At 61.6% G+C, this 57,671-nt stretch carries 48 protein-coding genes and 1 riboswitch (2 of these 49 cut by a window edge); of the genes, 34 read left to right on the top strand and 14 right to left on the bottom strand.

Annotation, left to right across the window (positions count from 1 at the left end; all coding sequences use genetic code 11):
• From VF629_RS24835 to moaA, 3 genes are all read right to left on the bottom strand, one after another.
• A protein-coding gene (locus VF629_RS24835) for a response regulator (RefSeq protein WP_331061212.1) crosses the window boundary here: on the bottom strand, positions 1 to 617 show its start. It extends 1,894 nt beyond the left edge of the window; only the first 617 of its 2,511 coding nucleotides appear in the window; the start codon lies at positions 615 to 617; its stop codon lies beyond the left edge, outside the window.
• A gap of 288 nt (positions 618 to 905) precedes the next feature.
• Positions 906 to 1,700 (bottom strand): alpha/beta hydrolase, encoded by a 795-nt coding sequence (locus VF629_RS24830; RefSeq protein ID WP_331061211.1) that lies wholly within the window; start codon positions 1,698 to 1,700, stop codon positions 906 to 908.
• A gap of 82 nt (positions 1,701 to 1,782) precedes the next feature.
• A complete protein-coding gene (gene moaA, locus VF629_RS24825; RefSeq protein WP_331061210.1) occupies positions 1,783 to 2,820 on the bottom strand; it encodes a GTP 3',8-cyclase MoaA in 1,038 nt (345 codons plus the stop codon).
• Between the two features lie 147 nt (positions 2,821 to 2,967).
• On the opposite strand from moaA, the gene VF629_RS24820 reads away from it, so the two are divergent.
• Both VF629_RS24820 and VF629_RS24815 read left to right on the top strand, forming a co-directional pair.
• Positions 2,968 to 3,210, top strand: coding sequence for a MoaD/ThiS family protein (locus VF629_RS24820; protein WP_331061209.1), 243 nt, complete (start codon positions 2,968 to 2,970; stop codon positions 3,208 to 3,210).
• A gap of 86 nt (positions 3,211 to 3,296) precedes the next feature.
• Positions 3,297 to 3,719 carry a molybdenum cofactor biosynthesis protein MoaE gene (locus VF629_RS24815; protein ID WP_331061208.1) on the top strand — a complete coding sequence of 141 codons (423 nt, stop codon included), beginning with the start codon at positions 3,297 to 3,299 and terminating at the stop codon, positions 3,717 to 3,719.
• A gap of 64 nt (positions 3,720 to 3,783) precedes the next feature.
• On the opposite strand, the gene VF629_RS24810 is transcribed toward VF629_RS24815, so the two are convergent.
• The 5 genes from VF629_RS24810 to moaC form a co-directional block, all read right to left on the bottom strand.
• The gene (locus VF629_RS24810) at positions 3,784 to 5,025 is read right to left on the bottom strand and encodes a serine hydrolase domain-containing protein (RefSeq protein WP_331061207.1); all 1,242 of its coding nucleotides are present in this window, start codon (positions 5,023 to 5,025) and stop codon (positions 3,784 to 3,786) included.
• 196 nt (positions 5,026 to 5,221) lie between these two features.
• A complete protein-coding gene (locus VF629_RS24805; protein WP_331061206.1) occupies positions 5,222 to 5,911 on the bottom strand; it encodes a porin family protein in 690 nt (229 codons plus the stop codon).
• Positions 5,912 to 6,122: 211 nt separating this feature from the next.
• A complete protein-coding gene (locus VF629_RS24800) occupies positions 6,123 to 7,880 on the bottom strand; it encodes a S41 family peptidase (RefSeq protein ID WP_331061205.1) in 1,758 nt (585 codons plus the stop codon).
• Positions 7,881 to 7,955: 75 nt separating this feature from the next.
• Positions 7,956 to 9,143 (bottom strand): NTP transferase domain-containing protein, encoded by a 1,188-nt coding sequence (locus tag VF629_RS24795; RefSeq protein ID WP_331061204.1) that lies wholly within the window; start codon positions 9,141 to 9,143, stop codon positions 7,956 to 7,958.
• Between the two features lie 8 nt (positions 9,144 to 9,151).
• Positions 9,152 to 9,643: a cyclic pyranopterin monophosphate synthase MoaC gene (gene moaC / locus VF629_RS24790; RefSeq protein WP_331061203.1), complete on the bottom strand. Its 492-nt coding sequence runs from the start codon at positions 9,641 to 9,643 to the stop codon at positions 9,152 to 9,154.
• A 332-nt stretch (positions 9,644 to 9,975) separates the two neighbouring features.
• Between moaC and VF629_RS24785 the strand changes: the two genes are divergently transcribed.
• Both VF629_RS24785 and VF629_RS24780 read left to right on the top strand, forming a co-directional pair.
• Positions 9,976 to 11,043, top strand: a complete 1,068-nt coding sequence (locus tag VF629_RS24785; RefSeq protein WP_331061202.1) for an SDR family oxidoreductase — start codon at positions 9,976 to 9,978, stop codon at positions 11,041 to 11,043.
• Between the two features lie 271 nt (positions 11,044 to 11,314).
• The gene (locus tag VF629_RS24780) at positions 11,315 to 12,538 is read left to right on the top strand and encodes a molybdopterin molybdotransferase MoeA (protein ID WP_331061201.1); all 1,224 of its coding nucleotides are present in this window, start codon (positions 11,315 to 11,317) and stop codon (positions 12,536 to 12,538) included.
• Between the two features lie 271 nt (positions 12,539 to 12,809).
• Here VF629_RS24780 and VF629_RS24775 read toward each other — a convergent pair whose 3' ends face one another.
• On the bottom strand, positions 12,810 to 15,578 hold the full coding sequence (locus tag VF629_RS24775; RefSeq protein WP_331061200.1) for a TonB-dependent receptor: 2,769 nt from the start codon (positions 15,576 to 15,578) through the stop codon (positions 12,810 to 12,812).
• Positions 15,579 to 15,918: 340 nt separating this feature from the next.
• Positions 15,919 to 16,027, top strand: a riboswitch (SAM riboswitch).
• Positions 16,028 to 16,099: 72 nt separating this feature from the next.
• On the opposite strand from VF629_RS24775, the gene metH reads away from it, so the two are divergent.
• The 16 genes from metH (at position 16,100) to VF629_RS24695 (ending at position 33,899) form a co-directional block, all read left to right on the top strand.
• Positions 16,100 to 19,819 carry a methionine synthase gene (gene metH / locus VF629_RS24770; RefSeq protein WP_331061199.1) on the top strand — a complete coding sequence of 1,240 codons (3,720 nt, stop codon included), beginning with the start codon at positions 16,100 to 16,102 and terminating at the stop codon, positions 19,817 to 19,819.
• An 87-nt stretch (positions 19,820 to 19,906) separates the two neighbouring features.
• Positions 19,907 to 20,863 carry a methylenetetrahydrofolate reductase [NAD(P)H] gene (metF, locus tag VF629_RS24765; RefSeq protein WP_331061198.1) on the top strand — a complete coding sequence of 319 codons (957 nt, stop codon included), beginning with the start codon at positions 19,907 to 19,909 and terminating at the stop codon, positions 20,861 to 20,863.
• Between the two features lie 60 nt (positions 20,864 to 20,923).
• The gene (locus VF629_RS24760) at positions 20,924 to 21,397 is read left to right on the top strand and encodes a tetratricopeptide repeat protein (RefSeq protein WP_331061197.1); all 474 of its coding nucleotides are present in this window, start codon (positions 20,924 to 20,926) and stop codon (positions 21,395 to 21,397) included.
• A gap of 88 nt (positions 21,398 to 21,485) precedes the next feature.
• Complete coding sequence (locus VF629_RS24755) at positions 21,486 to 22,028, top strand: hypothetical protein (protein WP_331061196.1); 543 nt, start codon at positions 21,486 to 21,488, stop codon at positions 22,026 to 22,028.
• 166 nt (positions 22,029 to 22,194) lie between these two features.
• Entirely contained in the window at positions 22,195 to 22,635 is a 441-nt protein-coding gene (locus tag VF629_RS24750) for a DUF2007 domain-containing protein (RefSeq protein ID WP_331061195.1), read from the top strand.
• 136 nt (positions 22,636 to 22,771) lie between these two features.
• Positions 22,772 to 23,872 carry a PA14 domain-containing protein gene (locus VF629_RS24745; protein ID WP_331061194.1) on the top strand — a complete coding sequence of 367 codons (1,101 nt, stop codon included), beginning with the start codon at positions 22,772 to 22,774 and terminating at the stop codon, positions 23,870 to 23,872.
• 186 nt (positions 23,873 to 24,058) lie between these two features.
• The gene (locus tag VF629_RS24740) at positions 24,059 to 24,904 is read left to right on the top strand and encodes an SDR family oxidoreductase (RefSeq protein WP_331061215.1); all 846 of its coding nucleotides are present in this window, start codon (positions 24,059 to 24,061) and stop codon (positions 24,902 to 24,904) included.
• Between the two features lie 353 nt (positions 24,905 to 25,257).
• Complete coding sequence (locus VF629_RS24735; RefSeq protein WP_331061193.1) at positions 25,258 to 26,667, top strand: L-lactate MFS transporter; 1,410 nt, start codon at positions 25,258 to 25,260, stop codon at positions 26,665 to 26,667.
• A 33-nt stretch (positions 26,668 to 26,700) separates the two neighbouring features.
• Entirely contained in the window at positions 26,701 to 26,847 is a 147-nt protein-coding gene (locus tag VF629_RS24730; RefSeq protein WP_331061192.1) for an MFS transporter small subunit, read from the top strand.
• A 231-nt stretch (positions 26,848 to 27,078) separates the two neighbouring features.
• On the top strand, positions 27,079 to 27,414 hold the full coding sequence (locus VF629_RS24725; RefSeq protein ID WP_331061191.1) for a hypothetical protein: 336 nt from the start codon (positions 27,079 to 27,081) through the stop codon (positions 27,412 to 27,414).
• Positions 27,411 to 28,601, top strand: coding sequence for a M20/M25/M40 family metallo-hydrolase (locus tag VF629_RS24720; RefSeq protein ID WP_331061190.1), 1,191 nt, complete (start codon positions 27,411 to 27,413; stop codon positions 28,599 to 28,601). Before VF629_RS24725 ends, VF629_RS24720 begins: the two co-directional genes overlap by 4 nt.
• A gap of 232 nt (positions 28,602 to 28,833) precedes the next feature.
• Entirely contained in the window at positions 28,834 to 29,436 is a 603-nt protein-coding gene (locus VF629_RS24715) for a gluconate 2-dehydrogenase subunit 3 family protein (protein WP_331061189.1), read from the top strand.
• A 93-nt stretch (positions 29,437 to 29,529) separates the two neighbouring features.
• Entirely contained in the window at positions 29,530 to 31,224 is a 1,695-nt protein-coding gene (locus VF629_RS24710; RefSeq protein WP_331061188.1) for a GMC family oxidoreductase, read from the top strand.
• Positions 31,225 to 31,377: 153 nt separating this feature from the next.
• Complete coding sequence (locus VF629_RS24705; RefSeq protein ID WP_331061187.1) at positions 31,378 to 32,712, top strand: family 1 glycosylhydrolase; 1,335 nt, start codon at positions 31,378 to 31,380, stop codon at positions 32,710 to 32,712.
• A 64-nt stretch (positions 32,713 to 32,776) separates the two neighbouring features.
• Positions 32,777 to 33,604, top strand: a complete 828-nt coding sequence (locus VF629_RS24700; protein ID WP_331061186.1) for an aquaporin — start codon at positions 32,777 to 32,779, stop codon at positions 33,602 to 33,604.
• Between the two features lie 19 nt (positions 33,605 to 33,623).
• Positions 33,624 to 33,899 carry a hypothetical protein gene (locus tag VF629_RS24695; RefSeq protein WP_331061185.1) on the top strand — a complete coding sequence of 92 codons (276 nt, stop codon included), beginning with the start codon at positions 33,624 to 33,626 and terminating at the stop codon, positions 33,897 to 33,899.
• Positions 33,900 to 33,918: 19 nt separating this feature from the next.
• Here the strand turns inward: VF629_RS24695 and VF629_RS24690 are convergent, their stop codons facing one another.
• From VF629_RS24690 to rfbF, 5 genes are all read right to left on the bottom strand, one after another.
• Positions 33,919 to 34,749, bottom strand: a complete 831-nt coding sequence (locus tag VF629_RS24690; RefSeq protein WP_331061184.1) for a DUF5672 family protein — start codon at positions 34,747 to 34,749, stop codon at positions 33,919 to 33,921.
• Positions 34,750 to 34,805: 56 nt separating this feature from the next.
• A complete protein-coding gene (locus VF629_RS24685) occupies positions 34,806 to 35,597 on the bottom strand; it encodes a DUF5672 family protein (protein WP_331061183.1) in 792 nt (263 codons plus the stop codon).
• 193 nt (positions 35,598 to 35,790) lie between these two features.
• The gene (locus VF629_RS24680) at positions 35,791 to 36,780 is read right to left on the bottom strand and encodes an exostosin domain-containing protein (RefSeq protein WP_331061182.1); all 990 of its coding nucleotides are present in this window, start codon (positions 36,778 to 36,780) and stop codon (positions 35,791 to 35,793) included.
• Between the two features lie 50 nt (positions 36,781 to 36,830).
• Entirely contained in the window at positions 36,831 to 37,379 is a 549-nt protein-coding gene (gene rfbC / locus VF629_RS24675; RefSeq protein WP_331061181.1) for a dTDP-4-dehydrorhamnose 3,5-epimerase, read from the bottom strand.
• A 150-nt stretch (positions 37,380 to 37,529) separates the two neighbouring features.
• Positions 37,530 to 38,378, bottom strand: coding sequence for a glucose-1-phosphate cytidylyltransferase (gene rfbF, locus VF629_RS24670; RefSeq protein ID WP_331061180.1), 849 nt, complete (start codon positions 38,376 to 38,378; stop codon positions 37,530 to 37,532).
• 516 nt (positions 38,379 to 38,894) lie between these two features.
• Here rfbF and VF629_RS24665 point away from each other — a divergent pair.
• The 14 genes from VF629_RS24665 to VF629_RS24600 form a co-directional block, all read left to right on the top strand.
• The gene (locus VF629_RS24665) at positions 38,895 to 39,743 is read left to right on the top strand and encodes a DUF5672 family protein (RefSeq protein WP_331061179.1); all 849 of its coding nucleotides are present in this window, start codon (positions 38,895 to 38,897) and stop codon (positions 39,741 to 39,743) included.
• 1,021 nt (positions 39,744 to 40,764) lie between these two features.
• A complete protein-coding gene (locus tag VF629_RS24660) occupies positions 40,765 to 41,436 on the top strand; it encodes an exopolysaccharide biosynthesis polyprenyl glycosylphosphotransferase (protein WP_331061178.1) in 672 nt (223 codons plus the stop codon).
• A gap of 377 nt (positions 41,437 to 41,813) precedes the next feature.
• On the top strand, positions 41,814 to 42,569 hold the full coding sequence (locus VF629_RS24655; protein WP_331061177.1) for a polysaccharide biosynthesis/export family protein: 756 nt from the start codon (positions 41,814 to 41,816) through the stop codon (positions 42,567 to 42,569).
• 39 nt (positions 42,570 to 42,608) lie between these two features.
• Positions 42,609 to 44,969, top strand: a complete 2,361-nt coding sequence (locus VF629_RS24650) for a GumC family protein (RefSeq protein ID WP_331061176.1) — start codon at positions 42,609 to 42,611, stop codon at positions 44,967 to 44,969.
• An 81-nt stretch (positions 44,970 to 45,050) separates the two neighbouring features.
• On the top strand, positions 45,051 to 46,373 hold the full coding sequence (locus VF629_RS24645; protein ID WP_331061175.1) for a polysaccharide biosynthesis protein: 1,323 nt from the start codon (positions 45,051 to 45,053) through the stop codon (positions 46,371 to 46,373).
• Between the two features lie 50 nt (positions 46,374 to 46,423).
• On the top strand, positions 46,424 to 47,485 hold the full coding sequence (locus VF629_RS24640; RefSeq protein WP_331061174.1) for a glycosyltransferase family 2 protein: 1,062 nt from the start codon (positions 46,424 to 46,426) through the stop codon (positions 47,483 to 47,485).
• A 23-nt stretch (positions 47,486 to 47,508) separates the two neighbouring features.
• Entirely contained in the window at positions 47,509 to 48,747 is a 1,239-nt protein-coding gene (locus VF629_RS24635; RefSeq protein WP_331061173.1) for a glycosyltransferase family 4 protein, read from the top strand.
• A gap of 139 nt (positions 48,748 to 48,886) precedes the next feature.
• Positions 48,887 to 50,263, top strand: a complete 1,377-nt coding sequence (locus tag VF629_RS24630) for a hypothetical protein (RefSeq protein ID WP_331061172.1) — start codon at positions 48,887 to 48,889, stop codon at positions 50,261 to 50,263.
• A gap of 115 nt (positions 50,264 to 50,378) precedes the next feature.
• Positions 50,379 to 51,560 carry a glycosyltransferase gene (locus VF629_RS24625; protein WP_331061171.1) on the top strand — a complete coding sequence of 394 codons (1,182 nt, stop codon included), beginning with the start codon at positions 50,379 to 50,381 and terminating at the stop codon, positions 51,558 to 51,560.
• Between the two features lie 66 nt (positions 51,561 to 51,626).
• On the top strand, positions 51,627 to 52,844 hold the full coding sequence (locus tag VF629_RS24620) for a glycosyltransferase family 1 protein (RefSeq protein ID WP_331061170.1): 1,218 nt from the start codon (positions 51,627 to 51,629) through the stop codon (positions 52,842 to 52,844).
• 46 nt (positions 52,845 to 52,890) lie between these two features.
• Positions 52,891 to 53,379, top strand: coding sequence for a VanZ family protein (locus tag VF629_RS24615; RefSeq protein ID WP_331061169.1), 489 nt, complete (start codon positions 52,891 to 52,893; stop codon positions 53,377 to 53,379).
• Between the two features lie 33 nt (positions 53,380 to 53,412).
• A complete protein-coding gene (locus VF629_RS24610; protein WP_331061168.1) occupies positions 53,413 to 53,964 on the top strand; it encodes a WcaF family extracellular polysaccharide biosynthesis acetyltransferase in 552 nt (183 codons plus the stop codon).
• A gap of 156 nt (positions 53,965 to 54,120) precedes the next feature.
• Positions 54,121 to 55,365, top strand: a complete 1,245-nt coding sequence (locus VF629_RS24605; RefSeq protein WP_331061167.1) for a WcaI family glycosyltransferase — start codon at positions 54,121 to 54,123, stop codon at positions 55,363 to 55,365.
• 169 nt (positions 55,366 to 55,534) lie between these two features.
• Positions 55,535 to 57,671: the 5' portion of a DUF5686 and carboxypeptidase-like regulatory domain-containing protein gene (locus VF629_RS24600; protein WP_331061166.1), read on the top strand. Its footprint extends 413 nt past the window's final position; the window shows 2,137 of its 2,550 coding nt (coding positions 1-2,137); it begins with the start codon at positions 55,535 to 55,537; its stop codon lies beyond the right edge, outside the window.

Raw genomic sequence — 57,671 nt, 5'->3', positions numbered from 1 at the left:
TGGTCCGCGTCGAACACGGCCAGGTCGCAGGGCACGTGGTTGAGGGCAAATTCGTAGAATTCGCGCTGCTCCACCAGCTTCTCCTCGGCCAGCCGCCGGGCGGTGATGTCGGTGCCGGTGCCCACCACCATGCGCAGCGAACCATCGGCCCCGAACACGGGAATCAGGTGCCGCAGCAACCGCCGCGGGCCCTTGTCCGAATCCAACGACTCTTCCCAGGTCACTTCCTCGCCCGATTGCACGGCCTGGCCAATCTTCTCGCGGCGGGTGAGCGCCACGGCGGCCGGCCGCTGCCGGTATGCACAATACTCCGAATCGTTCTTCCCAATTATCCATTCGCGCACCTCAGGGTCTTTGACGGCCTGCTGGTTAACCAACAGGTACCGGTCTTCCGCGTCGAATACACCGACTTCTACCTTGAGGTGATTGAGAATGGTTTCGTAATAGTCTTTTTGGTTTGCGGCACGCTCTTCTGCTTCGCGTAGTGCAGCTTGCGCCTCCGCCAGGGCCAATTGCAAAGCCGCAACTTGGGCTTCAGCCGACTGCGCTTCGCACGGGATGGCGAGCTGACCGTCGGAATCTGGGTTTATAATTATCGAATTGTAAAATTTTGACATATAATATAATTACGAACCAGGGTATAATTAACAAATATACTGTATTATGCTATGCTAACGACCTTATTTCCTTACGGTTCGGCTTAGTCGAATTAAATTAATTTTATAAATTTTAGAATATCAACGATGGTACATTTCAATTACCAAGCAGTAATGATATGGATATCATGGAATAACCTAAAACTGACCGGACAAGAAATAATTTTCTTGTCGGCACTTTCTCGCTTACATAGCTGAGAAATAAACCGCGCCGGTGCTTGGCAACCACCGCTCGAAAGGCGCTTCGGCTTACAGCAACTCTGCAAGTGTACGGCGATAAAGCGGATTGTCCGTCATGCCGTTGTGGCCCGCGCCGGGCAATACCACAAGCTTGTCCGTCGGCTTGAGCAAGGCTTTGAGCTTGAGGGACGATTCGTAATAAATCACCTCGTCGCGGTCGCCGTGGAACAGCACAACGGGCGCGCTCACCTGCTGGATTACTTCGTTAGTTGGCAGCGGGTAGCGCACCAAAAAACCGGGCACAAATGGGTAGAGCCGCGTGGCCAAATCGCGCATGCTGTAGTACGGCGCCTGCAGAATCAGCAGCTTGGGGTGCTGTTGGGCCGCTAGCCAAGTAGCCGGGCCGGTGCCCACCGAGTACCCCATAATTACGGTCTGGTTTTCGGGATATTCCCGCATCAGCTGCCGGTACGCCGTCTGCACATCGCTCAGCAGCTGCGCTTGGCTGGTGATGGTGCCGCCGCTCTTGCCATAGCCGCGGTAGTCGAGCAGGAATACGTCGTATTGCAGGCGGGTGTAGGCGGCCGCCACTTCGCCCCAGCTGTCCACGGCGCCGCCGTTGCCGTGCAGGTAAAACACCAGCCCTTTGGAATCGGGGGCGTGAAACAGCAAGCCGTGCAGCCGCGTGCCGTCGGCCGTGGGTATCCACCGTTCCTCAAAGTTGCCGGGGAAGCGGAATTGGTGGTCGGCCCGCAGGCGGGTGGGGAAGAACAGCAGGCTTTCCTGCTTGAAATACAGCACGCAGCACAGCGCTACGTACAGCGCCGCCACTACACCCAGCACAATCAGCACAACTTTTATCATCACCGAAGTTTAGGCTGCCGTGTCGCACCGCCTTGAATGGGCAAGGTAAAGAAGCGTGCCCAGACCTGTTTCTTCAGCCGGTTTACCCCCCGATGGTGGCCATGCTCTCGAAGCTGAGCTGGTGCAGGGGCCGCTGCCGCTCGGCTTCAAAGCCATTGGCTGCGCGGAAGCGGAAGGCCGCTGCGAGAGCCGCTACAATCTCGTCGTCGGTTTTGCCGCCGCGCAGCAGGGCGCGCGTATCGAGCACGCCCTGGTCGTAGAGGCAGGTTTTGATGCCGCCCTCGGCGGTGAGCCGCAGGCGGTTGCAGGTGCCGCAAAAGGTGCGCGAATACGCCGCAATAATGCCAACGCGGCCCTGATGGCCAGCAATTGTATAGTCCGAGGCCGTGGCTCCGGCCGCCATCGTTACGGGCGTAAGCTCGCCAAAATGCTGCTCTAGGTGCTGGCGGATACGCACGTGGTTCCACGGCAGCGAGGCGGGGCCGGCCTCGTGACTGCCGCCGTTGAACGGCATTTCCTCGATGAAGCGCACGTCGATGGGTAGTGTGCGGCTGAGGTCGGCCAGGGGAACGAGGTCGTCGATGTTCTGGCCGTCCATCACCACCGCGTTGATTTTTACCTGAATGCCGTGCTCCAGCAACGCGTTCAGCGTTTCCAGCACGCGCGGCAACTCGTCGCGCCGGGTGATGCTGGCGAAGCGGGCGCGGTCCAGCGTATCGAGGCTTAGATTCACGGCGCGTACGCCCAGCCGGGCCAGGGCCGGCACATGCGGCGCGGTGAGCACGCCATTGGTGGTGAGGCTGATGTCGTTGATGCCAGGAATTTTGGCCAGCTGCTCCATGAACGGCACCAAGTCGCGCCGCACAAAGGGCTCGCCGCCAGTCAGGCGCACTTTGCGCACGCCCAAGGTGGCCAGCAGGCCGGTCAGGCGCAGCATTTCTTCGTAGCTCAGCAACTCGTGCTTGGGCATGTACTTGATGCCTTCTTCGGGCATGCAGTAGAAGCAGCGCAGGTTGCAGCGGTCCGTCACGGCCAGGCGCAGGTACTCCAACGGCCGGCCGTGCTGGTCGAAGAGGGGCGAAACCACCGGAGTGGCCAGAGCAGGAGTAGATGGTAGCACGTTTATCACCAATTTTGCACGGCTGTACGTAAGACACCCGACTTGCGCTAAACCCCCATTGCGGGAAAGGTGTTCAGGTCTCGCACCCGGCGCGGGGCCGAACGCGCTTTCCGCCCTGGTTTTCGCTCAAAATAATACGCCGAAGATATGTCCTTAAAAGTCGCTTTGTACGGCATCACCCGCGACATTGTGGGCACTGCCCTGATAGAATTGCCCGCCCCCGCCCCCGCCACGGTGGGCGCCCTGCTGGAGGAGATGCGCCGGCAGTACCCGGCGCTGGGCGAGCTGCGCAGCTGCGCCGTGGCCGTGAACAACGAATACGCCGCCCTCGACCAGCCCCTGCATACTGTAGACGACATTGCGCTCATTCCCCCCGTGGCCGGCGGATAATGTAGCGCGGACTTTTAGTCCGCGTGCCGTGACTTCTGCCTGGTTTTATAGCTCACGCCTCGCGGACTAAAAGTCCGCGCTACTTCATGACTCCTCACTTCGCCATTACTGACCAGCCCATAGCCGTGGCCGACGCCCTGGCCGCCGTGCAAACCGATGCGGCCGGCGCCGTCAACGCTTTCATTGGCACGGTGCGCAACCAATCGGGTGGGCGCCCGGTACGCCGCCTGCACTACGAGTCTTACGACGCCATGGCCCTCACCCAGCTGGGCCACGTGGTGGCGCAGGCTTACGAGAAGTGGCCCATGCTGCAGGAAGTGGCCGTGGTGCACCGCAAGGGCACGTTGGAGCTCGGCGACGTGGCCGTGGTGGTGGCCGTGGCCACGCCGCACCGCGCCGAAAGCTTTGCCGCCTGCCAGTTCATCATCGACACGTTGAAGCAGGTGGTGACCATCTGGAAGCGCGAGGAGTACGAGGACGGCACCGAGTGGGTGGCAGCGCACCCATAACTGTGCGTGAGGTGGTCTCAACGGTGAGGCTCATTGCCCTATTATGTACTACACTGCTTGGCTGTTACCCCCCCAGCCGGTGCTGGTATTTGGCCAGCGTGTCCCAGATTTTATACATTGTCGCCCCGCCGGCCTTGTCGGAAAAGCTGGTATTTATCAGCAAGAGCCGGCCGATGCCGGATTTGGGGTCAAAGAACAGCAGCGTTACCACGCCGGGGTCGCCGCCGGTATGGCCGATGAAGCCGGTGTAGCCGAAGCCCATGAACACCCCCACGTTGTAGGATTCGCTGTACGGGTTGCGCTCGTTGCGCTTCTCAAAGTTGCCAGCGGCCAGCTCGGGCCGAAACAATTCGCGGTAGCTCTCGGGCCGCAGCACGGTGCCCTGGCCCTGGTAGCCCCGAATCAGCTCGCGCAGGTACTTGCTCATGTCGGCGACCGAGGAAATGAAGCCGCCGTCGGGATAAGTGGTTAGCCCATAGTAGGGCAGCGGCACCGTGGGCGACTGATAGAGCCGCGAGTGCCGGGAGAAAGCGACGTCGGCGAAGCGCCAGCCCGAGTTGCGCAGGCCCAGCGGCCGGGTGAGGTAGCGGGCCGTAAAGTCCGGAAACGGCTGCTTGCTGGCCAGCTCTACCACGTACGCCGCCAGGGCCGCGCCCACGTTGGAGTACTCGTAGAGCTCGCCGGGCCGGCGGGCGAGAAACCCCTTTGGCTGGTACCACTTGCCCTGCGGGGTCAGCACATTTTGCAGAAACACGGGCAGGGTCACCGCCGAGTCGGCAGGGATGAATGTCTGCTCGTCATCAAAGGTCATCGGCATGCCCGCGACGTTCTGGCCGGGCTGAAGGAAGTAGTTTTTGCTCAGGTAGAAGTCGTTGTCGCGGATGCCGGACGTGTGGGTTGCCAGGTGCCGGAGCGTAATCGGCACATCGGGAAACGCGGGGTTCACGACCGGGAAAGGCAGGTATTTGCTGATGGGGTCGTCCAGAGTGAGCAAGCCCAACTCCTGCGCCTTGAGCAGGGCCAACCCAACCAGCGTTTTGGACACCGACCCGATGTTTTGCAGGGTGTTGACGCCGTATGCTTTTTGGGCTTGGACGTCGGCAAAGCCAAACCCGTGCTGATAGACAGTACCCTTCCGGTTCACGATGGCCACCCCAAACCCGTTGAAATAGCCCTGGCTGCGCAACGCTTCCAGTTCTGCCGTTAACGAATCCTGAGCAGCCTTGCGCCTACCCGGCTGGGCCGCTCCTGGCGTGACGAGGCCGCAAGCGAGGCAGAGTATTAGGGCAACAAGAATTCGAAGCATAAGAGAGGTAACCAGGGAGAATGAGCAGGGCTGCGGGCTAGCGCCACAGCAAATAAAGGCCTGCTTCCCAGTAGTGACCTGACAGCACGAGAACGGTGCCAAGTGACTAGCGGCGCAGTGGGGGCAGTTCGGCAAGCACTGAAAAGCCCGGCCTCTGTGCAGAAGTCGGGCTTTTCTCAGGAGTTACAGAAGGCTGTTATTTGCTCGGAATTAAGTAGCCCAACGAGAGCTGGAAGGCCGAGTGGCGGGCGTTTTTGAGGTCGCCGTTGAAGTAGGTATCGTCGTCGCTCTTCACGAAGTCGCTGAAGGCGCCGGTGTAGCGCAGGCTCAGGCTCAGGCCATTGTCGGCTTGGTATCCTACGCCGGCCAAATAGCCCAACTCGTTGCGGTTGAGGCCGCTCACGTCATTTTTGTCGCGGGCTTCTACGGTGGTCGGGGAGCCGCCCAGGGCGGGCGTGGTGGTGGTCCGGGTTTCGTTGTTGGAGCTAAGCAGGTAGGAGTACTGCGGGCCCGCTTCCACGATGAAACCGCCGGCGTTGACTTTTAGCAGTACCGGCACGTCGAGGTAGTTGTAGTTCACGTTGCCCTCGCGCTTTTGCTTGCCGCCCAGCACGTTTGTGAATTCAGTCGGCTTGTTTTCAAAGCCTTTCTGCGAATACAGAATCTCGGGCTGCACCGAGAAGAAGCCTTCCACTACGGGCACGTTGACCATCACGCCACCCAGGAAGCCGACTTTGTTGTTGTAAGTGTTTTCGTTTCTGACGTTGCCGGCCAGGTTGGAGTAGTTGGCGCCGGCGCGCAAACCAAAGCGCACGTCCTGGGCCTGGGCCGATGAAACGGCCGCGGTGGCGAATAAAGCCCCGATTAGAATTGCAGATTTTTTCATGGTGAAAAATAGATGGGATATGTATTCGGATTGGGCCTATTCGAAAAGTGTGCCAATCGGAGCCATAAACGAACTCTACACTTCAACAGATGTACTGCGGGCACAAGAAAAAGCCCAGCCATTGCATGACTGGGCGGGTTCTCAGACAGTTAAGCTAAACTAAAATTGCAGACCAGAATCAGCCCAGAGGGGCCAATAAACCCGACTGATTTTAGGGCTTCTCAATGAGTTGCACGGCTTGTTCCAGCAGCTCATCGCGCCCCTCGCGAATGCCTTTGATGGTGGGCGTCACGACCACATCGGGCACGATGCCGATGCGCTGGGTTTCGCGGCCGTCGGGGTAATACACACCGAGGCCGCTAATCCAGGTGTTGATGTTGCCGGGCAGGATGATGGTGGAGACGTTGCCATCGGCCCCGGCGGTGGTGCTGCCCACTACTTTGGCCCCCGGCACGGCACGCAGGGCCATGGTGGTATACTCTGCCTGGCTCTGGCTCAACTCGTTCACCAGAATGACGACCTTGCCCGCGTAAGGGGCCTCTTTGGTGCCCGGCACCGACACCACCGGCGTGCTCATGAACACGCCCGGATACGTTGGCTGCGGCACGCTGAATCGTACGAAAGGCACGGACTTCACCGACAGGTATTTTGTGAGCGAAAACACCACAAACTCGGCTGGGTAGTTCCGAATGTCAATCACGAGGCCTTTTGTGTTCTTCAATTGCGCCATCGCGGCAGGCAATTCAGCCTGCTTGATAGTGCCCAGCGAGAGGTAGCCAATGTTGCCGGGCAACGACTTCCAGAACGGAGCTTTGGGGTCGGGCGTGCCGTTGTTGAGGGCCAGGTTGAGCTGGGCGGCGGGCACGCGGGCCACCGTCACGGGGAAGTCGCGGCCGTCGCGCCGGATGAGCAGCGTGACTTTATCGGAAGGGCCGCGCAGCAGGTCGCGGGCCACATTGCGCAGCTGAGTCGGCTCGTTGGAGGCGGGGGTTAGCGGCTGGCGGGCCTTCACCAGGTCGGCCACTTTCACCCCGTCCACGGCCAGTACCACGTCGCCTTTTTGCAGGCCGGTGGCCGGGCCCAGCGTTTCGTGGAAGTAGTCCGTCACCACGACTTGGCCTTCCACAAAACGCACTTGCACCGGCGCGTGAAGCGTGCCACGGTAAGACGCCAGAATTTTATCATTGCCATAAATATTGGCGTGCGTGTCGTGGATGCGGGCAATGATGGCCAGCGCCGCCAGCCGGTACTGCTCGTCGGTGCGGGCGGTGGCAAATTGCGGGATGAATTCGGGCAGCACCCGCTGCCAGTCTTCCCCAATAGCGTAGCGGTAAGGGAAGAAATATTCAATCATGTTCCAGTAGCGGTAGAGGGCCAGCAGGCGCAGTCCGGCATCGGGCGTGGCGGGCTGGGCATACACTTCCTCGTGCGTGAACAGCGGGTTGCCGACGTCAGGGGCATTGCGCACGTAATAGTGGGGGCCCTGGTTGCGGTTGTGACGCAGGTACACCAACTGCTGGCTGAGAGCGGGGCTAAGTTGGTTTTCGTCAGTGAGCCAAGCCAAATCGGCGAGCAGGCGCATTTTGGCGGGCTTGGGCTCGCGACAGGTGGCGCAGGCCGGCACTGGCCCGAGGGCGGTCAGCCAGGCGCTAAGCACGGCGCTGCACTCGTCCCGGTTTTGGCTGTTGAGCACTTTGGGCAGAACGCGCAGCATTTCCGCGTCCCAGTTGTAGTCGCCCCGGGCCACGGCGGGGTGGTAGTATTTCACGAACCCCCACACCCGGCCCAGCACCGCGAGGTTCTCCACCTGCTGCTTGCTGAGGTTGTCGAGGGCAATGCCAGAGCCGCGACGAAAAGCGGTATCCTGGTCGGCTTTATAGGTTATGGGGTCGGATTGCCCGGGGCCTTGGGCCATGGCGGCCAAATGCCCGGCCAGCAGCAGTGTTAGGAAGAGAAAAGAAGTTTTCATGCCCCGAAGATGGATAATGCGGGCACAAGGTTGCCTGCTACTCGCCTTATTTCGGGTTCAGACCATTTGCTACTGTCACGGCCCCAATTCGCGCTGCGCCGCCACCCGTTCTTCGGGGGTGTTCACGTTGCGCAGGTCACCGGGTACGGGCGGACTCAGCAGCTCGATGTCGGAGTTAATCAGCGCCTTACGGGGGCAAGAGTAGCCCATGCTTAAAAACCGCAGCAGCTGCCCGTAGCTGCGCGGCTCCCAGATGGTGACCAGCGGCTCGGGAAAATCGTCCCAGGGGCTGCGGAACGAGGTAGCTAGGCGCGCCGGTTGCCGGTTCGTGACCAAATACTCCAGCGTGTCGCGGGTGAGAAAGGGCAGGTCGCAGGCCAGCACCAGCCACGCCGCGTTGGGGTCGCACTGCAAAGCGGAGAGCACGCCGCCCAGCGGGCCCAGGTTCAAAAATGTGTCGGGCAGCGGCTTGAGGCCGGCGGGAAGCTCGTCGGCCTGGTCGGGGCGAACGGACACCCGCACGTCGGGGCAAAATTCGGACAGCAGCGCGGCCGTGTGCTGCCGCTGGTCGAGGCTGTGGTAGTGCAGGGCCCCCTTGTCGGTTTGCATGCGCTCGCTACGGCCGCCGGCCAGCACCAGCCCGCGCAGCACCGGCACCGCCAGGGCGTACCACTGCCGGATGAAGGCCGCTATTTTGTCGACTTCTGCCAGCCGCAGCACGGGCGGCAGCGGGGCGGTGCTCAGGTGCTCGGCCAGTACGGCGGGCAAGTCGCTTTGCCCTTCGGCCAGCAGTATCAGGCGCACGTCGGTGAGGCGGTCGAGCTTCTTGTCCAGCGGCTTGCGCGGGTCCACGATGACGACCTGTTGCCGGGCCCGAAAGTGGTTGCCGTTCACCAGCACCACGCTTTCGTGGGCCAGCAGCTCGGGCTGCGAGAACCGGTCGAGCGCCCGCGTGAGGTTGAGTTGGCGATAGGTGATTTTGTCAACCACCTCTGCCGATAGGCCGTTATCGGCCACGTAGGGCACGCCCGCTCGGGCTTCATTTTGGGTTTCGGCGGCGTCGCCGGCGGCGTGGTCGGCATCCACGTAGGCCACACGCAACGCAGGAGCCAGCAGCGGCAGCAAGCGAGCCACCAAGGCTTGAATATCGCCGCAGGGCGCCCCTAAAATCGCCAGTTCGTGCCGGCCGAACTCGCCCATGTCGGGCCGGGCCAGGGCGGCGTGTTTGGTGCGTTTTACGGTTGAGCTTGTATGACTATCCATGGGGTAATTTACAAATTTTCGGCACGATGAAAGTCACTTTTACCCCCGGTTTTTTCCACCAGCTGCACACTCTCGATGGTAATGTCGTGGGAGAAAGCCTTGCACATGTCGTAGATGGTGAGGGCGGCCACGGTGGCGCCGGTGAGGGCTTCCATTTCCACGCCGGTGCGGCCCGTGACCACGGCGGTGCACTCCACACGCAGGGCGCTGGGCCCGTCGGGCTCGATGGTCACCTTGCAATCGTCCAGCCCCAGCGGGTGACACAACGGTATGAGCTCTGACGTGCGCTTGGCACCCATGATGCCCGCCAGGATGGCCGTGTGCAGCACCGGGCCCTTGTGCGAGGGCATTTCGCCGGCCTGCACGCGGGCTAGCAGTTCCTCGCCCAGCACCACGCGGCAGCGGGCGCGGGCCACGCGGCGGGTGGGGGCTTTGGCGCCCACGTCCACCATGGTGGGCTGGTTGGCGGCGTTGACGTGGGTAAAGTTCTTGGTTTGCATAGGGCGTAAAGACGCGGGCTTGCGTGTAAGTGTTCGAAGGTGCGGTGAGAAAGCGCTTCGGCGAGGCTTCTAACAGCCAATGCCAGCAGTTGATTGTTTAGAAAAAACGCCACGCTCTCAGGGTGTGCGGAGCGGCCATACCGTGCGCTTCACCAGGGCGAATATCCCACTTTAATGAGCTACCCGGAAGGCATCATCGTATAGCCACACTTCACGCAAGCTGCTTCCGCTGGCTCAAAACCGGGTTTATCTCACCCCCTACCCCTTCGCATTCGGGCACGAAAAGCCGGCAGTAGCTGGCGGCGCAGCTCGTCCCATCAATACCTTACATTATGACGAATACCGCTTTAGTCGTGGGTGCCAGCGGCATCATCGGCAGCAACCTGGCCCAGGAGCTTCTGGCCAATAATTGGACTACTTACGGCTTGGCTCGCCGGCCCGGCAACGACATTCCCGGCTTGCAGCCCGTGGCAGCCGATTTGATGGATGTGGCCAGCCTGGAAACGGCCCTGGCCGACGTGGCTCCGACCCACGTGTTCATCACCAGCTGGATGCGCAACGAAACCGAGGCCGAGAACATCCGCGTGAATAGCGCCATGGTGCGCAACCTGCTGGCGGTGCTCGGGCCGAAGCATTCGGTGCAGCACGTGGCCCTCGTAACGGGCCTGAAGCACTACCTGGGGCCCTTCGAGGCCTACGTGAGCGGGGGCGTGCCGCCGCCCACGCCCCTGCGCGAGTCGCAGCCCCGCCTGCCACTCGACAACTTTTACTACGCCCAGGAAGACGAAGTGTACGCGGCGGCCGAGCGCGACGGCTTCAGCTGGAGCATTCACCGCCCGCACACCATCATCGGCAAGGCGGTGGGCAACCTCATGAACCTGGGCACTACGCTGGCCGTGTACGCGAGCATCTGCAAAGAAACGGGCCGGCCGTTCCGCTGGCCCGGCTCGCAGGCGCAGTGGGAAGGCTTGTCGGACGTGACCGATGCCCGCGTCATCGCGAAGCAACTGGTGTGGGCCGCCACCACGGAAGCCGCCCGCAACGAGGCGTACAACGTGGTGAACGGCGACGTTTTTCGCTGGAGCCAGTTGTGGGGCCGCCTGGCCGAGTGGTTTGGCGTGGAGCCCGTAGGCTTCGATGGCACCATTCACCCACTGGAAGCCGAGCTGGCGCAGGACACCGAAGTGTGGCGCGACATCGCTACCCGCCACGGCCTCACCGAGCCCGACCTCAGCCGCCTGGCCTCGCCCTGGCACACCGACCTGGACCTGGGCCGCCCCATTGAAGTGATGACCGATATGGCCAACAGCCGCAAGCGGGGCTTCACCGTCTTCCAGAGCACGGAGGATTCGTTTTTCGACCTCTTCGCCAAGCTGCGCGAAGACCGGCTTATTCCGTAGGTCTTAACAGGGAATGAACTACAAGGGAACGTCATGCTGGGCGCAGCCGAAGCATCTCTACCTGAATCATCTGTCATCCTGAGCGTAGCGAAGGACCTTATCACGATGAAACGAACTGTTCTAACCCGATAAGGTCCTTCGCTACGCTCAGGATGACACCGATTGGATTACTAACCCATGCGAGATGCTTCGGCTGCGCTCAGCATGACGGTCTTTTTGTGTTTACATATCTACTGAGGCGCTAATTTTCACCCCGCTACAACTTCCCCTCATGCTCTCCCCTGCCGAAGCCACCGCCCGCGTGCTCGCCACCGCCCGGCCGCTCCCCGCGGAAACCGTGCCCCTCCCCCAGGCCGCCGGCCGCATCTTGGCAGAAACGCTGACGGCTGACCGCGACTTTCCGCCCTTCAACCGGGTGGCCATGGACGGCATTGCGGTGGCCCACGCTGCGTGGGCGGGCGGGCAAACAGAATTTGTCATTCAGCACACCCAGTATGCGGGAGCGGCACCCCAGCCGCTGCTCGACGCGCAGCAGGCCGTGGAGGTGATGACGGGTGCTGTATTGCCCGCTGGCACCGACGTGGTGGTGCGCTACGAGGACATCGAGTTGCACGATAACCGCGCCGCCATTCAGATTCCACCGCCCGCTACGCCCGGCATCAACATCCATCACCAAGCGGCCGACCGCCGCGTGGGCGACGCCCTGCTCCGGCCCGGCACCCGCCTGGGCCCGGCCGAGCTGGCCGTGGCCGCCACCGTCGGCGCCGCCGAAATTGCTGTGACCCGTGCCGCCCGCGTGGCCGTGGTGAGCACCGGCGACGAGCTGGTGAGCATCGAGGTCACGCCCTTGCCGCACCAAATTCGCCGTTCCAATGCGTATGCCTTACAAGCGCTGTTTGCCCAAACGGGAGCCGACGTTTCACTTTTTCATCTGCCCGATGGGTTGGATGAACTGCGACGGGGCCTGACCAACATTCTGGACGCGGGCTTCGATGCCGTGGTGCTGAGCGGCGCCGTAAGCAAGGGCCGCGCCGACCACCTGCCCGGCTTGCTGCGCGAGCTGCACGTCGAAGAACTATTCCACGAGGTGCAGCAGCGCCCCGGCAAGCCCATGTGGTTTGGCGCGCGGCTGGGCGGGCCGGTGGTGTTTGGGTTGCCCGGCAACCCGGTGTCCACGTTTCTCACCGCCTGCCGCTACGTGCGGCCCTGGTTGCGCGCCTGCCAGCAGCCTGCCAACGCGGCCGACCTCGCAGCTGCGGCAGAAGCCCCTGCGCCCGCCGTGCTTGTCGTCGATATCAACTTCAAGCCCCATCTCACGCATTTTGTGCCCGTGCGCCTGACCGTGGATGCCGAAGGGCGGCGCTTGGCCACACCGCTCCGGGTGGGTGGTTCCGGCGATTTGGCCAGCCTAATAGAAGCTACTGCGTTTCTGGAGCTGCCGCCCGAGCCGGCTGAGTTTCCGGCGGGCAGCGTGTGGCCCGCTTGGGCCATTTAAGTAAGAGGTATCGGTTGAATCTAGACCTAAAAAAGGCCCGCATCAATGATGCGGGCCTTTTTTACTTTTCGGCTGGGCATAGCTGCCAGCGCGGCGGAAGCCCAGGCTTTCAGTAGTCATGCAGAAATAAACGTTTAGTGTGCCGAGCCGCCGGTCCGACCGCCCGAGGCGGTCCGACCGGTCGTCGTTGCCCCGCTGTGGCCCCCCCTTCAACCGGTCGGACCGCCTCGGGCGGTCGGACCGGATAATACGCTTCCTTCTGCGCGACTACTTAATTAACGTTGAATAACAACCCCAGGTAAGCCAGCCGGCCGATTTGTGGACCGCCAATGATTTGGGTGTTGTTGGTGTTGAACATGTTGGAAACCCCAGCTTGGAACGTCGTCAACAGCTTGGGCGCGGTGTAGCCCAGGTAGGCATCGGTGGTGCGGTAGGTTCTCACCATGCCGGTGGCTAGGGGCAGCTCCTGGTTGTGGCCCTCTACCCAGCGGTAGTTCACCGAGTAGTTGAGGTTGCGCAGCACAATGCCCGAAGCGCCGATGTTGAACTTGTGCTTGGGCGTGTTGAAGAACGTGCGGAAGCCAACGGGCAGATTGCTGCGGTCGAGCACGTTCAGCGAGTAGTTGCCGCTCAGGTTCAGGGCGCGGTTCAGGTAGTAGGTCACGCCGAAGGTGGCGCCTTGCGTGCGTACTTCCTGGTCGTTGTTGTAAGCGGCGTAGATGACGCGGGCCGACGAGGCGGCCGCGTTGGTGAAGCCCGAGCTCAGGCCGGCGTCCACTTGCTGCTTGGTGGGGCGCGTGCCGTCCACGTTGCCCACGAAGGCACTGCCGCCAATGAAGTCGTGGTAGCTGCTGCGGAAGTAGCTGGCGTCCACGTACACATTGGGGATGATGGCGCCCTTGTAGCCCACCTCGACGGTGCTCACGCGCTCCAAGCGCAGCTTATCGAAGGACACTTCAAAGCCCGCAATCGGGGTGGTAAATGGATTGTAGCTCTGGCCCTGGGCATTGGTGAAGCCATAGCCTTTGAAGCCCTCGCCGATGTTGCCCAGCAAGATAAACGAGCCCACGTCCGACCGCAGGTACTGGTCGGTGTTGGAGGGGCTGCGGAAGGCGCGGCCGTAGCTGGCGCGGAAGTTATGCTGCTTGTTGGCGCCCGCCGAGTACACCACCGCGGCGCGGGGCGAGAAAGCGGGTTTAAAATTCTTGAAGTTGTCGACGCGGCCGGCCAGGGCAAATTTCAGGCGCGTGTCGAGGAACGTCTGGGTGAGCTGGGCGTAGCCGCCGTACTCGTAGTTGCGGATGCGCTCGCCGTTGGCGTCCGAAAACAGCTTGCCGCCCGAACCCAAGCGGTACTCGCGGTAGGCCGCGCCCACAATCAGGTCGGTGCCGAAGTCCGAGAGGTGGAAGCCGCGCTGCCCGCTCACGTCGTTCAGGTACGAGTTGAAGTTTTGCGCCGCGCCACGGCCGGGCTGGTCGTCGTTGATGATTTTGTCGCGCAGGGTTGCGTAGCGGGCGTCGGTGCTTTTCAGCGCCGTGCCATTGGCGGTTTTTTGGGCGAAGGCTTGCGCCTCGGCCGGGCTCAGGGCGCCGCCGGGGTACATCGAGCTGCGCGCAAAGGTGTAGGCCTGGTTGTACGTCCCGAAGTACTGATTCTTGTAGCTGGTGGTGCCGCCCTCCGTGGTGGGCGAGTTATTCAACTGGGCCGCCAGCTGGGTCAGCTCGTAGCTGGAACCCGTGAAATCTTCGGTCGAATACGCCCGGAAGAATCCATTGTTGCCCTTCAGCTCGACCCGATACTGATTGGTGCCCAAGTCCTTGATGCGGAAACGACTCAGGTTTTGGTAGGTGGAAGTGCCCACGCCGCGCTTGGCCTCCACGGTCAGCTTCAGGTCGTCTTTGATGAGGTAAGACACCGCGCCCTGTACGCGGTAGGAACGGGTTTTCTGGTCGCCCGCAATCAGCTCCTGCTCGGAGAAACCGGGCATGTACACGGTTTTGCCTTCCAGCTCGGAGTTCACCACGAAGCCCGGGCGATTCAGGGCGCGCGAAAACAGCAGGTTGTCGTCGCCGTGGCGGTTCACCGCCTCGTAGCCCAGCGGCGAGCCTTCGGGGTTCGCAGAAGTTTTGGTTGCGTTGAAGTTGTTGGCAAGCCAGTCTTGGGCTTCGAAATAGCTGCCGTTCAGCTTGATGGCAAACTTGTTGCCTAGCTTCTTGGCGTAGCGCAACTGGGCGTCGCGCAGGTTGCGTTCGCCGCCGCGCAGGCGCACGCTCAGGCCGTCGTACACAAACGGGTCTTTCGAGTTGAACAGCACCACGCCACTCAGGGCGTTGGAGCCGTAGAGGGCCGAGGCCGGGCCGTGGATGATTTCGATGCTCTCCATGTCGAGCTCCGGAATGCCCACCAGGTTGCCGGGGCTCAGGTTCAGGGACGGCAGCGCCGTATCCATGTAGTCCACGAGCTGAATCACGCGTTCCGACTTGGCCGTGTTGAAGCCGCGGGTGCTGACGCTGGTAAACAGCATCGACGCCGAGTTGACGTCGACGCCGGCCAGCTGGCCCAGGCCCGCCAGCACTTCCGGCGTGCTGATGCGCTCGAGCTGCTTGCCCGAAACTTTGTCGATGGTTACCGGTGCCCGCAGGATGTTTTCCTCCACCCGCGAAGCGGATACCACCGTTTCGTTGAGCAGCGTGGCGCTCCGCACCAGGTTAAAACGCAACGAGTTGTCGATGCCCGTGAGCGTGGAGTCCTGCGTTTCGTAGCCAACGTACGCTACCACCAGCACGACGGGGCTCTTGTCGAAAGCCGCGTTCAAGCTGAATTCGCCCAGCTGGTTGGTGCTTGTGCCAATGTAGGTCCCTTTGATGAAAACCGTGGCGCCGGGCAGGGGCTCGCCGGCGGCGGTGAACACTACGCCGCCCACGGTTTTTCCGGCGGGGTCGGGCAGTGCGGCAGCTTTGCGCTTGGCAGAAGCTTGACGAGGGTGGGGGCCGGTGGCGGGGGAAGCTAGCGCGGGCTGAGCCGGAAGCAGCGCTGCCACAACCAAGGCAGAATAAATGTGTTGCATTAAACTGATAATGTGTTGAACTAGAATGAAGCATCAAAATTAATGTTGCAACATCAATGAGATATCTTCTATTCGTTGAATCAGGAGATTCAGGGGGTAAAACACGCAAAACCGTCTGCCCAAAAAACACGCTCTTTCCCAGTGTTTACCTCAACACTGGAACGCGTGAAATTTTCGATATTTAGCACTTTACCCAGCTCGTTCTCACTCACTGAACCAGGTTATCGCCCGAGTACCTGACCCAAAGCATCTTATGGCTTTTGGTGGCCCTGGGCGCTGCTAATTATCGCGGCGTCCGTATCTTCGCCCTACGCTGCTATCCAGAAAGACAGAGGGACCGGGCCCGATGACGTCTTGGCAACCTACCGCGAGTAGGTGCCAACTCCCGTTTCACCGCCGTTTTTGGTGAAAGAAGATGCCAGCCGGAACCGAACCCTAGTGTTCGGGTTTCTTTCTGGATACGCGCATTTTGCCCGCTACTCAATCCGAAAGAAATGCCCACCGCCACCCTCACCGCCGCCCCGGAACGCGAAGCCGCCGCTTCGCGACACAGCCTCTCCGAGCTTCTTCGCCAGCGCCTGCTGATTCTCGACGGCGCCATGGGTACCATGATTCAGCGCTATCCGCTCACGGAGGAGGACTTTCGCGGCGCCCGCTTCGCCGACCATCCCAAGCCCCTGCGCGGCAACAACGACCTGCTGAGCCTCACGCGGCCGGATATCATCAAGGGCATCCACGCCGAGTACTTCGCCGCGGGAGCTGATATGGTGGAGACCAACACGTTCTCCGGCACCACCATTGCGCAGGCCGACTACGGCCTGGAGCACGTGGTGTACGAGCTGAACTACGAGTCGGCGCGCCTGGCCAAGGAAGCGGCCGACGAATACTCTACGCCCGACAAGCCGCGCTTTGTGGCCGGCGCCGTGGGCCCCACCAACCGCACCGCCTCGCTCTCGCCCGATGTGAACCGCCCGGGCTTCCGCGCCGTGACCTTCGACGAGCTGGCCACGGCCTACCTGGAGCAGGTGCGCGGCCTCGTGGACGGCGGCGTGGATGCGCTGCTCATCGAAACCATCTTTGACACGCTGAACGCCAAAGCGGCGCTCTACGCCGTGCAGAAGTTCTTTGATGACGGCGGCCGCGAGGTGCCCATCATGATTTCGGGCACTATTACCGACGCCTCGGGCCGCACCTTGAGCGGCCAGACGGTGGGAGCATTCTGGAACAGCATCAGCCACCTGCCGCTGCTGAGCGTGGGCCTGAACTGCGCCCTCGGGGCCGACCAGCTCCGCCAATACGTGCAGGAGCTGAGCCGCATTTCCGACGTGCACATTTCGGCGTATCCGAACGCGGGCTTGCCCAACGCTTTTGGCGGTTACGATGAGTCGGCGCAGGAATTTGCCGCGCTGGTAGAAGAGTACTTGAAGGAAGGAATTGTGACGGTGGTGGGTGGTTGTTGTGGCACCACGCCCCAGCACATTGCCGAGCTATCCCGCCTGGCCCAGAAGTATAAGCCCCGCCCCCTACCTACTGAAATTCCGCCCGCTACCCACCTGAGCGGCCTCGAACCGTTTGCCATCAAGCCCGATAGTCTGTTTGTGAACGTGGGCGAGCGCTGCAACGTGACCGGCTCCCGCGCGTTTGCCCGCCTCATCCGGACCGGCGCCTACGAGGAAGCCCTAGCGGTGGCCCGCGTGCAGGTGGAGGAAGGCGCCCAAGTGCTTGATATCAACATGGACGAAGGCATGCTCGATTCGGAGCAGGCCATGACGACGTTCCTGCACCTCATCGCCTCGGAGCCCGATATCTCGCGGGTGCCGCTCATGATTGACTCCTCGAAGTGGAGCGTGCTGGAAGCCGGCCTGAAGTGCGTGCAGGGCAAGAGCATCGTCAACTCCATCTCGCTGAAAGAAGGCGAAGAGGTGTTTTTGCAGCGGGCCCGCACGGTGCGCCAGTACGGCGCGGCCATGGTGGTGATGGCCTTCGACGAGGACGGCCAGGCCGACACGCTGGAGCGCCGCAAGGAAATCTGCCAGCGCAGCTACGACCTGCTGATGAGCATCGATTTCCCGCCCACGGACATCATTTTCGACCCCAACATCCTCATTGTCGGTACCGGCATGGAGGAACACCGCAACTACGCCATCGACTTCATCGAGTCGGTGCGCTGGATTAAGCAGAACCTGCCCGGCGCCCTCACTAGCGGCGGCGTGTCGAACATCTCATTCTCGTTCCGCGGCAACGACGTGGTGCGCGAGGCCATGCACGCGGCCTTCCTCTACCACGCCATCCGGGCCGGGCTGGACATGGGCATCGTGAACCCCAACCAGCTCGCGGTGTACGACGAAGTACCCAAAGACCTGCTGGAACTGGTAGAAGACGTGCTGCTAAACCGCCGCGCCGACGCCACCGAGCGCCTGCTTGAATTCGCCGACACGGTGAAGCAAAAAGGCAAGGTGGAAGTGGTGGCCGACGCCTGGCGCAGCCTGCCGGTGCAGGAGCGCCTATCGCACGCACTGGTGAAGGGCATCACCGAATTCATTGACGAAGACACAGAGGCCGCCCGCCAGGAGCTGGCCCGTCCGCTCGACGTGATTGAAGGCCCATTGATGGCCGGCATGAACGTGGTGGGCGACCTATTCGGCGCTGGCAAAATGTTCCTGCCGCAGGTAGTGAAATCAGCCCGCGTGATGAAGAAAGCGGTGGCTTACCTGGAGCCGTACCTCTTGGCCGACAAGCAAGGTTCGGACCGCCAGACGGCCGGCAAAATCCTCATGGCGACGGTGAAGGGTGACGTGCACGATATCGGCAAAAACATTGTGGGCGTGGTGCTGGCCTGCAACAACTTCGACATCATTGACCTTGGTGTGATGGTGCCGCTGGAAAAGATTCTGGACGAGGCCCAGAAGCAGCAGGTGGACGTTATTGGCCTTTCCGGCCTTATCACTCCTTCGCTTGATGAGATGGTGTACGTGGCTCAGGCCATGGAAAAACGCGGAATGAAAGTGCCCCTGCTCATTGGCGGTGCCACCACGTCGCGCCTGCACACAGCTGTGAAAATCTCGCCGGCCTACAGCGGCCCCGTGGTGCACGTGAACGATGCCTCACGTAGCGTGGGCGTGGCAGCAGGCTTGCTCGGCTCGGGCGAAGTGGCCTATGCCGAAACGGTGGCCGCCGACTACGCCGCCCTGCGCGCCGACTACGCCAGCCGCCAGCGCGAGAAGAACTACCTCACCATTGAGGCAGCCCGCGAAAACGGTTTTAAAGCGGACTGGGCCACCACGCCCATCACCAAACCGACTTTCCTCGGCACGAAGGTGCTGGAAGACTACGACCTCGCCGAGTTGGCTGAATACATCGACTGGACGCCTTTCTTCCATACTTGGGAGCTGAAAGGCCGCTACCCGCGCATCCTCACCGACGAGACGCTGGGCGAAGCCGCCACCAAGCTCTACGAAGATGCCCAGGCCATGCTCAAGCGCATCATCGACGAGAAGCTGCTCACGGCCCGCGCCGTGCTGGGCTTCTGGCCGGCCAACACCAAGGACTACGACACCATTGAAATCTACGCCGACGACTCGCGTGAGACGGTCGCAACCGAGTTTTTCACGCTGCGTCAGCAGGGCGAGAAAGGTCCCGGCATTCGCAACATTGCATTCTCTGACTTCCTGGCGCCGAAAGAAACGGGCCGGACGGATTATATGGGGGGGTTTGCCGTCACGGCCGGCATTGGCATTGAGAAGCTGCTCGACCAGTTTGCCGCCGACCACGACGACTACTCCAGCATCATGGTGAAGGCGTTGGCCGACCGCCTGGCGGAGGCCTTTGCCGAGCGCCTGCACGAGCGGGTGCGTCGCGAGTTCTGGGGCTACGCGCCCGACGAACACCTGACGGGCGACGACCTCATTCAGGAGAAATACCGCGGCGTGCGCCCGGCGCCGGGCTACCCCGGCTGCCCCGACCACACCGAAAAAATTACCCTGTTTCAGCTGCTAGATGCGGGCGCCAAAACGGGCATCACGCTCACCGAAAACCTGGCCATGTACCCGGCCTCGTCGGTGAGCGGCATGTACTACGCGCACCCCGACTCGCGCTACTTCGGCCTGGGCAAAATTGGCCGCGACCAAGTGGCCGACATTGCCCAACGCAAGGGCATGGAACTGCCCGATTTGGAACGCTGGTTGATGCCCAACTTGAACTACGAACCGAAGTAGCAGTAGCGCGGACTTTTAGTCCGCGCCCTCACCGACACCTGAATATCACGCTCCATGCGCGGACTAAAAGTCCGCGCTACCCTCTACATGAAAGTTACCGAACACCTGACTCGCGCCGACGGCAAGACCTTGTTTTCTTTCGAGGTGCTGCCGCCCAAAAAAGGCGAAAACATCCACACGCTTTTTTCGAACATCGAGCCGCTGATGGAGTTTAAGCCGCCGTTTATCGACGTGACGTATCACCGCGAGGAATACGTGTACCGCCACCACCCCAACGGGCTGCTGGAGAAGAAAACCGTACGCCGCCGCCCCGGCACGGTAGGCATTTGCGCGGCCATCAAAAACCGCTTCGACGTGGACACGGTGCCGCATTTGATTTGCGGTGGCTTTACGAAAGAGGAAACGGAGAATGCCCTGATTGACCTGCATTTTCTGGGCATCGACTCCATCCTGGCCCTGCGCGGCGACCCCATTAAGTCGGAAGGCGTGTTTAAGCCCGAGCCCGACGGGCACGCCTACGCGTCTGACCTCATCGGCCAAGTGGCCAACCTGAACAAGGGCGAATACCTCGACCAGGAGCAGGACGACACCTGGGCCACCAACTTCTGCATTGGCACGGCTGGCTACCCCGAAAAGCATTTCGAGGCCCCCAACTACAACGCCGACATTCGCTACCTGCGCCACAAAGTGGACCGCGGCGCCGAGTACATCGTGACCCAGATGTTCTTCGACAATGAAGAGTTTTTCCGGTTTGAACGGCTGTGCCGCGAGGCGGGCATCAACGTGCCCATCATTCCGGGCCTGAAGCCGCTCACCACCAAGGCGCAGCTCACCATGCTGCCCCGCTCGTTCTACCTCAACCTGCCCGAACCGCTGGTGGAGGCCGTGAGCCAGTGCCGCGACAACGAGGCCGTGCGCACCGTGGGCATTGAGTGGTGCCTCAACCAGAGCCGCGAGCTCATGGCCCATGGCGTGCCCTGCCTGCACTACTATTCGATGGGCAAATCGGAGAGCATTCGCCGCGTTGCCAAGGAGTTGTTTTAACTTAGGGGCCGGGGCAGGCGCCCGCGCGCCTGTCCTTCTACCCCCATTAGTACCCCGAGTATGCTCGACGAGTTGTTTGCCCGGCTGCGCATGGCCCTGGCACCGGCCGAAGTAGAGGCGTTGCAAAACGGCATCTGGCAGGTGTGGCTGTGCTCGGGCGACGTGGCGCTCGACAAGCGGCTGGAGGCGGGCATGCGCGCCATGCAAGCCGGCGACCACACGCTGGCCATCAAGGAATTCACGGAAATAATTGAGCGCAACCCGGCCTTCACCGAAGCGTGGAACAAGCGGGCCACGGCCTACTACCTGCGCGGGGAATACCGCGCTTCGCTCGACGACATCGCCGAAACGCTCCAGCGCGAGCCGCGGCATTTTGGGGCGCTGTGGGGCAAAGCGGGCATCATGCGGCAGCTGGGCGAGTACCGGCGGGCGTTGCAGGTGCTGGAGCGGCTGGCCACCATTTGCCCAAACCTGCCGGGCCTGCACGAGCAGCAGCTGAGCCTGCGCGAACAGCTGGAAGAAGACGGGGCCTGACGGCGGCTGAGGTGAGGGCAACTGTTGTCCAACTTAATTCGAACTCACAGAAAATCCGTATGAGGTCGAATTACCACCATTTTGCGTCATGATGTACTCTTTTTTACGGCCTGCCGCTTCTGCGCTGGCCCTGGCTCTGTTGCTGACCGGCTGCGATTCGACCCCGCGTGAACGCCAGGAAGTGGCCCGCGAAGGCGTGCGCGAACTGGACACGCTGGCCCGCACCGCCGCCAACAAAGTAAAGCGCGTCGGCAAAGCCACGGCTGCCTACGACGCGAAAAACCGCGCCCGCCGCGCCCAGCCCCTCGACCCGCGCCAGGAAATTGCAATGGAAAACAAGCTGATGGGCCCCTACTCCGGCCAGCTGGACAACTTGCCCCCAGCCGACCTGCCAAACGCCTACGCCCAGCTCATCCGCTCGGCCCGCGAGCAGCGCGCTACTTGGACTGACCGCGACTGGGACTACGCCCGCGCCGTGTACCGCCGCCTCAACGACCAAGTGAAGCAGATTCGGATGGACCTGCCAGCCCGTGACGAAGTGCGCATCCGAGCACGCCAGGCTGAATTTGTGGCCCTGCAAGCCGGCAACACCGCCAAAGGCATCAACGAAGCCACCAAGCAAGCGAAGTAACCCGGAGCTAAGTTTAGGCGCCTGATGTTGCCAAGCCTCTGAGGCTAGAACACAGGTGTGAAAAAATCAAAAGAACCGTCATGCAGAGCGGCGCTCTGCATGACGGTTCTTTTAGAATACCTAGACAACAGCTACTGCTCGCCCGCTCTTCTTAGTTTATTTCTCCGTGCCAAGTCCTGATTCTGTCGTTTTCCTCGAATCGTTCCACGAGCCCATGGCGGCCAACCTGGCCCGCACGCGCCTTGAAGCAGCGGGCATCCCGTGCTTTCTGAGCAACGAGAACATGGTGTCGCTGATGCCGCTGTACAGCTCCATCACGGGCGGGGTGCGGCTGCATGTGTACCAGCGCGACGCCGAAGCGGCCCTGGAGCTGCTCCGCACCGTGACCGTGCCCCTCGCCACCGGCCCCGACGAGGCTTCGTTTGCCGCCGATGCGCCCGACCCCGTGGCGCCGCGTTGCCCGCGCTGCGGTTCGTCGGACGTGGCCTACGGGCCGGCTACGCGCAACACGTACAGCTTCTGGTCGGGGCTGGTGTCGGTGCTGCTGCGCTACCCGGTGCGGGGCAACCGCTTTCATTGCTTCCACTGCGGCAACGAGTTTAAGTAAGGCTCAATAAAATTGTGGAAATAGAATACTTATTCTCCACAATTCACGTTTTTGCGGCATGGCTTGGACACCTACTCGGCGGCTAGGGGCAATACTGTTTGGCTGCTGGCTTGGAGCCGCATGGCCGGCCAGTAAAATGTGGGCCCAAGACGCGCGAGCAGGCGGCAATGGCATCCGGGGCGACTATTACGATGGGCCGGAATTTGAGCGGTTTGTGCTGAGCCGCCGCGACCCCACGCTGGCATTTGACTGGGGCCACCGGCCGCCCGCGCCCGGGGTTCCAGCGGAATATTTTTCGGTGCGTTGGACAGGCTGGCTGGTGCCGCCGGCCAGCGGGCGCTATGTTTTCCACGCCACCGTGGACGACGGCATTCGCATCTGGCTGAACGACCAGTTGATTATGAACGAGTGGCGCCCGCAGTGGGTGACCGACTTCACGGCGGCCGTGAACCTGAAAGCCGGGGAACCCTACAAGCTGCGGGTCGATTATTTCCAGGACATCTTCGACACCCGCCTCCGCGTGACCTGGGAGCGGCCGGATAAGCCGCTGGCTCCGCCACCTGCCTCGTGGAGCAACCTGTGGGGCATGAACGCCGAAATGCCCACCCCCCAACCGATTCCCACGCAGTTTCTGTTTACGCGCAACCCCAAGCCGGTCCCGCCCACGGCGGTGCCGTTGCAGCAGGTGGTGAAAACCAAACCCGCGCCCGTTGCCAAAGCGCCCGCCGAAGCCCGCCCGCAGCCTGCGCCCAAGCCCAAACCGGTGGAGCGCCCACCTGCGCCGTTGCCACGCCGGGCCGCCGCCGTGCCAACCCTTGTGAAAAGCGCACCAGTGGCTATACCCAACTTGATAGTGGCCGACTCGGGCAGTACCGCACAGTTGGCGCGGCTGGGCGTGGGCGAGGCCGTGACGCTGCCCGAGCTGCGCTTCGAGCAAGGCCAAGCGGAGCTGCTGTCGGCGGCTCGCGCTGCCCTCGACGCCCTAGCCCCGGTGCTCAGCGCGCGGCCGCAACTGCGCTTCGAAGTGCAGGGCCACACCGACAACGTGGGCAACGCCGAACTGAACCGCCAACTCTCGCAGCAGCGCGCAGAAAAAGTGTGCCTCTACCTGACCGCGCACGGCGTGCCGGCTGCCCAATTGCGCCCCGTGGGGTTTGGCGGCACCCAGCCCGTGGCCGACAATGCCGACCCAACGCAGCGCCCCCGCAACCGCCGCGTGGTGCTGCAGCGGCTCTGAAGCCACCGGCACGGGCAGGTTTCAACCTCAGCCGTTCTGCTTTTTTTCGCGTAAGCAGAAGTTCATTCTTCCTGCCAGCCTATGCCCACCAAAAAGACTGCCGCGCCCAAACCGGCGGCCAAAAAGCCCAGTACCGCAGCCAAAGGTGCCCCCACGAAAGCCGAAAGCCGCCCCACCGCCAAGGACATGAAGGCCGCCGCCCAAAAGCTGCCCTACCCCGCCAAGCAAGCCGACATGCGACTGCAGCCCGACTCGGACCTGGCCAACTACAAGGCGGCGGGCAAGCTCAAGGATAAAGTGGCCCTCATCACGGGAGCCGACTCGGGCATTGGGCGGGCCGTGGCCATTGCTTTCGCCAAAGAGGGCGCCCACGTGGCCATCGTGTTCAATGAAAACGTGGAGGACGCCAAGAAAACCAAGCAATTGGTGGAACGCGAGAAACGCAAGTGCCTGCTGCTGCAACTCGACGTGCGCGACTCGGAGCAGTGCAAGCAGGCCGTGCGCCGCACCGTGGCCGAGCTGGGGGGGCTCAACATTCTGGTGAACAACGCCGCCTTCCAACTGAGCCAGGAGAAGTTCGAGGACATTCCGGAGGAGCAAGTCCGGCGCACCTTCGACACCAACATTCTGGGGTACATCTGGATGGCACAAGCCGCCATTCCTCACTTAAAGTCGGGCGACTGCATCATCAACACGGGCAGCATTGTGGGCATCACGGGCATTGCCCTGCTGGTGGACTACTCGGCCAGCAAAGCCGGCATTCACGCGCTCACCAAGTCGCTGGCGCTGTACCTGGGCGAGAAAGGCATCCGGGTGAATTGCGTGGTGCCCGGCCCAGTCTGGACGCCCAATATTCCGGCCACCATGCCGCGGGAAGAAATAGAGAAATTCGGCCACGAGGTGGCGCTTAAGCGTCCCGGTCAGCCCGAAGAGATAGCGCCCGCCTACGTACTGTTGGCCAGCCAGGACGGCTCGTTCATGACCGGCAGCCTGGTGCACGTGACCGGCGGCAAGCTCAGCAGCGACGAATAACGCTGCGCTTAATGAGGAATGGCCGCGCGGCTGGCGCGCGTTTGCAACGCGTGCCGACTGGTTTCGAGCCTTCGGCTCGCCGCGTGAACGAAGCCCGAACGGCGCGACCGGGGGCGTTGCAAACGCCCAGTCAGTCGGCACGCGTTGCAAACGCGCCCCAGCCGCGCGGCCATTCCTCATTCCTCATTAAGCCGCAGGCATTAGCTATAGCTGTTTAGCAAAGTTTTCTAGGGGCAAACAATCAATCTGTTTTCAAGCGGGTTACCTTTCCATTCGCAGCCACGAAATGTGCTCTGGCATGGGTAGGTGGCGCAGTTTTCGTTCTTCTTTCACCTAAAACTCCCACACATTTCATGGCTGAAAACTCTTCCTCCTTGCTCGACCGCAGCCGCACCGTGGCCGGCCCTGGCTACAACCGCTGGCTGGTGCCGCCGGCCGCCCTGGCCATTCACTTAGCCATTGGGCAGGCCTACGCGTTTAGCGTGTTCAAGAAACCCATGGGCGCCCTCATCAGCGGCAACGTGGACCAGCCCGCGCCCAACGACTGGACGGCCGGCCAGCTCGCCGTCATTTTCTCCATTGCCATTGTGCTGCTGGGCCTTTCGGCGGCCGTGTTTGGCAAATGGCTGGAGCGCGTGGGGCCGCGCAAGGCCATGCTGGCTTCGGCGCTGTGCTTTGGCGGGGGCTTCCTCATTGCCTCGCTGGGCGTGCACCTGCACAATATCTGGTTGGTGTATTTCGGCTACGGCTTCGTGGGCGGCATCGGGCTGGGCATCGGCTACATTTCGCCGGTGAGCACCCTTATTAAGTGGTTTCCGGACCGGCCGGGCGTGGCCACGGGCATGGCCATCATGGGCTTTGGGGGCGGCGCCATGATAGGCTCGCCGCTGGCCGTGGCGCTCATGGCCCACTTCAAGGACAGTGCCCCCATGGGCGTGGCGCCCACGTTCATCACCATGGGTATTATTTACCTGATATTCATGATGTTTGGCGTGTTCACCATCCGGGTACCTGCCGAAGGCTGGAAGCCCGAAGGCTACGTGCCCAATGCCCAGCACAGTGCGCTCATCACGTCGTCGAACGTGGACGCCGACACGGCCATCAAGACGCCGCAGTTCTGGATGCTGTGGGTGGTGCTGCTCTGCAACGTGACGGCCGGCATTGGGGTGCTCGAAACGGCTTCGCCACTCATTCAGGAGACTTTCTCGGATAAAAACATGGGCGCGGGCCGGGGCGTGACGGCCGCTGCCGCCGCGGGCTTTGTGGGCTTGCTCAGCTTGTTCAACCTGCTGGGCCGCTTCTTCTGGTCGTCGGCCTCGGACAAGCTGGGCCGCAAGCCGACCTACATGATTTACTTCGGGCTGGGCATTTTGCTGTATGCCTTGGCGCCCACGCTCATGGCCAGCGCTTCGCTGACGCTGTTTGTGGTGGTATGCTGCGTGATTCTGAGCATGTACGGCGGCGGCTTCGCCACCATCCCGGCTTATTTGCGCGACTTGTTTGGCACCATGCAGGTGGGCGCCATCCACGGACGGCTGCTCACGGCATGGTCTACGGCGGGCGTACTGGGGCCACTGCTGGTCAACTACTTGCACGACCAGCAAAAGGCCAAGGGCCTGACCGGTGCTGCCGCGTACCAAACGGTGTTCTACACCATGGCAGGCCTGTTGGTCGTCGGGTTTATTGCCAATTTCCTGGTGACGGCCGTGAACGAGCGGTACAGTTTTAAAGGCGCCGTCACGGCGGCTTCGGCCGGGCACTAAGCCGCGGCTATTCACTTTCAACCCTCCTTCGATATGAACCCGCAACCCAATTCTTCGGCTCCGGCCAACACCGAACCCAGTTCGACGGCCTCGGTGGTAATTGCCTGGCTGTTTGTGGGCATTCCCCTGGCCTGGGGCGTGTCGCAAACCTTCATCAAAGCGCTGGCCCTTTTTAAATAAGCCGCATTTTAGAGCGCTTTCGGGGTGGGTGTGCAGTAGCGCGGACTTTGCAGTCCGCGTCCCCGGCGGACACCCGAACGAGGGTAGCGGCGCGGGGACGCGGACTACAAAGTCCGCGCTACTGCCCGGCCCGTACGCTGACTGCGAAACCGCTCTAACGATTTTGAACGAGCAGCCGGCCCCAGGGTCGGCTGCTTTTTTGTAGCGGGGGGTAGGCTGTATTTTGCTGCCATGAAAAAGGTATTCGCGCTGGCCTTGCTGGCTTTGGTGGGGTTGAGTCAGGCCAACGACCCGCTGCAAAAGGTGCGGCAGTTCCGCCAGAGCCACGAGCAGGAGTTGCTCACGGAATTCGAACGGTTCGTGGCCATTCCGAACGTGGCGGCCGACACTGCCAATCTGCGGCGCACGGCCGTGTTTATCCAAGAGATGATGCAGCGGCGCGACATCAAAAGCCAGCTGCTGACCGCCAACACACCGGGCGTGCCACCAGTGGTTTTTGGGGAAGTCCGCACGCCGGGCGCCACGCGCACCGTGTTTTCTACGCGCACTACGACGACCAACCCGTGAACCCCGCGCAGTGGCGCGAAGGCCTCAGCCCGTTTAAGCCCACGCTGGCCACCGGCCCGCTTGACCGCGGCGGGCAGCTCGCCACTCGGCCGGCGGCTGGCCAGCCCCTGAGCCCCGACTGGCGCCTCTACGCCCGCAGTGCCTCCGACGACAAGGCCGGGGTGATGACCATTTTGGCCGGCTACCAGGCGCTGGGGGCCAGCAAGCTCAAACCGAAAGTCAACATCAAGTTCTTTTTTGAGGGAGAGGAGGAGCACGGCTCGCCACACCTAGCCCAAATACTGGCGCGACACAAGGCGCTGCTGGCTTCCGACGTGTGGGTGATTTGCGACGGGCCGGTGCACCAATCGGGCCGTAAGCAGGTGGTGTTTGGGGCGCGGGGCGACGTGAACCTGCGCCTGCAAGTGTATGGCCCGCGGCGCCCGCTGCACAGCGGCCACTACGGCAACTGGGCGCCCAACCCAGCCTTGGCGCTGGCCCGCCTGCTGAGCTCCATGCAGGACAGCACCGGCCGGGTGCGCGTGGCGGGCTTTTACGACGACGTGACGCCGCTGACCCTGGCTGAAAAGACGGCCCTGGCCCAAGTGCCCAATCTGGACGAAACCATTCGGAAAGAGCTGGGCTTTGCCAGGGCGTATGGCACTGGGCAGTCGCTGGTGGAGCTGCTCAACCAGCCTTCGCTCAACATCAACGGCATGCAAAGCGCCAAAGTGGGCCCCCAGGCCGCCAACGTCATCCCCACGGTGGCATCGGCCGTGCTCGACTTGCGGCTGGTGCCCGGCAACGACGCACAGCGCCAGATGCAGAAAGTGGTGCGGCACATCGAGAAGCAGGGCTACCACGTCACTACCGCCGAGCCCACCGACGCCGAGCGCGCCCAATACCCGCTGCTGGCCCGGGTGCAGCCCGAAACCGGCTACAACGCCCAGCGCACCCGCCTCGATTTGCCCATCGCCCGGCAGGTGGTGGCCGCGGTGCAAACCACTACGCCCGACCGCGTAGTGGTGCTGCCCACCATGGGCGGCAGCCTGCCGCTCTACGTGTTTGAGCAGGAGCTCAAGGCCCACACCATCACCGTGCCATTGGCCAACTACGACAACAATCAGCACGCCGAAAACGAGAACATTCGCCTCGGCAACCTCTGGGACGGCATCGAGACCATGGCCGCCATCATGCTGCTGAAGTAACTTTTGAAAGATAAGCGCTTATAAAAGCCCGTCATGCTGAGCGCAGCCGAAGCATCTCTACTGCGCATTTAGTATGGCGGGAGAGATGCTTCGGCTGCGCTCAGCATGACGGGTTAGGTGTTTTTTATTTACTTATTCCAACAAAAACTTCTATCCGCTGGGAAGATTTGACTCGTAATGGGTTAGTAGCTGAGCCGTCTGTCGCGGCATTGCATCAGTTCAAGCCCTTTATATGCCCGTTCCCGAATATCCGAGCGGCACCGTTCGCGCCCTCTTGGGCACGGAACACGTGTCTGAAGCCACGCGCGCTGCTTTGCAAGAGCGCCTCGACGAACCCGCTACCTACGAGCCCCAGTTTCTAGCCCCCGAATCCTTTGCCTTGCTCGAAGCTGTGGCCGGCCGCCTTTTTCCGCAGCCCGACCGCATTGAGCAGCCCATTGCGCTGGCCCCGGCGGTGGACCAACGCCTCGCCTCTGGCCGCGCCGACGGCTGGCGCTACGACGTGCTGCCCCCCGACCGCGAAGCCATGCGCATGGGCCTGGGCGGCATCCAGGAAATAGCCCACGCGCTGTTTCAGGCCGATTTCATGGCGTTGGTGGCACCGCAGCAAGACGCGGTGCTGCAGTCTTTGGCCGATGGCCGCCCGCCCGGCGCCGTCTGGCAAACGCTGGACCCCGGCCGCTTTTTCGAAGACCTCCTGGCCGAGCTCACGGAATTCTACTATGCCCATCCACTGGCCCAGGAAGAAATTGGCTACGTGGGCATGGCCGACCTGCCTGCTTGGACCAAGATTGGCCTCAACGAGAAAGAAGACCGGGAGCCGGCGGTGAGCTAGTGAGATGGTAAAGTTGATGTCTCTGCGGCAGCCCTATCACACCATCCACTTTGACCCATAGCTCACCATTTCACAACTTCACCATCTCACCGCATGCCCGAAGAAGAAGTATTGGAGGAGGGCGTCCTCAACCCGGTAAAACCCGAAGTGCAGGACCCGCTGCTCCGCGCCCTGATGGCCGACGAGCCCGCCGAAACTGCCGCTGCCCTGGATATTCCCCTGGAGCAACCCCAAGCTTTACCTACCGAAGCCGACGAGGTGGACTGTGTGATTATTGGCCTGGGAGCAGGTGGAGCACCACTGCTGGCCCGCCTGGCCATGGCCGGCCTGAAAGTGGTAGCGCTGGAAGCTGGCCCGTGGCACATTCCAGAAAAAGACTTTGCCACCGACGAACACGCTCAAAACTTCTTGTTTTGGAACGACGAGCGGCTGTCGGCGGGCCGTGACCCGCTGGCCATGGGCAAAAACAACTCCGGCACCGGCGTGGGCGGCTCGACGCTGCACTACACGGCCTACACCCCCCGTCCCCTGCCCGATGACCTGCATCTGAACCGCGACTTTGGCAAGGGCGAGGACTGGCCCATTGGCTACGAAGACTTGGCGCCTTATTACGAGGAGCTAGAGCAGTTCCTCGGCATTTCGGGTCCCACCCCCTACCCCTGGGGGCCCGCCCGGCGCAAGGGCTACCCGCTGGCCCCGCTGCCCCTAAACGGGGCGGCACAGCTGATGGTGCGCGGAGCCGATAAGCTGGGTATTCGCACTTCGCCGGCCGCCAATGCGGCCCTTTCGGCTCGCTATTACCAGGAGGGCGTGGGCTGGCGCGAAGCCTGCACCAACCGCGGCTTTTGCCAAGCCGGCTGCTCCAACGGCGCCAAGGCCAGCATGGACGTCACGTTTATTCCACTGGCGGTGAAATACGGGGCCGACATTCGGCCCAACAGCTTCGTGACGGAGATTGAGCGCGACGCGCAGGGCCGCATCACCGGCGTAGTGTACACGCAGAACGGCGAGCAACAGCGCCAGCGCTGCCGCCACCTTTTCCTGTGCGGCGGCTCGGTGGAAACGCCGCGCCTACTCCTGCTCAACGAGCTGGCCCTGACCAGCGGCCAAGTAGGCAAAAACCTGATGGCGCACCCCGGAGTGCAGGTTTTCGGCACCTTTGCCGAAGCAGTGCGGCCCTACAAAGGCATCCCCGGCAGCCTGATTTCGCAGGACACGCACCGGCCGCCGGATGCCGATTTTGTGGGCGGCTACCTGCTGCAGAGCATTGGCATCATGCCCGTCACGTTTGCCGGGCAAGTGGCGCGGGGCCGCAAGTTCTGGGGCCAGCAGCTGCGCGACTACATGAAGAACTACAACCACGTGGCCGGCATCAACATTCTGGGCGACTGCCTGCCGCACGCCGACAATTTTCTGGAGCTGGCCGAGGAGAAGGACGCCCGCGGGCTGCCCAAGCCCCGACTGCATTTCACGGCCCAGGAAAACGAGCTGCGCATGAACCGCCACGCCGAAACCCTGATGCGCCGCATGTGGGAAGCGGCCGGCGCCACCGACATCTGGTCGTTTCCGCGCTATGCGCACGTCATTGGCACAGCCCGCATGGGGTTGAGCGGCGACGATGCCGTGGTGGACGCCAATGGCCGCGCCTTCGACGTGCCCAACCTCTACATCTCCGACAATTCGACCTTCCCCAGCGCCCTGAGCGTGAACCCGGCCCTGACCATCATGGCCCTCAGCCTCCGCACCGCCGACAAGTTCTTGGAGCAACAGCGCCGGCGCGACGCGTAAGGAGAAAAACAGTCAAATTAAATAGACCGTCATGTCGAGCGCAGCCGAGACATCTCGCGTGTGGTAGCAAACCAATCGTGAGGACGAAGCGGGCGAGATGTCTCGGCTGCGCTCGACATGACGGTCTAATTGAGCTATTTCTGGTAAGCACCAATGAAATCCTTTCTCACGAACATCAGGGCCCACTTCGGCGAAGGCAACTACGAGGGCGACCAGTTTGGAGGAGCGCGCGGCCACGACGGCCGCGGCCTGCCCACTGGCTTGCCCAATAATTTCATGTTCGCCACCGGCATTGAGTGTTCGAACCCGACCATTGACCACGGCCGCACCCGGCGCGACTTGCTGGAGGAATGCGGCCACTACGACCGGTGGCAGGAAGACTTGGCCTTGGTGAAGAGCCTGGGCTTGAAAGTGCTGCGCTACGGCCTGCCGTACCACAAAACGCACCTCGGCCCCGGACGCTACGATTGGGAGTTTGCCGACCTTGTGATGGCCGAAATGCAGCGCCTGGAAATCACGCCCATTCTGGACTTGCTGCACTTTGGGGTGCCGGACTGGCTGGGCAACTTCCAAAACCCGGAACTGCCGGTGCACTTTGCCGAGTACGCGGGAGCCGTGGCGCGGCGCTACCCCTGGGTGCGGTACTACACGCCCATCAACGAAATCTACGTCACGGCCCGCATGAGCGCCAAAGACGGCCTGTGGAACGAGCAGCTGAAAACCGACAAAGGGTTTGTGACGGCCATGAAGCACTTGGTGGCCGCCAGCATCATGGCCACCCAGCAAATTGCCAAGCACCGGCCCGACTGCATCATCGTGCAAAGCGAGTCGGCCGAATACATCCACGAGCTCCGGGCCACGCCCTCGCCCCAAATCACGCTCGACAATAAGCTGCGCTTTCTGTCGCTCGACTTGCTGTACGCCCACCACCCCGACGGCGACGTGATAAACTACTTGTTCGACAACGGCCTGACGCGGCGGGAGTACGACTGGTTTATGGCCGGCGAGCCGCCCGGCTACCAGATTATGGGCAACGACTACTACGGCCGCAACGAGAAGCTCATCCTGCCCGATGGCACCATATGCACGAGCATGGACGTGCTGGGCTGGTACAACATCACCCTGGAGTATTACCGCCGCTACCGCAAGCCGGTAATGCACACCGAAACCAACGTATTTGAGGCCCACGACGCTCCCACGTGGCTGTGGAAGCAGTGGGTGAACATCCTGCGCATGCGCGACGAGGGCGTGCCGGTGCTGGGCTTCACGTGGTATTCGCTCATCGACCAGGTGGACTGGGACATTGGCCTGGCCCGCAAAGTAGGCCGCGTGAACGCCTGTGGCCTCTTTGACCTCGACCGCAAGCCGCGGCCCGTGGCCCTGTGCTACAAGCAGCTGCTGGAAGAATACGGCCAAATCACCATCGTGTCCCACGGCGAGCTGTTCGAGGTAACCAAGGAGCCCGCTACGCTCAAAGTCGAGGTGTAACCCAACCGTTGGCTTCCCTCCCCGTTGGAGTAGAAAGCTTGCTGCGCGGCCGCGTATTCTCTTCATGTCCGTCATTACCTCTCACCCGCCCGCCGCCCGCCCCCATTGGCCTGCCTACCTAACCGAGGCGGGCGGCGCGGCGTGCTTCGTCATCGGGAGCGGCCTGGCCACGCTGCTGGCCGAGCACCCGGCCCTGCCCGTGGCCCAGGCCTTGCTGGGGCACGCCGTAGCACGCCGTGCCGTGACAGGGGTGCTGGTGGCGCTGCTGCTGTGCGCCATGGCCTACAGCCCGTGGGGGCACCGCTCGGGGGCGCATTTCAACCCCGCTGTCACGCTGGGGTTCTGGCAGCTGGGCCGCATCAGCGGCGCCGATGCGCTGGCCTATGCCCTGGCCCAGGTGGCGGGCGCGGCCACCGGAGCCGCGCTGCTGCACCTCGCGCTGGCGTCCTGGCTGGCTCATCCGGCCGTGCACTCCTTGCTAACGCAGCCCAAGCCCGTTCCCAACGGTACCCTGGTGGCGTGGCTGGCAGAGTTCATCATAGCGGGCGGCCTGATGGCCGTGCTGTTGTCGGCGTTGCATTCGCCGGCCTGGCACAAGGCGGCCGGGGCTTTCGCGGCGACGCTACTGGCTTTCTACATCATCGTCGAAACCCCGTATTCGGGCATGAGCCTGAATCCGGTCCGCTCGCTGGGCACCGCCCTTGCCGCCAAAGAATTCCGAGGCCTGTGGGTGTATTGGACGGCGCCGCCCCTGGCCATGTGGCTGGTGGCCGTTGGGTGGAAGTACCGCCGTGGGCACTCGTTGGCGCGGGCAACGCAGCCCGGGCCGGCCCCCGTACAGTACGGCGCCGCCCGCCCGCTTCATTACCCCGTTTTCCATGCTGCCGACTGACCCTGCGCCTTCCCTGCTTATGCGCGTGGCATCCGCGTGGCCCTTGCCAGGCCTAGGGCTGCTGGTGTTGCCCGACAGCCCCACCCCGCAACTGGACGCGTACGCCCTGCACACGGCCATTGCCGTGGAAGCTGTTTTGCCCGACGGCAGCCGGCGCGCGGCCACCGCCACCGTCGAGGAAATCACGCGCGACGGGGCCGCGAGCACGGCTACCCGCGGGCTCCTGCTAGATGTTGAAGTGGCGACCCTACCGGCCGGAACCACGGTATGGCTGCGGGAGCGCCGCGACGCCTGAGCAAGCTGCCAGCTACCGCCTAAGCACCAGCGGCAACGGCGGGGGTGGCAGCAACGGCTTCCGGAATTTGCAGGTCGTGCCCGTAGCGGCGAATGCACGGGGCCCAGAACTCAATGTTGCGCTGAATCCAGCCGTGGATGCCAAACGGCAAGGTGGTGTTGTCGCGGTTGGTGAAGGGCAAGTCGACCTCAGCGGTCGTCATGTAGTCGGCCCCGAACTTCTCGGCCAACGCCTTGGGGGGCATGCGAAAATTGGAAGACAGCTTGGGAAAATGCTGGGTCACAAACAAGTCGTCGTAGAACCCAATGGCGCCGCGCAGCCGCCCCAGCAATTCGTGCAGGGCAATGTAGTATTTAAACCTGGACGTCAGGCGCTGGAAGGAGGCCACTTTCTTCAGGCAGAAGCCGCCGTTGGCGTAGTACTCGGGGTTGTTGAAACCCATCAGGCGCTTGATAATGCCCGGATGATTCCAGAAGTCCGGGTTGTACACCACCGCCCCGGTGTAGTCGTACCCCAAGCTGCACCACTGCTCCAGCTCGTTGCGGAAGACAAACGCGTCGAGGTGGCAAATGAGCATGTACTCGTAGGCCCGAAAGCGCTGGTAAAACCGCGGTGACATCATCAGCGCGACAAAGGTTTTGTACCCCGACCAGGCAAACCGCTCGATGAAGACCGTAGCCTTGCCGCGGCAGTAGTCTTCGTACCAGGTCGTGTCCAGCTCGGTGCGGGCCATGAAGGTGATGGGGTAGTTGCCTAACACCTTCAGGGTCTGGTCCAACGATATTAATTCGAGCGCCGTGGGCTGCTCGGCGATGATGGGAATGACGACGGTGACTAAAGATTTGCTCATACAAGGAAGCGGCGGGGTGGGTGGGAACAGATACTCTTTGGCTGAAAAAAGGATGCCTACACGGCTTGACTTGTGCGAATGGTTTTGGTTGTTGCGGGGCTCGCGCGGCGCTCATCGTCCGGCACAGGGTACCCGTAGCGCCGCACCACCTTGGCCCACAACGCGCGCCCCTGAATCCAGCCGTGCACGCCGAAGGGCAAGCTTTTATCATCGTTTAAATCGTACGGCAAGCCAGCGGCGTCCAACGACATGCACGCGGCCCCAAACCGTTCGGCCGAGGCCTTTGGGGCCATGCGAAACGTAGACGAGAGCTTGGGAAAGTGCCGCGACACAAATAAGTCATCGAAAACCACCGCCGACTTATGCCGCACCCGCTGCACAAAATCGTAGACTGAAATATACGACTTAAACCTTTTTGTTATCTGATAAAAAGCATTCACGTTTTTCAAGGCAAAGCCTCCGCAGGCGTAGTACTCGGGCGTGGTGAAGCCCGTGAGCCGCCGCAGCCACGTGCTGGGCCGGTCCCAGGAGGTGCCGTTGTACAGCACCGACCCAATGTAGTCGTACCCGGTGCTGCACCACTGCTCCAGCTCATCGCGAAACACAAACGCGTCGAGGTGGGCAATCAGCATGTATTTGTAGGCCAGAAAGCGCTGGTAGAACTCCGGCGCAATCATCATGTCGTTGAAGGCTTTATAGCCCGACCACTCAAACCGCTCGAAGACAACCGTGGCCTTGCCGCGGCAGTAGTCTTCATACCAGGTTGTGTTCAACCGGGAGGGCGTCATGAAGGAAATGGGAAAGTTGTGGAGGGCGGCTAAGGTCTGGTCCAGCGACATCCGTTCCATTTCGGAAGGAACCTCTTGGTATATAGGTATTAGGATTATTACTAACGATTGGGCCATATCAAGCGTGCTCTACAGCTGAAAGGAGGAAAGGAGGCGCTAGGGGCAGTTGCGTTTACAGCGTAGTTAAACAGTATCAATCACGCTAACTCGCTTTAATGAAGAATAATAGCGTGCACGATAACCAGAAGAAGAGTTAGCGTTTTTGCTGCAGCGCGGCCACCCAGTTGCGGGCGGGATGCAGGAACTTGGAGCGCACGTAGTACCGCGCAAACTGAGCGTCGTGGGACCGAGCCAGCGAAAAACCCATGCGCTTGTTGGTAGTGCGCAGCGGCAATAATTGCTCCACGAAATAGTGGAAGATGACGTCGGGCGCGAAATACCTTTCCCAGTTGGCGCGGGCCAGCCGGCTCATGACGGGCCATTGCGCTTCAATTGACTCGAGCAGGCGCGGAATCTGGGCAATCTGGTTTTGGGGCACAAACACCGCAAAATCATCCCAGGCCGGGCCTTTGGGCCGCACCCACTCGTCGGCGATGACGACGGGCACCCGCCCGGCCTGCATGGTTTCGAAGAGCCGAATGGACGAGGAGCCGATGCCGCGCGGGCACAGCATGAACTTGGTGTCCACGAGCAGGTTGGCGTAGGCCACCAGCGGCTCCAGGGGCTTGTGGTCGAGGTACAGGCCCTGCGCGGCTTCGCGCACGTCGCCCCGGGGGTGTTGCAGCTGTTGCAACTCGCTGCGCACGGGCATGCGCAGGTTGCCGCAAAACGAATACAGCAGTTGGGGCTCCGCGGCAAAGTCGCAGCGAATCCGGTCGTTTACCTGCTCCATGTAGGGGCTCGCGGCCACGCTGGCCTCGTCGAACAACGACGCCGGCATGGATGGATACAGCCCCGGCAGCACCAGCCACGGCAGGTCGTGCGGGTTGTACATGAACGCCTTGTTCGGGTACTGTCGCACCAGCGGGTGGTTTTTCAGAATTTTGAAGAACCGGTCGTTGTGGTACTGCGAATTCTCGGCAAAGAGTATCAGGTCGGCTTCGGCGGGGTCGTCCGTCAGGCGGTGCACGCCGTACTTGTCAGCCGCGGCCGCCCGACGGAAAGCCCCGATGGGCTCGACATCTGAATAAGCCGACGTGAGGTACACCTGCATTCCGGCGTGCTGTGCAAGAGAAGTACTCATTTCCGAGGCGGCCCGAGAGCCGCGATAAAGGAGGAACCAAAGCGAGTAACTTAGTGAGCAGCCGCCACCAACGGCTGGAAATCTGGCAATGCAGTGTCCTTGAGCGAAATCAGCACGGGTTCGAATGGCCATTCAACGCCAATGGCGGGGTCGTTCCAACGCAGGCCGCGCTCGGCGCCCGGCGTGTACTTGGCCGATACCTGGTAAGCTACGTCCGTGTTGTCTTCAAGCGTGAGGAAGCCGTGCGCAAAGCGGCCGGGCACGAACAGCATGCGAAAGCTGTCGGCGGTGAGCTCCACGGCCAGCCACTGCTTGTAGGTGGGCGACTCTTCGCGCAGGTCCACGATGACGTCGCAAATGGCGCCGCGGGTGCAACGCACCAGCTTGGTCTCTTCGTGCGGCGGCAGCTGGTAATGGAGCCCCCGCAGGGTGCCTTTGCGCGGGTTCGACGATAAGTTGGCTTGCAGCGGGGGCAGGTGAATGCCGTGCGCGGCAAATTCGTCTTCGCACCACGAGCGGCCAAAGAAGCCCCGCTCGTCGTTGATGCGTTGCACGTCGACGAGGAAGGCGCCCTGTAGCTTGGTTTCGGTGAATATCATGAAGGGGAAGGGTAGTTCCTGGAAAAGAAGCAATACGGTGAAAAGGCGGCGGTGGCGACGCCGCTGTTGCCAGTATCTCTGGTGCCGCCACGGCGCAAGTTGCCGGCGGGGGCAGCTTGCGCCATAGCGGACTTTCAGAAGCAAAGCGCCCTAACGGCCGTTGGCCGTCAGGGTTTCGAGCAGGGGCGCTGTTACTTCGGTTGTTTCGGCTTTGGGCTTCTTGTCCCACACTTTCCACGGGGCTTTGCCGCTGTTCCACAGGTCTTCCAGCACGTTTTTGTCGCGCAGGGTGTCCATGGGCTGCCAAAAGCCGCTGTGGCGGTAGGCGCCGAGGCTGCCATCGGCAGCCAGCTTCTCCAAGGGGGCTTTTTCCCACACCGTGTCGTCGCCGTCGATGTAGTCGAACACGCTGGGCTCCAATACGAAGAAGCCGCCGTTAATCCACGGCGTGGCGTCGCCTTCGGGCTTTTCCATAAAGGTGTCCACCTGGTCGGAGTCTTCGCTCAGGTTGAACACCCCGAAGCGGCCGGGCTGGCGTACGGCCGTGAGCGTGGCCTGGGCACCCGTGGCGCGGTGCTGCCGGATGGAAGCGGCAATGTCGACGTCGCTCACGCCGTCGCCGTAGGTCAGGCAGAAAGTACCGTCGCCCACGTACTCGCGCACGCGGCGCAGGCGGCCGCCGGTCATGGTTTCGAGGCCGGTGTCGACCAGCGTCACCGTCCAGGGCTCGGCATTGGTCTTATGCACCTGCATCTCGTCGCGGTCCATGCGGAAGGTCACGTCGCAGTTATGCAGGAAGTAGTCGGCAAAGTATTGCTTAATCATGTGGCCCTTATACCCGCAGCACACCACAAATTCGGTGATGCCGTGATGGGAATAAATCTTCATGATGTGCCACAGAATGGGCTTGCCCCCAACTTCAATCATGGGTTTGGGTCGCACGCCGCTCTCTTCGCTAATGCGCGTGCCGTAACCGCCTGCAAAAATTACTGCCTTCATAGTAAGTAATGTGGATAATAGGTGAAAGAGTAGAAACGGGAAGAGTACAATTCAGCGCCTTGAGGTGGCCATTTGCCCAACAGCCAGAGCGAACACTCACCTCGAGTTCCTACTGGAAAATTAAGAGCTTAACTACATTTCTTCCAAACAATATCTAAAAAAATATTGATTTTATGAAATTAATTCCGTTTTTCATTAGAGCTTCATTAAACAGGTCCCAAAATCGCACTCACTCATTTACGTCCCCACCGGCGGGTCCCACATTTCCGCTGACGCAGATGCCGGCCCCCGCTTTTCCGTGCCCACCGCTGTGGCGCGCGCTCGCCCCCTTTCCCGGCTACGGCCGCATAGCTAAAGTGCCAGAATCCCCGCTGAAGCACTCAGTTCGCAAGTGTTGGCTGGCCAACCTGGCTAGATAGGGTACTCATACCGGCGCTATTTATCACCGTCGGTCCAGACCTCATCTACGGCCTTTTCCTTCCCATCAGCCCTTTCCACTCCCTACCTACATGCAACATGAACCGCCAACTCGTTACCGTAGTAATTCCAGTGCACCTGGAGAAGCCCTCTGAACTGGAAACCATCTCCCTCGACCAAATCTTGTCCGTCCTGTCCCGCTACCCCATTACATTCATGGCGCCCACCGCGCTCGACACGACGTGGTACGAGAACTACTGCCAGGGCAAAGCCACTGTGCTCCTCGAGCGCTTCGACTGGAAAGGCCATGAGGCCTATTGCGAGCTTATGCTCTCCCACGTCTTTTACAAGCGCTTTTTGGCCTATGAATACGTGCTGAATTGCCACCTCGACGCGTTTGTCTTCCGCGATGAGCTGGAGCAGTGGTGCAGCTTAGGGTACGACTACATCGGGTCGGTCATTTACAACGACCACTGGGTTCGGCCCAGCACCTGGCTCCGTCGGCTGACGGGCTTCACCACGCCCGAGTATTTCGGCAACGGGGGCTTTGCGCTCAAAAAGGTCAGCACCTTTTACCGCATTACCTCCACCTTCCGGTACTACATCGCGCTTTACCACGTGCAGCGCAAGCTTCGCAAGCAGGGCCTCTACGACGACATCTTTCTGGCGAACCACTTCCCCAAACTCTCGCCCGGCTTCCGGATTCCGCGCAAAGCCGTGGCCCAGCAGTTTTCGGCCGCCTATGAAAACTGGGACGAGGCCAACCTGCCTTTCCACAACCGCGACAACAACACCTTGCCCTTCGGCAACCACGGCTGGATACAGACTTACCAGAGTTTCTGGCGCCCGTGCATTCGCCGCTGCGGCCATGCCTTCCCCGATGAGGTAGCTCGCTCCACCGACTCGCTCGGGCCTCCTTCGTGCGCCCTTCATAAGGCCTATGCTTAGCCCTGGCTGCTCACAGCCCCATTAGCCACAGCCTACCTGACTGGGAATGGCGCATCCTTGCCCACTACGGTGGGCCACGGAGTGCGCCATTTGCCGTTCTTTTTGGTCAGGACTCATCTGTCATTCAGCACCTTCCAGACTGAGGAGCCAGGCAGCCCAAGTTGTTGCTTTCGCCTGTAGCCTTTGTTGTGTGGCAGTTCTAAGCGCGAGGCTGCCGGGGACCTTTGTGCCTCAGTGTGAAAGGCAGCGAACCACTAAGCATTGTTCCGTTCTCTTACCAATAGCAGAAGCCCTCACCAATTACATAAAATGGAGAAGTTATGCTGTTCTCTACCCCAACGAACGCACGTATTGTGGTGTTTTGGAACCAGATAAGCTAAAAAGTATATCGAATTAAGTGAGCAGCTGAGCTTATTAGATTAGCGCTGAGCTTATTAGCTTAGCATTGAGTATATGAAATTACCGGTAAAGACAATAAATCTTTTTAGTTGCAATTTCTCCGATTTACATAATTAACAGTCTGTATATAGCGCATTTTATCGTGATAAAAGAGCGTTTCTACACCGATTGCAGAAGGCTGGTTATACGTTTGGTGTCTTGACATAAAGCAGATGACTCAATACATTGAATACTAACACATTGATAGCAACAAAACCGTTTGCAAAATACCAGTCAATGGTTCAGGGTGCCCTAGGAAAATTTATAAATTTAGGGTTCTGGCTTTAGCACAACCGGTGCACAGTGAAAACACTATTTTTAACTATAAAATAAATGGTAAAGTCAAAATTTAACTTGATAAAGAGCAACTGTTGCGTAGATTTACAGTAAAATAAACTTTTTAATTAAAGATTTGAACAAAATTCATAAAATATGACTAAACCATTCCTGCACCTATTCCAGGCTATGCTTAGCGTCATATGGTCTCCTTTCGAAAAGCGACTCCATAATATAGGCAGTACATCCACCCTACCCCTTTCCCACTCCCACTAATATTCCCTTCCACTCACACCCGCCTTTAGCAATGGAATACAATCTTACTTTTCCAGCGACTGAGCGCCCGGTCCATCTGTCCAAAGGACGCAACAACAAAGCAGGAAGTCGCCTGATTTCTACGAAGCGGGTGTTTGATGCAGTGTTCGCGTTATTGGTTGTAATCTTTATTTTAAGCTGGCTTTTGCCGCTGCTGGCTCTGCTCATCAAATCGGAAAGTAAAGGCCCCGTGCTTTTCAGGCAACTGCGCACCGGCAAAGACAACAAGCCCTTCTACTGCTACAAACTGCGTAGCATGCACGTTAATAAGGAAGCCGACCACAAGCAAGCCTCCAAAGGCGACGCTCGCATTACCAAGGTGGGCGCTTTTCTGCGGAAGACGAGCCTAGACGAATTGCCACAGTTTTTCAACGTGCTGCGCGGCGAGATGTCGGTGGTGGGCCCCCGTCCCCATATGGTGAAGCACACCGAGGAGTATTCGCAAATGCTCAACGACTTTATGCAGCGCCACACTGTGGCCCCCGGCATCACGGGCTTGGCCCAGGTGCGCGGCTACCGCGGCGAAACCAAGGAAATCAACTCCATGGAGAAGCGCGTGGAAAGCGACATCTGGTACATCAAGAACTGGTCGCTCTGGCTCGACGTAAAGATTGTGGCCATGACGGTATTTCAAACCATCAAAGGTCATCACAATGCCTTTTAGTGGCCGTCACTCCAACCCACAGTAGTGCCCGACACTGAGGAAAAACCTTGGCGCCGGGCATCTACGCGCTTTGCCAACAGGTCGGCAGCCGTAGCGCTTGCGGGCCATTTTGGCGTTGCTGGCGGGTGGAAACGAAGCAGAGACCTGGCAACGGGCCCGTCCCCACTACCTGAGCCCACGAGTGGGTATTAACACATTCTAATTAGAAATTCTTTATATCTTTAAGCTTGCACATTTCGCCTAATTATTAGACTGGTGCGAGTAATCATACGACTTCCTATTTACCTATTCCAACATCCATAAACATGCCCTCAAACTACCCCCAACAATCTTTTTCATTCTTCGCAAAAACCTTCTACTCAATTCTTCTTGCAGCGGTGCTGTTCCTCACTTCGTGCAGCGCCGGACGAGACCTCACGTACTTCAGCGATTTGAGCGGCAACACCGCCACCCAAACGACCATCACGAACAACGTAGAACCCAAGATTGAGCCGGGCGATTTGCTGAGCATTGTCGTCAACAGCCTCAATCCGGAATCTAACCTGGTGTACAACAGCGGAATTCTACTGCCGGCCACGGCTGGGAGCGGCGCGGGCACCGCGGCCAGCAACCGCATCACCGAGGGCTACCTGGTGGACTCCAACGGGGAAGTGAACTTCCCGCAGACGGGCAAAATAAAGGTGGGCGGCTTGACGAGAGAGGACGCCACCGAGAAAATCACCACCATTCTGAGCAAGTCGGTGAAGGGGCCCACGGTCACGATTCGCTACCTGAATTTCCGCATCACGGTGATTGGCGAGGTAAACCGGCCGGCCACCTTCACGGTCCCTACGGAGAAGATTAACGTGCTGGAGGCCCTGGGCCTGGCCGGCGACATGACCGGGTACGGCCGGCGCGACGACGTGCTCATCATTCGGGAAAAGAACAACAAACGCACCACCACGCGCCTCAACCTGAACAAGAAGGAAGTGCTCAATTCGCCCTTCTTCTACCTGCAGCAAAACGACATCGTGTACGTAGAGCCCGACAAAGCCAAGGCGCTACAGGTGAGCACGCGCTCCGTCAACTTGCCCATTTACCTCTCTATTGTTTCGCTGGTGCTCTTTGTGGCCAGCAGCGTCGTGTTCCGATAAGACTTTCATCGAGCTTCCAGTCCTTAACATTATTTAGCTATGGCAACGGAAATGTTTCCGCTGAACGCGGAGCAGCCCAACGCAAAGAGCCTTAACGCGCTGTTTGCGGGGTACTTGCGGTATTGGTATTGGTTTTTGCTGGGCGTGGCAATTGCCGTGGGCAGCACGTTCCTGTATCTGCGGTATTTGTCAATCCCACAGTTCTATGTAAGCAGCACGGCGCTCATTAAGAACGAGAAAACCAGCCCGGATTTGCCGGGCTTGGGAGGCAGTTCGGCCTCGAGCATTGGGGCACCGGGCAAAAGCATCGACGACGAAATCGAGTTTTTCAAGTCCAAAACGCTGATGCTGCGCGTGGTCAACGAACTGTCGCTGAATACGAGCTACTACATTCAGGGGCGCTTCAAGGACGTGGAGATGTACGAGAAAAACTTGCCCATCAAGCTGATTATCAACAAGCTTGATTCGACGGCTTACGACAAGAGCGTGACGGTGCAGCTGGCGGGCAACAACTCGTTCAACTTGGGCGAGCACACGGGCCGGGTTTCCAAATACGAGTTTGGGCAGCAAATCAGCCGCCCCTACGGCACGTTCACCATCGTGTCGATGCCGGGGTACGTGAACTTTCGGCCCTCCGACGAGAACCAAAAGAAGATAATTATTCACTTCCGCAACCCCCACGACCTGGTGGACCAGTTTGTGGGCGGACTCACGGTGGCCCCGGTGAAAAAGGAAGGCAATGTGCTGGCCGTGGGGCTGGTAGACGCCCTGCCGGAACGCGGCCGCGCCGTGATAAACCAGTTGATGGAGGACTACAACAAGGAGGCGCTGGAAGATAAAAACCGCACGGCCACCAGCACCATTCGGTTTCTGGACGACCGGTTGGCTTCCCTCACCAGCGAGCTGACCGGGGTGGAGAAGAACGTGGAGCAGTACAAGCAGCAAAACGAAGTGGCCGACGTGACCACTCAGGCCAACACCTACGTGGCCCAGGCCAGCGAAAACAACCGCCAGCTCAGCGAGTGGGCCACGCAGATTGACGTGCTGGAGTCGATAGAGAGCTACCTGAAGCAGGGCAGCGGCCAGTCCAAGCTGGTGCCCAGCTCGCTGGGCATCCAGGACCCCACCCTGCTGGGCCTGATTGGCAAGTTCAACGAGCTGCAGCTGGAGCGGGAGCGCATGCTGCGCACCACCGAGCCAGGCAACATGTTGGTGGTGACCATGGACGAACAAATTGGCAACCTGCGGGCCAACATTCTGGAAAACCTGCGCAACATCAAGAACAGCCTCGTCATCACGAGCAACAACCTGAAAGCCACTTCGCGGCAGTTCTCGTCGCGCATTCGCAACGTGCCCGTCATTGAGCGGGAGATTGGCGAAATCAACCGGCAGCAAGCCATCAAGCAGAACATCTACGCGTTCTTGCTGCAGAAGCGGGAAGAGGCCGGCATGACGCTCGCGTCCAACATCTCCAACCTGCGGGTTATCGACTCGGCGGCGGCATTGCCCTACCCGGTGAGCCCCAATAAGACGACGATGTACCTCATGTCGTTGCTGGCGGGCTTGCTGGTGCCGTTTGGCGGCATTTACCTGCGCGACCTGTTCAACGACAAGGTGCAGACCCGGCAGGACGTGGAGCAGCTCACCCGCACCCCCATCCTGGGCGAACTGGCGCACAACACCGATGGCACCGTGACCGTGACCAAGCATAACCGCAGCGCGGCGGCCGAAACCTTCCGCTTCATTCGGGCCAGCTTGTCGTTTGCGGCGGGCGGGCGCGAAAATAAGGTGCTGCTCATTACCTCGGGCGTCAGCGGCGAAGGCAAAACGTTCTTCAGCATCAACCTGGGTGCGAGCTTGGTGCTGGCCGGCGAGCGCGTGGTGGTGGTGGAGATGGACCTGCGCCAGCCGGCGCTGTCGCAGGAGCTGGACCTGTCGGCCGGCCCCGGCCTGACGGAATACCTGGTGTCGAACGACGTGTCGGTGCACGACATCGTGAAGACGTCCAACAAGGTGCCGGGTCTGATGGTCGTCAGCTCGGGCCCGCTGCCCCCCAACCCGGCCGAGCTGATGATGTCGCCCAAGCTGGCGCATCTCATCGCTGAACTGCGGCTGAGCTTTGACCACGTCATCATCGACACGGCGCCGGTGGGGCTGGTGGCCGACGCGCTGGGCCTGAGCTCCCTGGTGGATTCGTCGCTGTACCTGGTGCGGCACAAGTTCACCTACAAGAAACGCCTGGCCATCATCGACAACATCTACCGCAACAACCTGTTGCCGCACGCCATGATTGTGCTGAACGATGCCGACGGCAAAGACACCTATGGCTATGGTTACGGCTACGGCTACGGCCAGCAGTCCGGCAAAAAGAGCAAAAAGCCGGCTTCGGTAGGGGTGTAGTTGCCATGGACTCGCCGCTTTCCAATTTATTACGCAACTGGCCCCGGTGTTATGTTTGCATTCATACCGATATCCAACCAGTTGAACCAGGCTAGAGGGGTTTTCCAACGCGTATCCGCACATCCAAACTTTGCCAATACCCTGAGCTGGTTTAAGTTGGCGGGCATCACGGGCTCTGCTCAGGTGCTCATCCAGGCCGTCGGGTTTGCGTGCGGCATACTGGTTATTCGGCTGCTGCCCACCCAGGAATATGCCCTCTACACGCTGACCAATACCATCCTGGGCACGATGCTCATCTTGACCGACGGCGGCATCATCAATGGGGTGCTGTCGCAGGGCGGCAAGGTGTGGCAGGACCCCGTCCGGCTGGGGTCCGTGCTGCGCACGGGCCTAGAGCTGCGCTACAAGTTTGCCGTGGGCAGCCTATTGGTTTCCGCGCCTTTTCTGCTCTACTTGCTTCGGCACCACGGAGCCAGCTGGCCCATGGCGGGGCTGCTGGTCGCGTCCCTGATTCCGCCGTTTTTCTCGGTGCTGTCCGGCAACTTGCTCGAAGTGGCGCCCCGGCTTCACCAGGACGTGGTGGCCATTCAGAAGCTGCAGGTGGGCGTGAACGTGGGGCGGCTGGCCATGCTGTGCCTCACCATGTTTGCCTTTCCGTGGGCTTTCGTGGCCATTCTTGCGGCCGGGATGCCCCAACTGTGGGGCACCCGCCGCATGCGCACCATTTCGCTGCCCTACGCCGATATGGAACAGCCGGTCGACCCGGAGGTGCGCCGCGAAATCATGGGCATTGTCAAGCGGCTGCTGCCCGACGCCATCTACTACTGCCTGGCAGGCCAAATTACCATCTGGCTCATTTCGCTGGTGGGCTCCACGGCGGCCGTGGCCGAAGTGGGCGCCCTCGGCCGCTTGGTGGCCGTGCTGAACTTGGTGGGAGTCTTAGTGAGCACGCTGGTTACGCCGCGATTTGCGCGGCTGCCCAACGGCTCGCCGCTGCTGCTGCGGCGCTACCTTCAGCTCCAGTTTCTGATGGTGCTGGTGGGGTTGGGGATTGTGGGCGGCTCGTGGCTCTTTGCCGACCCCTTGCTCTGGCTGCTGGGCAAGAACTACGCCGGCCTGCAAACCGAAATGGTGCTCAATATGGCGGGCGCCAGCATTGGCTTGATTTACGGGGCCTCGTTTGGGCTGTGCACGGCGCGGGGCTGGGCCATGCACCCGCTGATTTTTATTCCAGTCAGCGTTTTAGCCATGGCTGTGGGCGTGCTCTTGCTCGACATTTCCACCCTCAAAGGCATTATCATATTCAACATCTTCGTCAATACCATTCAGACGGTGATGTTGCTCACTTACGGCATCATTAAAATGCGGCGGGCGCAGCACGAGCCGCAGCTGGCCGCCGGCTAAAGGCCGCTGTTGGTCGCTTGGGCTGGCGACAGCTTCTGTTACGTTTTGTTATGAATATCAGCATCATCATTCCCACTTATTGTAGAACCCAGGACTTGCGCCGGGTTCTCGATTCCGTTTTCCGGCAGCACACGCCGGTGGCGGAAGTGGTGGTGGTGGTGGGCCCAGGCGATGCCGAGAGTTTGGCCGTGGCCAAGGAATGGCAGGCAAAGCAGTCGGCCCTGCTGGTGGTGCAAGCCGAGCGGCCGAGCGTAGTGCACGCCATCAACCGGGGATTGGCCCTCGCCACGGGCGAAGTCCTCTGCCTGCTCGACGACGACGTGTGGCTGCCCGAAACCTGGGCCGGCCGCGTGACCGCAGCCTACACCGCCGACGCTCAGTTGGGCGCTTTCGGCGGCCGCGACCGGCTGAAGCTCAATCAACCCGACTGCGACAACCCTCCCCTGGCCAAAGTGGTTGGCCGGTTCCGATGGAACGGCGCCCTCCAGGGCAACCATCACTGCGGGGCCGTGGTGTCGCCGGTGCAGGTCGACGTCATCAAGGGCTGCAATTTCTCGTTTCGGCGGGCCGCGTTTCCGGCCATGCAAGTCGAGCCTGCGCTCGAAAGCCAGGGCGCCGAAGTAGGCTGGGAAGTTGATATCTGCCAGCGCGTCATCCGGGCAGGGTACCACGTGGTGTACGACAACGAGCACTACGTGCTGCACTACGCCTCGCCCCGGCCGGAGTACGACGACCGCAGCAACCTGTTTTCGGCGGCCTGGGGCAAGCGCACCTACAACGAGTCCTTGATGACGGCCAAGTACCGGTCGCGGCGCGAACTGGTGTTGCTGGGGTTGGGCAGCTTCCTCATCGGCTCGCGGGTGCAGCCAGGGCTGGTGTGGGGCACGCTGCTGCTGGCCAAGCACCGCTCGCTCCGGGTGCTGGGGCTGCCGTGGCATTACGCCAGAATTTTCGTTCAGGGCGCTTCGCACGGCCTGCGCCTGCGCCAGTCCTTGGACGACGACGCCCGCCGCGCCGCCCCTGCGGCGCAGGCCCCAGTGTTTTCGCCGCAGTACTCCGCGGCCAACTCGGGAGCGCACGAGCACCCGGAATCGCCGCAAGCCCCGCGGTGAATCAAGCCCCGAACCGTAGAGCCATGACTGCAAAACTCGTCTTTTCGCATCCTACCGGCAACGCCAACGTGCGCGCCGCGGCCGCTGGGCTTGCCCAAGCAGGACAGTTGGCGGCGTTCCATACCGCCATTGCCACCTTTCCCGGCCAGCTGCTCGACCGGTTGAGCGCGGCGGGGCCCCTGGCGGAGCTGCGGCGGCGGCGCTTCGAGCCCGAGCTTGCCTCCCTCACCCACACCTGGCCTTGGCGCGAAGCCGGCCGCTTGCTGGCGGGCCGCACCGGCTGGACGGCCCTGGTGCGCCCCGAAGCCGGGCCCTTCTCCATCGATGCCGTGTACCACAGCCTCGACCGGCGCGTGGCCGGCAGCCTGGCCCGCGCCGCCCGGCAGGGCGCCAGCGGCGTATATGCCTACGAGGACGGCGCCGCCGATGCCTTTCGGGCCGCGAAGACCCTGGGGCTGACTTGCTACTACGACCTGCCAATAGGCTACTGGCAGGCCGCGCGCCGGCTGCTCGAACCCGAACGCACTAAATGGCCCGAGTGGACCCCCACGCTCATCGGCTTCGGCGACTCAGTAGCCAAGCTGGCCCGCAAAGACGAAGAACTGCGCCTGGCCGACCGCATTTTTGTGGCCAGCCGCTTCACCGCCGACACGCTCCGGGACTACCCGGGCACCTTAGCGCCGATTGAGGTAATCCCCTACGGCTTCCCGGCTGTGGGCGAGAGCCGCACGTATGCTTCAGGCGCCGGGCGGCCGTTGAAAGTGCTTTTCGTGGGTAGTCTTTCGCAGCGCAAAGGCGTGGCCAACTTATTTGCCGCGGTAGCGGCCCTGGCCCCGCACGTGGAGCTGACGGTGGTGGGCCATAAAGCCGGGGGCGACTGCCCGGCCCTGGACGCCGCCCTGGCGCGGCACCGTTGGATACCGAGCCTGCCCCACGCCGACGTGCTGCGCCTGATGCGGGCGCACGACGTGCTGGCCTTCCCGTCCCTGTTCGAAGGATTTGGGTTGGTCATCACCGAGGCCATGTCGCAGGGCACGCCCGTGATAACGACGGACCGCACCGCCGGCCCCGACCTCATCGAGCACGGCGACAGCGGCTGGCTGGTGGAGGCCGGTTGTACGGAAGCGCTGCAAGTGGCGCTGGCCGAGTTGCTGCTGCGGCCCGCGGCGGTGGCCGAAGCGGGGCGTGCTGCCCAGGAAGCCGCCCGCCGGCGCCCGTGGGCCGCTTACGGGCAAGAGCTAGCCGCGGCGCTGGCCCGATGAGTTTGTTGAGTAACAAGACCCCAGTAGCAAGTAGCAAGACCCAGGTAACAAGATTGGCATTAAGCAGCTGACTAACAGAAAAATGTTCATACCCTTACACCTTGCTGCTTACGGCTAAGCCAGCTATTATATTCCGACTATGACACCTTCAGCGCCTGCTTTTCCTCATGCTCCGGCCCGGCCGGCGACGGCTGCGCTGCCCCTGGCCGCGTCCGGGACGCTGCGCCTGCTTAAGCGGGGCATCTGGGCGTATTTCCTGTTGCTGATTTTCGAGGGGGCGCTGCGCAAATGGGTGCTGCCCGGCCTGGCCGCGCCGCTGCTTATCATCCGCGACCCGTTGGCCCTGTGGCTGGTGCTGGCCACGTGGCGGCACGGCCTGCTGCCGGCCAACCCCTTCCTTACAGGGATGACCGTGGTGGGCATTGTTGCTTTTTTCACGGCCTTGCTGTTTGGCCACCACAACCTGTACGTGGCGGTGTACGGGGTGCGCATTCTGCTGCTTCACTTCCCGCTCATGTTCGTCATTGGCCGCGTGTTCGACCGCTCCGACGTGGAGCAGCTGGGCCGCGTCTTGCTGTGGATTTCCATCCCCATGACCATTCTGATTGCCTTGCAGTTCTACAGCCCGCAGTCGGCCTGGGTGAACCGCGGCGTGGGGGGCGACATGGAGGGGGCCGGGTTTAGCGGGGCGCTGGGCTTTTTCCGTCCGCCGGGCACCTTCTCCTTCACCAACGGCAACACCATGTTCTACAGCTTGTTGTCCTGCTTCGTGTTCTACTTCTGGCTGACGCCCCGCAGCGTAACCCGCCTGCTGCTGCTGGCGGCCACGGCGGGCCTCCTGGCGTCCATTCCCTTTTCCATTTCGCGCACGCTGCTGTTTCAGGTCATCATCACGCTGTTTTTTGCCATGTTGGCCGTGTCGAGCCGTCCGCGTTACCTCACGCGCATGCTTTCGGCCATATTCGGCGGCGTGCTGGTGGTGGCCGTGCTCAGCCAAACCAGCCTGCTGGCCGACCCGCTGGAAGCCTTCACCACGCGCATCGAAATGGCCAGTGAAGTAGAGGGCGGCGCCAAAGGCACCCTGGTAGACCGCTACCTGGGCAGCATGGCCGAGGCAATCGTGGGCACCAAGTCGAGCCAAGCGCCCTTCTTCGGCTTCGGCATTGGCATGGGCACCAACGTGGCCAGCAACCTGCTGTCCGGCGACCGGGGCTTTCTGGTTTCGGAGGAAGAATGGGGGCGCCTCATCGGCGAGATGGGCCTGCTGCTGGGGTTGACTGCCATCGTCATCCGCTTGCTGCTCATGGCCAAGATTGCCCTCGCCAGCTACCGCCAACTAGCCACCGGCGAGCTGCTGCCCTGGCTGCTCGTCAGCTTCGGGCTGCTCGTGTTGCCGCAGGGGCAATGGGCCCAGCCCACTGCGTTGGGTTTCAGCTCCCTGCTGGGAGGCATCATGATAGCGGCTCTACGGCCGCCCAAGACCGTGCCCGCTCCACCCGAGGCTTTGGCGGCTTAGTCCGGCTACCCGCCATGCCTTTGGTTCTCTGCCCACAACATCATTCCCTGGCAAGCCTTCGTCAGCGCCCCAGTTTCACCTTTACCTGCGCGGTTGCCCTTCGCGCCCTCTTCGCATGACCATTCTGCACATCACCCCCGACATGGACCCGCGGGCCGGCGGCGTTTGCCAGGCCGTGCGCACCATGATTGCGGGCTTGGCGAGCTATGGCATGCAAAGCGAAGTCGCCAGCCTCGACCAGCCTACTGCGCCCTACGTGGTTGCGGCGCCCTTTCCAGTGCATGCGCTGGGGCCTGGCCGGGCGCCGTGGGGCTACAGCTCGCAGCTGGGCCCGTGGCTGGAGGCCAACTTCCGCCGCTTCGACGCGGTGATTGTGCACGGCCTCTGGCAGTACACCACCTATGCCGCCCGCCGGGCCTGGCGCCGCTGCGGCCCAACGCGGCCTCCACTGTTCGTCATGCCCCACGGCATGCTCGACCCCTACTTCCAGCGGGCTGCCGGCCGCCGGCTCAAAGCCGCCCGCAACTGGGTGTTTTGGAAGTTGGTGGAAGGGCAGGTGGTGAACGAGGCCACGGGCGTGCTCTTTACCTGCGAGGAAGAGCGCCGGCTGGCACGGGAGCCCTTCCGCCCCTACCGCCCGCAGCGCGAGCTGGTTGTCGGCTTGGGTGTGGAAGAACCGCCCACTTTTGTCCCGGCCATGCGCACGGCATTTGAGGACGCGCTGCCTGGTGCGCCAGAACAGCCTTACCTCTTGTTTCTGAGCCGCATTCACGAGAAAAAAGGCACCGACCTGCTGGTGGCGGCCTACGCCGAGGGCGCGGCCGGCCCCACTGGCGCGCCGCTGGTGGTAGCCGGTCCCGGCCTCGATACGCCGTATGGCCGGGCGGTGCAGGCCCAGGCCGCGGGCGCGCCGGCCGGCGCGGTGTCGTTCGCTGGCATGCTGACGGGGGCAAGCAAGTGGGGCGCCTTTTATGGAGCAGAAGCTTTTGTGCTGCCGAGCCATCAGGAGAACTTCGGCATTGCCGTGGTGGAGGCCCTGGCCTGTGGCAAACCCGTGCTCATCTCCAAGCAAATCAACATTTGGCGGGAGATTGATGCCGCAGGGGCGGGCCTCGTAGCCGACGACACCGCCGCCGGTACGCGCGACCTCCTGGCGCGCTGGGCCCGGCTGACGGCCGCCGAGAAACAGGCCATGGGCCGCCGGGCCCGTGCTGCTTTCGAGGAATATTTCGCCGTGGGCCCCGCCACTGCCCGCTTGCTGGGCGCGCTGGAGGCCGAGGTACCTATCCCAACTTAAGGGCGGTACAGACACCGAGCTTGCCTTAGCTCTTCCCGCTCAGAATTTAGGCAGCGGGCTTTTCGCATGGAATCCGGACTTCTCACCAAAAACTCTCCTTTCATCAGTCGCGACGCTACCACTATGCACGTTATCCTCATCGGAAACTACCCCTTGGATGGCCAGGAAAGCATGGAGCGTTTTGCGCAAATGCTGGAGGCTGGCTTTCAGAAGGCCGGCGTGAGCACCGAGCTGTGGCGCCCCATACCGGTGTTTGCCACGGGCAGCGGGTCTACGGAAGCCGGCTTGCGCAAATGGCTGGGGTACATCGACAAATGGCTGGTGTTTCCGCTGGTGTTGCGCTGGCGGCTGCGGCGCAAGGCGCTGGCGGCTCCGCAGGTTCATTTCCACGTGTGCGACCATTCCAATGCGCCTTACCTGGGCCACCTCCAGCGCGAACGCACTAGCATTACCTGCCACGACGTCATTGCCATCCGCGGCGGGCTGGGGCACGCCGACGCGCACGCCACGCCGTCGCGCTTCGGCCGCAAGCTGCAGCAGTGGATATTCCACCACCTGAGCCGGGCCGAGCGCCTGGCCACCGTATCGGCCCTCACGTTTCGGCAGCTCACGGAGCTGGTCGGCAACCGCCCCCCGGCGGGCACCGACTGGCGCACCATTCCCCTCTCCTTCAACGCCGAGTTTAGGCCACTGGCGGCGGCTGAGCGCACGGCCCGGCTGCAGCGGGCGGGCTTGGCTTCCGAAGTGCCGTTTGTGCTGCACGTGGGCTCCGGGCACCCGCGCAAAAACCGCGGCCTGCTGCTCGACATGGTGCACGCGCTGGGCAACCGGTGGACCGGCAACATCTGCTACGCCGGCGAAGCGCCCGGCAAAGAATTGCTGGACCGAGCGGAAGTCCTGGGCCTGAGCGACCGGGTGGTGGCCGTGGTGAAGCCCGACCACGACACCCTGGTGGCCCTGTACAGCGCCTGCGAAGCCTTCATTTTCCCTTCGTATTCGGAAGGCTTTGGCTGGCCCGTTATTGAGGCCCAGGCCTGCGGGGCGCCCGTCATTGCCAGCACCGTGGAGCCCATGCCCGAAGTGAGCGGCGGGGCCGCCCTGCACGCCGACCCCACCGATGCGCCGGCCTTCGCGGCGGCGCTGCTGCGCCTGCAAGACCCCGCCACCCGAGCCGCCGTTGTCCAGCGGGGGTTCGACAATTGCCGCCGCTTCGAGTCCGGATACATGGTTCGGTCTTACCTCAATCTTTACCAACGCCTTCCCGCTAGCTCACCCGCGGCTTAGCTGCCGCCATTTTGGTGCGGAGCCTTGTGCTTCGCGCCGCCTTACCATGCTCTATTCGCCCTCCTCTTCTATCATTGAAAACCGACGCTTTCAGCTGGCCTTCAGGGCGGCGCTGTGGATGGCCGCGGTGGTCTACGTGGCCCTGCTGCTGTACATCGTTTTTTTTGCCCGGCGGCGGGCGGGGCTGCACTGGTCACCCGGCTTGGTGAACCTCAAGCCGCTCATTACCACCATTCGCCGGCGTCATTACATGGAGGCCATTGGGCCGGTGAACTACTGGACCAATATTTTTGGCAACATCGCCTTGTTTGTGCCGCTGCCGCTGCTGGTGGCAGCCCTGAGCCCCCTTCGCAACCGCTGGGCATTGCTGGGCATCGGGGTGGGCCTAAGCATAAGCATCGAGGTAATCCAATACGTGTGGCGCATTGGGGTACCCGATATTGACGACGTCATCATGAACAGCACCGGCACGCTGCTGGGCGTGCTCCTGTGGGAGTACGGCCTGCGCCGGCTGTACGACCGCCTCACTCACTGACCTTCCCCAAGCGCCATCCCCTTATTTATCCCCATGTCCACAGACCTTTCCACATTTGACCCTGGCGACTACCGGGCCGGCCCGCGGCTGAAGGTGCTGCTGTGGTACTTCGTGAATTACTACGTCTTCGCCAGCGCTTTTCCGTGGCCCTACGGCGTGAAGACGTGGCTGCTGCGGCTGTTTGGGGCGCGGGTGGGCGCGGGATTGGTCATCAAGCCCAAGGTGCGCATCAAGAATCCGTGGCGGCTGACCATCGGCGACCATTGCTGGATTGGCGAGTCGGTGTGGATTGACAACCTGGCCGACGTGGCCATTGGCAGCCACGTGAGCGTGTCGCAGGGCGCCATGCTGCTCACCGGCAACCACGACTACACCGTGCCCAGCTTCCCGTACCGGCTGGGCACCATCCGGCTCGAAGACGGGGTGTGGGTGGGGGCCCAGGCCGTGGTGTGCCCCGGCGTGGTGTGCGGCTCGCACGCCATCCTCACGGTGGGCTCGGTGGCCAGCAAGCCGCTGGATGCCTGGGGCATCTACGCGGGCAACCCCGCGGTTTTCGTCCGCACCCGCCACATGCAGCCGGCTTAAGGGCCCTTTGTTGGTTGCTAGTTATTAGTTGTTGGTTGTTGGTTGTCCGTTGTCAGCCAAATAACAATTCAGACTAACAACGAGCACTAACAACGGACAACTAACAACGGACAACTAACAACGGACAACGGACAACGGACAACTAACAACTGCTTAATGAAAAAACGCATCCTCCTGATTGGCTACAACTACGCGCCCGAGCCCACGGGCATCGGCAAGTACAGCGGCGAGATGATGGCGTGGCTGGCCCAGCACGGGTACGACTGCACGGTGCTCACCACCTACCCCTACTACCCGCACTGGGCCGTGCAGGAGCCCTACCGCAAGCACCGCTTCGGGTACCACACCGAAAAACAGCGGCTCCCCTCCGGGGCCGAAATTACCGTGCACCGGTGTCCGGCCTACGTGCCGGCGCGGCCCACCGGCATCAAGCGCATTCTGCTGGACTTTTCGTTTTTGCTGACGGCGTTTTTCAAGTTGCTCACGCTGCTGCCGGGCCGCAAGTTCGACTACGTGGTGGCCGTGGCGCCGTCGTTTCAGTTTGGGCTACTGGGCGCTTTCTACAAAGCGTTGCGCGGCGGCAAGCTGGCGTACCACATTCAGGACCTGCAAATTGAGGCAGCCCGCGACCTGCAGATGATAAAGTCTAAGCAAGTCATCGACCTGCTCTTTGGCATGGAGCAGTTCATCTTCAACCGCAGCGACCTGATAACCAGCGTGGGCGAGGGCATGGTGGCCAAAATTCGGGAGAAGACTACCAAGCCGGTGGCCTTGTTTCCCAACTGGACCGACGTGGGACAGTTTTACCCCATCCACGACCGCGCCCAGCTGAAAACGCTGTTTGGCTTTCAGCCCACCGACCGCATTGCCCTGTACTCGGGCGCCATCGGCGAAAAGCAGGGGCTGGAAGCCATTCTGTACGCCGCCGTAGCCTTCCGCACCCAGCCCGAGGTGAAGTTCGTCATCTGCGGCTCGGGCCCTTACAAAGAGAAGCTCCAGGCCTTGGCCCAGGAGCTGGCCGTGCCCAACGTATTGTTCATGCCACTGCAGCCGTTCGAGAAATTCAACCAGTTTCTCAATCTGGCCGACGTGCATCTGGTCATTCAGAAAGCCAACGCCGGCGACCTCGTGATGCCCTCCAAGCTCACCACCGTGCTGGCCGTGGGCGGCGTGGCGCTCATCACCTCCAACGCCGGCTCGGGCATGCACGCGCTGGTGCAGCAGCACCGCATGGGCCTGCTGGTGGAAGCCGAAAACCAAGCCGCGCTCAATGCCGGCCTGGCCGAAGCCCTGGCCCGCGACCACGCCGGCCTGGCCGCCAACGCCCGGCGCTACGCCGAAGAACACCTCTCCATTGAGAGCGTGATGCGGACCTACGAACTGCGCCTGCTGGCGTGCTGAGGTCCGACCATTGCGTTGGTAAAGGCCGGATTTGGGCAAAAAAGAGCCAGGTTATAGCCGTGTTAAAAATTTAGCGGCACGGCGCCGGAACTACTTGGGTGACGCTCACGCTTTGCGTAGCTTGCAGGTCTACTATCAGTTTCAGGCATTTGGCTCCTCTATACAACGTATGAGATTTCTTGCTCCGTTGCTCCTGGTATGCCTTTGGGCACTACCAGCCGCAGCCCAGCGTATTCTGATTAGCGGCCAAGTGGTGGAGGCTACGAATGGCGAGCCAGTGCCGTTTGCTTCCATATTTATTCCCAATTCTGGCAACGGCGTGACAGCCGACGCTGAGGGTAAGTTCAAGCTGGCCGTGACGGGCACGCCCGATTCCATTACCGCATCGGCCATTGGGTTTGCCACCCAGCGGCGCAAGCTCACGGCCGAGCCCACCCAATCGGTGCTGTTTCGCCTGAAAGCCGGCGGCGTGTCGCTGGCCGAAGTGGTGGTGCTGTCGCGCCAGCCGGAAAACCCGGCCTTCCGCATCCTGCGCGAAGTGCAGAAGCACAAGCCCGAAAACAGCCGGCAATCCCTGCAAGCGGTGGAGTTCGACTCCTACAACCGCATTGAAACCAGCCTGACCGAGCTGCCCGCCAGCATGGCCAAGCGCAAGGTTATCAAGGACATTCGGGCGCTGGCCGTGCGCCAGGGGGCCGCCGCCGCCGCCGATGCCGACGCACCCCTGCCCGTGTTTGCGTCGGAGGTGGGGTCGAAAGTGTACCAGCGGTTCTCGCCGCTCCGGCGCCGGGAAGACCTGCTGCACAAGCAAATGCGCGGGGCGGGACCGCGCGAAGGCTCGGTGCTTTCCCAAATGCTGGGCTCCAACTTCCAGAACTTCGATTTCTACCCCAACTGGCAGAACGTGCTGGGCAAAGATTTCATCTCGCCCATCGCCGAGGGCGGCCGCCTCACCTACGAGTACGAACTGCAGGATTCCGTGTACCTGGGCCAGGACTGGTGCTACAAAATTGCCGTTACGCCCAAGCGCAAGCACGACCTGGCTTTCAAAGGCACCATTTGGATTACCGCTACGGGCTATGCTTTGCGCCGCGTGGACCTGGCCGCCAGCCAGGGCGCTAACATCAACTTTGTCAGCGACCTGCGCATTTACCAGGACCTCACTTCTCCCACCCAAGGCCCCGGCTTGCCTACCCGCACCAAACTGGTGCTGAGCGTGCGCCCCTACGAAAAACAGGCCGCCATGCTGGTCCGCCTCACCACGCTGAGCAGCAACTTTGTGCGCAACCAGCCTCATACCGAAGACGGCTTCTATGACCGTCCCGTGGTATCGTCGTTGGTGGAGCCCACCGAAGACGCTTCCAGCAAGAAAGCCCGCAGCGGCGTGCCGCAGGAAATGGGCTACTTCGACCAGCACCGGCCCGATACCCTCACGCTGGCAGAGCAGCAGTCGTTTGTCGTGCTCGACTCGGCCAAGCAGCTGCCGTCGGTGCGGAATTTGCTCGACTGGGTCGAGCTGTTTGTGAACGGCTACAAGCGCGTGGGGCGCTGGGACCTGGGGCCAATTTTGAGCACGTACTCCCGCAACGATTTCGAGGGCAGCCGCTTCCGGTTTGGCTTCCGCACCACGCCCGACATCAGCCGCGACTGGCTTACGCAAGGGTATCTGGCGTATGGCACCCAGGATGGTCGCTTCAAATACGGCCTGAAAACCAGCTACGTGGCCGAGCGACGCCACTGGACGGTGCTCAGCGGCGAGTTTCGGCACGACGTGGAGCAAGTGGCCCTGCTGGACAACGATTTCCTGGGCGACAACAACCTGTTTGCGGCCGCTTCGCGCTGGGGGCGCTTCCGCCAGGGCGGGCCCATTATGCGCAACCTGTTCGCCCTGAGCTTGCAGCGCGACTTGTTTCACGGCTTCACCCAAACCGTGACGCTGCGGCGCCAGGGCATCAAGCCGCTGCACGACTTTGCCTATTTCAGCACCGACGACCGCAGCGACAACGCCCCGCTCAGCCGCGACCTGTCCTTGTCGGAGCTGGTGCTGGAGTCGCGCTATGCGGCCGACGAAAACCTGGTGCAGAACGAAAACCGCCGGCGGGCCGTGGGGCTGCGGCGCTGGCCGGTGTTCACGCTCCGGTACATCATCGGAGTGCGCAACCTGATGAATGCCAGCAAGGCCCCCGCCTACCAAAAGTTTAACTTGCTGATGACCCACAGCGTGCCGCTGGGCCAGCTGGGCCGCCTGAACTATCGCCTGGAGGGCAGCTACATCCCCAACGCCGTTTCCTACCTCATTCTGCGCA

Source organism: Hymenobacter sp. (assembly GCF_036388155.1).
Classification (GTDB): Bacteria; Bacteroidota; Bacteroidia; order Cytophagales; family Hymenobacteraceae; genus Hymenobacter.
The sequence above is the reverse complement of the archived record's forward strand: the minus strand, read 5'-3'. Positions and strand labels throughout refer to the sequence as shown.

Excerpts from the sequence above, each read along its gene's own strand:
- VF629_RS24625 (WP_331061171.1), top strand. The coding sequence starts at position 50,379 with ATGACCATTCTGCACATCACCCCCGACATGGACCCGCGGGCCGGCGGC.
- VF629_RS24815 (WP_331061208.1), top strand. The coding sequence starts at position 3,297 with ATGACTCCTCACTTCGCCATTACTGACCAGCCCATAGCCGTGGCCGAC.
- VF629_RS24755 (WP_331061196.1), top strand. The coding sequence starts at position 21,486 with ATGATGTACTCTTTTTTACGGCCTGCCGCTTCTGCGCTGGCCCTGGCT.
- VF629_RS24780 (WP_331061201.1), top strand. The coding sequence starts at position 11,315 with ATGCTCTCCCCTGCCGAAGCCACCGCCCGCGTGCTCGCCACCGCCCGG.
- VF629_RS24700 (WP_331061186.1), top strand. The coding sequence starts at position 32,777 with ATGTCCGTCATTACCTCTCACCCGCCCGCCGCCCGCCCCCATTGGCCT.
- VF629_RS24690 (WP_331061184.1), bottom strand. The coding sequence starts at position 34,749 with ATGAGCAAATCTTTAGTCACCGTCGTCATTCCCATCATCGCCGAGCAG.
- VF629_RS24795 (WP_331061204.1), bottom strand. The coding sequence starts at position 9,143 with ATGGATAGTCATACAAGCTCAACCGTAAAACGCACCAAACACGCCGCC.
- metH (WP_331061199.1), top strand. The coding sequence starts at position 16,100 with ATGCCCACCGCCACCCTCACCGCCGCCCCGGAACGCGAAGCCGCCGCT.
- VF629_RS24640 (WP_331061174.1), top strand. The coding sequence starts at position 46,424 with ATGAATATCAGCATCATCATTCCCACTTATTGTAGAACCCAGGACTTG.
- VF629_RS24660 (WP_331061178.1), top strand. The coding sequence starts at position 40,765 with ATGGAATACAATCTTACTTTTCCAGCGACTGAGCGCCCGGTCCATCTG.
- VF629_RS24725 (WP_331061191.1), top strand. The coding sequence starts at position 27,079 with ATGAAAAAGGTATTCGCGCTGGCCTTGCTGGCTTTGGTGGGGTTGAGT.
- VF629_RS24605 (WP_331061167.1), top strand. The coding sequence starts at position 54,121 with ATGAAAAAACGCATCCTCCTGATTGGCTACAACTACGCGCCCGAGCCC.
- VF629_RS24735 (WP_331061193.1), top strand. The coding sequence starts at position 25,258 with ATGGCTGAAAACTCTTCCTCCTTGCTCGACCGCAGCCGCACCGTGGCC.
- VF629_RS24740 (WP_331061215.1), top strand. The coding sequence starts at position 24,059 with ATGAAGGCCGCCGCCCAAAAGCTGCCCTACCCCGCCAAGCAAGCCGAC.
- rfbC (WP_331061181.1), bottom strand. The coding sequence starts at position 37,379 with ATGATATTCACCGAAACCAAGCTACAGGGCGCCTTCCTCGTCGACGTG.
- metF (WP_331061198.1), top strand. The coding sequence starts at position 19,907 with ATGAAAGTTACCGAACACCTGACTCGCGCCGACGGCAAGACCTTGTTT.
- VF629_RS24710 (WP_331061188.1), top strand. The coding sequence starts at position 29,530 with ATGCCCGAAGAAGAAGTATTGGAGGAGGGCGTCCTCAACCCGGTAAAA.
- VF629_RS24685 (WP_331061183.1), bottom strand. The coding sequence starts at position 35,597 with ATGGAACGGATGTCGCTGGACCAGACCTTAGCCGCCCTCCACAACTTT.
- VF629_RS24620 (WP_331061170.1), top strand. The coding sequence starts at position 51,627 with ATGGAATCCGGACTTCTCACCAAAAACTCTCCTTTCATCAGTCGCGAC.
- VF629_RS24695 (WP_331061185.1), top strand. The coding sequence starts at position 33,624 with ATGCGCGTGGCATCCGCGTGGCCCTTGCCAGGCCTAGGGCTGCTGGTG.
- VF629_RS24800 (WP_331061205.1), bottom strand. The coding sequence starts at position 7,880 with ATGAAAACTTCTTTTCTCTTCCTAACACTGCTGCTGGCCGGGCATTTG.
- VF629_RS24680 (WP_331061182.1), bottom strand. The coding sequence starts at position 36,780 with ATGAGTACTTCTCTTGCACAGCACGCCGGAATGCAGGTGTACCTCACG.
- VF629_RS24820 (WP_331061209.1), top strand. The coding sequence starts at position 2,968 with ATGTCCTTAAAAGTCGCTTTGTACGGCATCACCCGCGACATTGTGGGC.
- VF629_RS24805 (WP_331061206.1), bottom strand. The coding sequence starts at position 5,911 with ATGAAAAAATCTGCAATTCTAATCGGGGCTTTATTCGCCACCGCGGCC.
- VF629_RS24760 (WP_331061197.1), top strand. The coding sequence starts at position 20,924 with ATGCTCGACGAGTTGTTTGCCCGGCTGCGCATGGCCCTGGCACCGGCC.
- VF629_RS24635 (WP_331061173.1), top strand. The coding sequence starts at position 47,509 with ATGACTGCAAAACTCGTCTTTTCGCATCCTACCGGCAACGCCAACGTG.
- VF629_RS24715 (WP_331061189.1), top strand. The coding sequence starts at position 28,834 with ATGCCCGTTCCCGAATATCCGAGCGGCACCGTTCGCGCCCTCTTGGGC.
- rfbF (WP_331061180.1), bottom strand. The coding sequence starts at position 38,378 with ATGAAGGCAGTAATTTTTGCAGGCGGTTACGGCACGCGCATTAGCGAA.
- VF629_RS24810 (WP_331061207.1), bottom strand. The coding sequence starts at position 5,025 with ATGCTTCGAATTCTTGTTGCCCTAATACTCTGCCTCGCTTGCGGCCTC.
- VF629_RS24785 (WP_331061202.1), top strand. The coding sequence starts at position 9,976 with ATGACGAATACCGCTTTAGTCGTGGGTGCCAGCGGCATCATCGGCAGC.
- VF629_RS24705 (WP_331061187.1), top strand. The coding sequence starts at position 31,378 with ATGAAATCCTTTCTCACGAACATCAGGGCCCACTTCGGCGAAGGCAAC.
- VF629_RS24610 (WP_331061168.1), top strand. The coding sequence starts at position 53,413 with ATGTCCACAGACCTTTCCACATTTGACCCTGGCGACTACCGGGCCGGC.
- VF629_RS24830 (WP_331061211.1), bottom strand. The coding sequence starts at position 1,700 with ATGATAAAAGTTGTGCTGATTGTGCTGGGTGTAGTGGCGGCGCTGTAC.
- VF629_RS24665 (WP_331061179.1), top strand. The coding sequence starts at position 38,895 with ATGAACCGCCAACTCGTTACCGTAGTAATTCCAGTGCACCTGGAGAAG.
- VF629_RS24630 (WP_331061172.1), top strand. The coding sequence starts at position 48,887 with ATGACACCTTCAGCGCCTGCTTTTCCTCATGCTCCGGCCCGGCCGGCG.
- moaC (WP_331061203.1), bottom strand. The coding sequence starts at position 9,643 with ATGCAAACCAAGAACTTTACCCACGTCAACGCCGCCAACCAGCCCACC.
- VF629_RS24615 (WP_331061169.1), top strand. The coding sequence starts at position 52,891 with ATGCTCTATTCGCCCTCCTCTTCTATCATTGAAAACCGACGCTTTCAG.
- VF629_RS24730 (WP_331061192.1), top strand. The coding sequence starts at position 26,701 with ATGAACCCGCAACCCAATTCTTCGGCTCCGGCCAACACCGAACCCAGT.
- VF629_RS24650 (WP_331061176.1), top strand. The coding sequence starts at position 42,609 with ATGGCAACGGAAATGTTTCCGCTGAACGCGGAGCAGCCCAACGCAAAG.
- VF629_RS24745 (WP_331061194.1), top strand. The coding sequence starts at position 22,772 with ATGTGGGCCCAAGACGCGCGAGCAGGCGGCAATGGCATCCGGGGCGAC.